The organism is Streptomyces sp. NPDC056231 (assembly GCF_048270745.1).
Taxonomy (GTDB): Bacteria; Actinomycetota; Actinomycetes; order Streptomycetales; family Streptomycetaceae; genus Streptomyces.
On the sequence record NZ_JBLVKW010000056.1, the window covers coordinates 1 to 54,754 of the forward strand.

Genomic DNA, 54,754 nt, shown 5'->3' on the forward strand with positions numbered 1-54,754 from the left:
CGCACATCTGCCGCGTTGTCGTCAATCACCATGGCTCCGCCATGCCTCAATCCTCCGCCTTGCAGCTGCACGCACCCAGCCCCGCTCCTTCTCCCGCCTCCCATTTGCCGGTCGGTCTTAGCCGTGTGAGGTCTCGGCCACGTCGACCGCTTCGAAGCCTTCGCGACGCATCCGCTCAACACCCCAGGCGCCGAGCGGCCCGAGCGCCTGATTGAGCGTGCGCCCATGCTCAGTCAGGGAGTACTCCACCCGCGGCGGCACCTCGGCATAGACCTCTCGGTGCACGAGACCGTCCGCCTCCATCTCACGCAGGTGTTGCGTCAGCATCTTCTCGCTCACTCCCGGCAGACCGCGACGGAGCTCAGCGAAGCGGCGTACGCGATGGGCGTCGAGCTCCCAGAGGATCAGTCCCTTCCACTTGCCGCTCACCACGTCGAGCGCAGCATCGATGCCGCAGATGTAAGGCCCGCATCTCGGCGCCTTGGCCATCACCGATCCCCCTTACGAAAAGGTAAGTACCGCAGAAAATAGTAGGTACTTCCGAGAGTGGTGACACTCTCCGAACATGGAGGGGTGAACGAACTACAGAACCGCACCACCAGGCAGGACAGCGCTGTCACCGTGATCGGGCTTGGCCCGATGGGCCAGGCGATGACCCGCACCCTCCTCAATGCCGGCCACCCGGTCACCGTCTGGAACCGCACCGCCAGTCGGGCTGACGGCGTCGTCGCCGACGGAGCAACGCTCGCGGCGACACCCAGCGAAGCGGTCGAAGCGAGTGACCTCGTGATCCTCAGCCTCACCGACTACCGGGCGATGTACGACATCCTCGACAGCGCAACCGCATCGCTCGCCGGCCGGACGCTGGTCAACCTGAGCTCCGACACTCCCGACCGCTCACGCGAGGCAGCAGCCTGGGCCGCGGGCCACGACGCCACCTTCCTCACCGGAGGTGTCATGGTCCCCGCGCCGATGGTCGGCACGGAGGCAGCCCATGTCTACTACAGCGGCCGCGACCAAGTGACGGAGAGCCACCTGGCGGCGTTGACACTGCTGGGAACACCAAAGCATCTGGGCGAGGACCCGGGCCTCGCCCAGATGATGTATCAAGCCCAACTCGCGGTGTTCCTCACCACCTTGTCCGGGCTGGTGCACGCCACCGCGATGCTGGGTACCGCAGGAATGAAGGCCAAGGAAGCGCTGCCGGAGTTGCTCTCCTCCGCCGACTCGATCGGCGACATCCTGAGGGCTGTCGAAGAGAACCCCGGCACCGCGCTCGATGCTGGAGAACATCCCGGCGACCTCAGCACGGTCACCATGATGGGCGCGACGTCCGACCACATCGTCGAGACCAGCACGTCACTCGGCCTCGACCTCGCGCTCCCCCTGGCCGTGCAGGCCCACTACCGGCGTGCGATCGAGAAAGGACACGGCAACGACAACTGGACCCGCATCATCGACAGCATCCGAGGACCGCGCTGACCACATGCGGAACCGATGAACACACGCCCAACCGCGACTCCTCCCAGGCGTCGTTCTGCACGGGACCCCGTGGGTGCCCGTCTGAATGGGCGGATTGTCCGCTGCCGCGACCGAGTGGCGCGCCTTGCTATATAGTCCGCGCCTCGTTACCGCACGTCAGGCGGGGGCCGGAGGAGGGGCACGGAGATGAAGAGGCGAGTCGGGCTAGTCGGGGTGGTTGCGCCCCTTTGTTGTGCGGCCGTCGGCTGCTCCACCGTGGGCGGGGAGGATGTGCAGCCGGCCGCGGCGAAGTCGGCAGCGGCATCCGCATCCCCGGCTGCATCGGAGAAGGCGCCCGCCCCGCCCGAGACCCCCGGCGACTTTCTCGGCCTCGCCGAGAAGGCCATGGCGGCGCAGCACGGATGGACCTTCGCCGTGCGCGGGAAGGAAGGGCTCACCCTGCAAGGGCAGCAGCCCAGCAATGCGTCCTACACGGCCACGGTGCGGCGCACCGGTGATCCCGAGGCGCTCCAGTCGCACGGGGTCATCACCAGCAGCAAAGGGCAGCGCAAGCCCGAAGAGGTCTTCGTCGTCGGCGGTACGGGGTACGTGAAGGAGGGCGACGCGGGCGCCTGGAAGCACGGGGCCCTCACTGATCCGGTGATCGCGAACAAGGTCGAGGATCCCGTCGCCGCCGTCCAGACGTTCCGGACCTATCTGAAACAGGGGGGCGTCACCCTCACCAAGGCGGACAGCCACGGCAAGGTGCGGCTCCAGGTGCGGGTGGCCTCGCCGCGCAAGGTGCCAGAGGTGCAGGACCGTGCCTATGTGAAGTCCGCCGTACGGGAGGTGGAGCCCGTCCTCGCCCAGCTCCGAGGGGCCGGCGTGGCGGTGGACAAGTCTCAGATCACCCTGTCCCGGCTGACCGAGACGCTGACGCTGGATGCCAGGACGGGGAAGGTGGAAGCCCACGCATTGCGGTTCGCCTTCCTGATTCCGAACGGTGGGCAGAACATCACGTACACCCAGGACGTGAGCGAGGAGAACCGTGGAGTGTTCGGCGGCAGCATCGCCCTTCCCCCGGGCGTGAGTTGACGGGTCGGGTCGGCCGCGTACGGGCCGCCGGATTCCGGGGCGGGGGCAGCGCGAACAGCGGACTGCCCCCGCGGCCGAATACCAGCCGCCACAGGTCGGCCGGCGTAGTCATCTGCAGGTTGAGGCAACGACCGTGTCGGCCGGCCGCGTCGATCAACAGGCCTCCACGACTTCCGACTGTGGCTCGCAGCACTAGGAGAGTTGCGGCATCACATCGGACGCGATCAATGCCAAGTGGTCCAGGTCGTCAAGGTCCAGCATCTGCAGGTACATCCGCTGCGAGCCGACGGCCCGGAACGCCGAGATGCGCTCGACGACTTCCGCAGGTGACCCGGCAAGACCGTTGGCCTTCAGCTCGTCGACGTCGCGGCCGATGGCTTCCGCCCGGCGTTTCACCTCCGCGTCGGTCTTGCCGACACAGGCGACGAGGGCGTTGGAGTAGACGAGGTCGTCCGCCCTGCGCCCGCGGTCTTCAGCCGCCGCACGCACGCGCGCGAACTGCCGCTCCGTGTCGGCAAGGGACGCAAACGGAATGTTGAACTCGTCGGCGTACTGAGCGGCAAGAGCGGGTGTCCTCCTGGCTCCGTGACCGCCGATCAGGACCGGCACCCTGGCCTGTACCGGCTTGGGCAGCGCGGGGGAGTCCGAAAGCTGGTAGTACGTCCCGTCGTAATTGAATCGCTCGCCGACGGGGGTGTTCCACAGTCCGGTGACGACCGCGAGCTGTTCCTCCAGGCGTCCGAACTTCTCCTTGGGGAACGGGATGCCGTAGGCCGCATGCTCTTCCGCGTACCAGCCGGAGCCGAGACCCAGTTCCACCCGTCCGCCGGACATCTGGTCGACCTGCGCGACCTGGATCGCGAGGACACCGGGGAGACGGAAGGTTCCGGCGGTCATGAGGGTCCCGAGGCGGATCCTCGTCGTCTCGCGCGCGAGACCGGCAAGCGTGATCCAGGCGTCAGTAGGTCCTGGGAGGCCGTCCACGGCTCCCATGTGCAGATAGTGATCCGAGCGGAAGAAGGCTCCGTAGTTGAGTTCCTCGGCCGCTTTGGCGACGCGGAGCAGCGTCTCGTAGGTCGCCCCTTGCTGCGGTTCTGTGAAGACACGAAGATCCATGCGTCCATCATGCCCGTGGTGTACTCACGGACTCGCCTCCGACCGCTGTCGCACTGGATCGCGGCGTGCGGAGGGCCCGGTGCTCAGGCCGTTTCTCCGCGATCGCCTCGCTGCCTGGAGGAGACCGCTACCGTGGGTCATACACACGCCTGCGCTCCTCGTCACCGACATGCAGAACGCTCCGGTGGCGATCGTGTCCAGCTGTCGTGGGAACCGGTCCTCCTGCGGTCCCCGGCCGACGAGGACCGTGTCGCCGCGACCCACGCACACACCTGCGCAGGCGGTCGATCCAGAGGGAAGTGAGCAGCCGTGCAACCCGCCCGCCCGCTGGCCGCCGCGCTCGCCGAAGGAATCGTCCTCCTCGACGGTGGTCTCTCCAATCAACTGGAGGCGCAGGGCTACGACCTGTCCGACGAACTGTGGTCGGCCCGGTTGCTGGTCGACGAGCCACGGCAGATCGAGGCCGCGCACCGGGCGTATGTGCGGGCGGGTGCCCAGGTGCTCATCACCTCCGGCTACCAGGCGACGTACGAGGGGTTCGCGCGGCGGGGGATCGGCCGGGCCCGGGCGACTGAGCTCTTCGCCCGCAGCGTGGAGCTGGCCCGGCGGGCCGGTGCGGCGGCGGACCGGGAGGTCTGGGTCGCCGGCTCCGTCGGCCCGTACGGGGCGATGCTCGCGGACGGCAGCGAGTACCGCGGGCGGTACGGGCTCTCGGTCCGGGAGCTGGAGCGCTTCCACCGGCCCCGGATCGAGGCGCTGGCCGCCGCCGGCCCGGATGTGCTGGCACTGGAGACGGTGCCGGACACCGATGAGGCCGAGGCGCTGCTGCGGGTGGTCGACGACTACGGGCTGCCGGTCTGGCTCTCGTACAGCGTGGCGGGGGACCGGACCCGGGCGGGGCAGCCGCTGGAGACGGCGTTCGGGATCGCCGCCGGGCACGACCGGGTGGTGGCCGTGGGGGTGAACTGCTGCGATCCGGCGGACGCGGACCGGGCGGTGGTGACGGCGGCCGAGGTGACCGGGAAACCGGCCGTCGTCTACCCGAACAGCGGGGAGCGGTGGGACGCCGAGGGCCGGGGGTGGACCGGTGGTGCCACGTTCGACCCCCGCCGGGTGCGGGGCTGGCAGGAGGCCGGTGCCCGGCTGGTCGGCGGCTGCTGCCGGGTCGGTCCCGGACCGATCGCGGAACTGGCCGGGCTGATTGCGTCGGGACGGGCGGCGCGGGGGCCGGGGAGCGGTTCGGCGCGTGGCACGGACCGTGGGACGGGAGGGGCGACAGAACCGTAGACACGACGAAAATGCCTGGTGGGGGGCGAGTGATCCAGACCATACTCGGACGTGTGTTCCTGACCATCAGTACGACCGGCACCCCTGAGCGCCCCGCGACCGACCTCGGCTTCCTGCTGCACAAGCATCCCGAGAAGGCGCAGGCGTTCTCCACCTCCCACGGCACTGCGCATGTCTTCTACCCCGAGTCATCCGCCGAGCGCTGCACGGCCGCCCTGCTGCTTCAGGTGGATCCCGTGGCGCTGGTGCGCCGGGGCAAGGGCAAGGGCCGCGGCGGCGCACCCGACGCGGCGCTCGCGCAGTACGTCAACGACCGGCCGTACGCGGCGTCCTCGCTGCTCTCCGTCGCGATGAGCACCGTCTTCAAGTCTGCCCTGAAAGGCGTGTGCCGGGCCCTGCCCGAGCGCGCGGCGGCGCCTCTGCCGCTCAGGATCGAGGTGCCCGCGCTCCCGGCGCGCGGCGGCGCGGAGCTCGTGACGAAGCTCTTCGGTCCGCTCGGCTGGACGAGCGTGGACGCGGTGGCCGTACCGCTGGACGAGCAGTTCCCGGAGTGGGGCGACTCGCGGTACGTACGACTGGTGCTGGAGGGCGAGTTGCGGCTCGCGGACGCGCTGCGGCAGCTGTACGTCCTGCTGCCGGTGCTCGACGACGCCAAGCACTACTGGGTCGCGCCCGACGAGGTGGACAAGCTGCTGCGGGCCGGTGACGGCTGGCTGGCCGACCACCCGGAGCAGAAGCTGATCACCAGCCGCTATCTCTCCCGGCGCTGGGGGCTGACCCGGCAGGCGATGGAACGGCTCGAACTGGTACGGCTCGCCGAGCTGGACGACCTGGCGGTGGAGTCCGTCGACAACGCCGTGGACGAGACGACGGACACCGAGGAGAAGCCGGTGCCGCTCGCCGAGCAGCGGCGCGAAGCGATCGTGGAGGCGCTGCGGGCCGCCGGGGCGAGCCGGGTGCTGGACCTGGGCTGCGGACAGGGCCAGTTGGTGCAGGCACTGCTGAAGGACGTGCGCTTCACGGAGATCGTCGGCGTCGACGTCTCGATGCGCGCCCTGACCATCGCCTCGCGCCGGCTGAAGCTGGACCGGATGGGCGAGCGCCAGGCCGGCCGCGTCACGCTGCGGCAGGGCTCGCTCACGTACACCGACAAGCAGCTGGGCGGGTATGACGCGGCCGTGCTCAGCGAGGTCATCGAGCACCTCGACCTGCCGAGGCTGCCCGCGCTGGAGTACGCGGTGTTCGGCTCGGCCCGGCCGCAGACGGTGCTCGTGACGACGCCGAACGTGGAGTACAACGTCCGCTGGGAGAGCCTCCCCGCCGGACACGTGCGGCACGGCGACCACCGCTTCGAATGGACCAGGGCCGAGTTCCGCGGCTGGGCGCAGGAAGTGGCACAGCGGCACGGATACGGAGTCGGCTTCGTGCCGGTGGGACCCGACGACCCCGAGGTGGGGCCGCCCACACAGATGGCCGTGTTCACGAAGACCGCCGGGGACGACACGAAGAAGAAGGGGGCGAAGGCAGCATGACCGACAACGACACCGCAAAGAGCACCGACGTGCACCGCACGCTGCCGGTGACCGACCTCTCCCTCGTCGTGCTCATCGGAGCCAGCGGTTCCGGCAAATCCACGTTCGCGCGCAAGCACTTCAAGCCCACCGAGATCATCTCCTCGGACTTCTGCCGCGGCCTCGTCGCCGACGACGAGAACGACCAGAGCGTGAGCGGTGATGCCTTCGACGTCCTGCACTACATCGCGGGCAAGCGGCTCGCCGCCGGACGGCTGACCGTCGTCGACGCCACCAACGTCCAGGCCGAGAGCCGAAGGCAGCTGGTGCAGCTGGCCCGGACCCACGACGTGCTGCCCATCGCGATCGTCCTCGACCTGCCCGAAGAGGTCTGCCAGGCGCGCAACGCCACCCGGCCCGACCGCGCCGACATGCCCCGTCATGTCGTCCAGCGCCACCGCCGCGAGCTGCGCCGTTCGCTGCGCGGCCTGGAGCGCGAGGGGTTCCGCAAGGTGCACATCCTGCGCACCGAGGAGGAGGTCGACCACGCCGACGTGGTGCTGGAGCGCCGCTACAACGACCTGCGTCACCTCACCGGGCCGTTCGACATCATCGGTGACATCCACGGCTGCAGCTCGGAGCTGGAGACCCTGCTCGGCAAGCTCGGTTATGCCGACGGCGCACACCCGGAAGGGCGCACGGCGGTCTTCGTCGGCGACCTCGTGGACCGCGGCCCCGACAGTCCCGGCGTGCTGCGCCGCGTCATGTCCATGGTCGCGGCGGGGAACGCCCTGTGCGTGCCGGGGAATCACGAGAACAAGCTCGGCCGCTACCTCAAGGGCCGCCAGGTCCAGCACACCCATGGGCTCGCCGAGACCATCGAGCAGCTGGACCGTGAGGACGCCAGGGACCCGGCCTTCCGCGAGCAGGTAAGGGAGTTCATCGACGGGCTCGTCAGCCACTACGTGCTGGACGACGGGAAGCTGGTCGTCTGCCACGCCGGGCTGCCCGAGAAGTACCACGGGCGCACGTCCGGACGGGTCCGCTCGCACGCGCTGTACGGGGACACCACCGGCGAGACCGATGAGTTCGGCCTGCCGGTGCGCTACCCGTGGGCGGAGGAGTACCGCGGCCGTGCCGCCGTGGTCTACGGCCACACCCCGGTGCCCAACTCCTCCTGGGTCAACAACACCCTCTGCCTGGACACGGGTGCGGTCTTCGGCGGGAAGATGACCGCGCTGCGCTGGCCGGAGCGCGAGCTCGTCGACGTACCGGCCGAGAAGGTCTGGTACGAGCCCGCGAAACCGCTCGTCACCGAGGCTCCCGGGGGCCGCGAGGGGCGCCCGCTCGACCTGGCCGATGTGCAGGGCCGACGGATCGTGGAGACCCGGCACATGGGCCGCATCTCGGTGCGCGAGGAGAACGCCGCGGCTGCGCTCGAAGTGATGAGCAGGTTCGCCGTCGACCCGCGGCTGCTCGGCTATCTCCCGCCGACGATGGCGCCCACCGCGACCTCCCACGAGGAGGGCTTCCTGGAGCACCCCGCCGAGGCCTTCGCGCAGTACCGGGCCGACGGGGTCGCCCAGGTCGTGTGCGAGGAGAAGCACATGGGCTCGCGGGCGGTGGCCCTGGTCTGCCGTGACGCGGACGCGGCCCGCGAGCGGTTCGGGGTCGAGGGCCCGACCGGGGCGCTGCACACCCGCACCGGCCGGCCGTTCCTCGACGACACCGCCCTGACCGAGGTGATCCTCGGCAGGCTGCGCACGGCCGTCGCCGCCGCCGGACTCTGGGAGGAGTGGGACACCGACTGGGTGCTGCTCGACGCCGAGCTGATGCCCTGGTCCCTCAAGGCGGGCGGGCTGCTGCGCTCGCAGTACGCGGCGGTCGGCGCCGCGTCCGGTGCCGTACTCCCCGTGGTCGACGCGGCACTCGCGGCGGCGGCGGCCCGCGGGGTGGACGTCGCCGACCTGGCCGCCCGTCAGCAGGACCGGACGGCCGACGCCGCGGCGTTCACCGAGGCCTACCGGCGCTACTGCTGGCCCACCGAGGGCCTGGACGGAGTGCGGATCGCCCCGTTTCAGATCCTCGCCGTTCAGGGGCGCTCGCTGGCCTCCGTACCGCATGACGAGCAGCTGGCCTGGGTGGACCGGCTGGTGGAGCACGACCCCACCGGCCTGCTCCAGGTCACCCGTCGGCTCGTCGTGGACACCGGCGACGAGGCGTCGGTCCGTGCCGGTACCGACTGGTGGCTGGAGATGACCGGCCGCGGTGGCGAAGGCATGGTCGTCAAACCCCTTGCCGCGCTCGTGCGGGACGAGAAGGGCAGGCTGGTCCAGCCGGGCATCAAGGTGCGCGGCCGGGAGTACCTCCGGATCATCTACGGCCCCGAGTACACGCGTCCGGAAAATCTGGAGCGGCTGCGCTCCCGGTTCCTGGGCCACAAGCGGTCGCTGGCGCTCCGTGAATACGCGCTCGGTCTCGAGGCCCTGGACCGGCTGGCCGAGGGCGAGCCGCTGTGGCGGGTCCACGAGGCGGTGTTCGCGGTGCTCGCGCTGGAGTCGGAGCCCGTCGACCCGAGGCTCTGACCGCAGCCGGAACACGCCGGGGTGCGATGCCGGATCCGGCATCGCATTCGGTGGCGAACTCGGTGGCGATTCGCCGGGTGAACGGCGCTCCGCGCGGTGAGGATGGAGACATGGGATTCCATGTCGACTCCGAGGCCGGGCGGCTGCGCCGCGTCATCCTGCACCGCCCGGATCTGGAACTGAAGCGGCTCACCCCCAGCAACAAGGACGCGCTCCTCTTCGACGACGTGCTGTGGGTGCGCCGCGCCCGACAGGAGCACGACGGCTTCGCGGACGTCCTGCGCGACCGCGGGGTGGAGGTGCACCTCTTCGGTGATCTGCTGCGTGAGTCCCTGGACATCCCTGTGGCCAAGCGGCTCGTCCTCGACCGGGTCTTCGACGAGAAGGAGTACGGCCCGCTCGCCACCGAACACCTGCGGGCCGCCTTCGAGGAGCTGCCCACCGCCGAGCTGGCCGAGGCGCTGGTCGGCGGGATGACGAAGCGGGAGTTCCTTGAGCGGCACAGCGAGCCGACATCGGTCCGCTTCCACGTCATGGACCTGGACGACTTCCTGCTCGGTCCGCTGCCCAACCACCTCTTCACCCGGGACACCTCCGCGTGGATATACGACGGGGTTTCCATCAACGCGATGCGCTGGCCGGCCCGGCAGCGCGAGACCGTCCACTTCGAGGCGATCTACCGCCATCACCCCCTCTTCACCGGCTCCGAGGCGGGAGCCTTCCACCACTGGTCGGAGGGGCAGGACGACTATCCGTCCACCATCGAGGGCGGCGACGTCCTGGTCATCGGGCAGGGCGCCGTCCTCATCGGGATGAGCGAGCGCACCACCCCGCAGGCGGTGGAGATGCTGGCCCGCGGACTGTTCGACGCCGGTTCCGCCCGGACGATCGTGGCGCTCGACATGCCCAAGAGACGGGCGTTCATGCACCTCGACACGGTGATGACGATGATCGACGGCGATACATTCACCCAGTACGCGGGGCTGGGCATGCTCCGCTCGTACACCATCGAGCCCGGCAGCGGACCGCGGGAGCTCAAGGTCACCGACCATCCGCCCGAGCACATGCACCGGGCCATGGCGGCGGCGCTGGGCCTGGACTCGATCCGGGTCCTCACGGCCACCCAGGACGTGCACGCGGCCGAGCGCGAGCAGTGGGACGACGGCTGCAATGTGCTGGCCGTCGAGCCGGGCGTCGTGGTCGCGTACGAGCGCAACGCCACCACCAACACCTATCTGCGCAAGCAAGGCATCGAGGTGATAGAGATCCGCGGCAGCGAACTCGGCCGGGGCAGGGGCGGTCCCCGCTGCATGAGCTGTCCGGTGGTCCGCGATGCGGTCTAGGGGGTGTCCGGCGGATCAGGGTCGGACAGGTCACGGCGTCTGGTGCGGTGCATCGCAAGTCGCCGGAGCGTCCTGATAGCGGAGCTATCCGGGCGTTTCGGCAACGCCGCGAGGTGCCGTGCCGGGCGTCGCGACCCCGGCCATGATCCGCCGGACACCCCCTAGCGGGTGATTCGAAAGCAGCGTCGTCCGGCCGCCCGGCAGACGGGACATTCGAAACATGCCCTGGTGCCGTGACCGAACGGGGGAACACGGGACCGCGTGGGAGTACGGAGGCGCCTGTATATCAATGCGTTCTCTCGTATAGACTTCCAGGGAACTGTACGCGCGACCCTCGCCCGACCCAGGAGCAGCCACCATGGCCATAGACCTCGCAGGCCGCCACTTCCTCAAGGAGCTGGACTTCACGGCCGAGGAGTTCCGCGGCCTGATCGACCTGGCCGCCGAGCTCAAGGCGGCCAAGAAGGCGGGTGCGGAGGTGCAGCATCTGCGTGGCAAGAACATCGCGCTGATCTTCGAGAAGACCTCGACCCGCACGCGCTGCGCCTTCGAGGTCGCCGCCGCCGACCAGGGTGCCTCGACCACGTACCTCGACCCCTCGGGCTCGCAGATGGGCCACAAGGAGTCGGTGAAGGACACCGCCCGCGTGCTCGGCCGGATGTTCGACGGCATCGAGTACCGCGGTGACAGTCAGGTGGCGGTCGAGGAGCTCGCGGCGTACGGCGGGGTCCCCGTCTTCAACGGACTCACCGACGACTGGCACCCGACCCAGATGCTCGCCGATGTCCTCACGATGACCGAGCACAGCGACAAGCCGCTGGAGCAGATCGTCTTCGCCTACCTCGGCGACGCGCGCTTCAACATGGGCAACTCGTACCTGGTCACCGGTGCGCTGCTGGGCATGGACGTCCGGATCGTCGCCCCGAAGTCCTACTGGCCGGCCGAGGAGGTCGTCGCGCAGGCCCGCAAGCTCGCCGAGGCCAGCGGTGCGACGGTCACCCTCACCGAGGACGTTGCCGAGGGTGTCCGGGGCGCCGACTTCGTCGCCACCGACGTGTGGGTTTCCATGGGCGAGCCCAAGGAGGTGTGGGCCGAGCGCATCACGGCGCTCGCGCCGTACGCCGTCACCATGGACGTCCTGAACGCCACCGGGAACGCCGACGTGAAGTTCCTGCACTGCCTCCCGGCCTACCACGACCTCGGCACCAAGGTCGCCCGCGAGATCCATGCCGCCCACGGGCTGACCGAGCTGGAAGTCACCGACGAGGTCTTCGAGTCCGCGCACTCGATCGTCTTCGACGAGGCCGAGAACCGGATGCACACGATCAAGGCCGTCCTGGTGGCGACGCTGGCCGCCGCCTGACGGGTCGCCGGCCAGGTTCTGCATGAAAATGCGCCCGATTGGGTGAACATGCGGACAATTGGTTACAGTGGTTCTACTTGGTGGGGTTCGAGCTCGCGGGCTCGGACCCCATTGTCGTATCTGACGCGTCCCTCCCCCCACGGAGCCGGCCGGAGCCACACCAGCTCCGCGTGCACGCCCCCCACATGCTCCACCAGAGAAGAGATCATCCCCGTGAGTCCGCTCCGCCCGCAGAGCCTGTCGCCCCGGCCGGGACTGCGCATCAAGAGCCCCACCCAGCTGGTCGCCGAATCCGGCGCCGACCTGGAGGGGCACGGCCTCAAGCGCACCATGGGGCTGTTCCAGCTCGTGTGCTTCGGCATCGGCGCCATCGTGGGAACAGGCATCTTCGTCGGCCTCTCCGACAGTGTTGCCGAGGCCGGTCCCGCCGTCGTCGTTTCCTTCGTCCTCGCCGCGATCACCTGCATCTTCACCGCGTTCTCCTTCGCGGAGCTGGGCGGCGCGATCCCGGTCTCCGGCAGCTCCTACTCCTTCGCCTACGCCACCCTCGGCGAACGCGTCGCGTTCCTCGTCGGCTGGTGCCTGCTGCTGGAGTACGGCGTCTCGGTCTCCGCGGTCGCGGTCGGATGGAGCCAGTACGTCAACGAGCTGCTGAACAGCCTGGTCGGGTGGCACCTGCCCGCCGCCCTGTCCGCGGGGCCCGGCGACGGCGGCGTGATCAACCTCCCCGCCGTCGTGGTGATCATGATGGCCGCCACCCTGCTGGTGCGCGGCGTCCGGGAGAGCGCGGGCGCCACGGCCGCGATGGTCGTCCTCAAGATCGGCATCCTGATCGCCTTCTGCGCCATCGCATTCACCGCGTTCGAGGCAGGCCACCTCTCGCCGTTCGCCAACCATGGTGTGGCCGGCATCACCTCCGGCGCCTCGCTGGCGTTCTTCTCGTACATCGGCTTCGACGCCATCACCACCGCCGGGGAAGAGGTCAAGAACCCCCGCCGGAACATCCCGATCGCGATCATGATCTGCATCGGCGTCGCCACCCTGCTCTACTGCACGGTTGCTCTGACCGCCATCGGGGCACTCGGCGCGGACGCCGTCTCCAACAAGCCGGCCGCGCTCTCTGTGATCGTCGACCAGGTCACCGACTCGACCGTCGGCGGCGGCATCGTCGCCTTCGGTGCGGTCGTCGCCATCGCGTCCGTCGTGCTCGCGGTGATGTACGGGCAGACCCGCATCCTGATGTCGATGTCCCGCGACGGCCTGGTCCCGCGGGTCTTCGAACGCGTCTCGCCGCGGACCGCGACGCCCGTCGCCAACACCTGGATCGTCGCCGTCGTCTTTGCCGTTCCGGCGGCCTTCGCATCCCTCAACGCGGTGGTGAACCTGACCACCATCGGCACGCTCGCCATCATGGTGGCGGTCAATATCGCGGTGATCGCGCTGCGCCGCAGCCATCCCGGGCTGAAGCGTTCCTTCCGGGTGCCGCTCTATCCGGCCAGCCCGATCCTGGGCGTCGGCTTCTGTCTCTATCTGATGTACGGGACGGGCTGGGCGACCTGGGTGCAGTTCGCGGTCTTCCTGCTGGTCGGCGCGGCGGTGTACGCCTGCTACGGGCGACGCCGGTCGCGGCTGGCCGGTGTGGAGCGGGCCTGAGAGCGCCCGCCCCACGGGCGGACGACGCTGCTTTCGAAAGCAGCCCTCAGTGCTGGGGCTGGTGCGAGGGCAGGGTGAACCAGACCGCCTTGCCGTGCTCCGTCGTGCGATGGCCGCAGGCCGAACTGAGGGTGCGGATCAGCAGCAGGCCCCGGCCGTGCTCCTGCCAGGGGTCCGGTTCGCTGCCCGGACCGGGCCGGGAGAGATCGCCCGGTGGAGCCGGGTCGCGGTCGTGGACCTCCACCTGCCAGCCGGTCTCCAGGATCTCCACCACCAGCTCGAGCGGATCGTCGCCGGCGGTGTGTTCCACGGCGTTGGCGACCAGTTCGGCGGTGAGGAGCTCCGCGATGTCGAGGGAGTCGGTCGAGGGGCCGATGTCCGTCAGTGCCGTACGGATCAGGGCGCGGGCGATCGGCACTGCCGCCGTCGAGTGCGGCAGTGGGATACGCCAGGAGGCGGGGATCGGTCCATCGGGGGGCACAGCGGGTTTCCGTTCCGGAGGGCACGACTTTCTGGAGCTCAAGACTTCTCGGTTTCAACCATACGAAGTGCAACGACGTAGACAAGGGGCGAGCGACCGGTACGAATGGGACTTTCGCCACGTTGTCCTCACCGCCGCCTTATTGCGTACTCGTGACGGGAGTCACGGATGGGTGATAAATTCGAGAGCAGGTAGCAGCCCGACGGCTGAAGGGGACCACCCTCCATGAGCCCGTTTCCCAGCTCCGCGCCGCGCACGGAGCGCTGGCGTCATCTGCGGCTGACGACGGACGACGGCGTCGCGACCGTCACCCTGGCCCGCCCCGAGAAACTCAATGCGCTCACCTTCGGCGCCTATGCCGATCTGCGCGATCTCCTTGCCGAGCTGTCCCGCGAACGCTCCGTGCGCGCCCTGGTGCTGGCCGGCGAGGGGCGGGGCTTCTGCTCCGGCGGCGACGTCGACGAGATCATCGGCGCCACCCTGGCGATGGACACCGCGCAGCTGCTCGACTTCAACCGCATGACCGGACAGGTCGTACGGGCGCTGCGCGAGTGCCCCTTCCCCGTCATCGCGGCCGTCCACGGGGTCGCCGCGGGCGCCGGCGCCGTTCTCGCGCTGGCCGCCGACTTCCGCGTCGCAGACCCGTCCGCCCGGTTCGCCTTTCTCTTCACCCGGGTCGGACTCTCCGGCGGGGACATGGGAGCGGCGTATCTGCTGCCGCGCGTCGTCGGTCTCGGCCATGCCACCCGGCTGCTGATGCTCGGCGAGCAGGTCCGTGCCCCCGAGGCGGAACGGATCGGGCTGATCAGCGAGTTGACCGAGGAGGGGCAGGCCGACGCGCGCGCCGCGGCGCTCGCACAGCGCCTCGCCGAAGGGCCCGCCCTCGCCCTCGCCCAGACCAAGGCGCTGCTCACCGCCGAACTCGACATGCCGCTCGCCGCCGCCGTCGAGATGGACGCCGCCACCCAGGCGCTGCTGATGCACGGCGACGACTACGCCGAGTTCCACGCCGCGTTCACGGAGAAGCGGCCGCCGAAATGGCAAGGCAGGTAACGCGATGCGGTGCGACACGAGGCGGATCGCGGTCATCGGCGGCGGCCCCGGCGGACTCTACGCCGCGGCGCTCCTCAAGCGCCTGGACCCGGAGCGCTCCATCACGGTCTGGGAGCGCAACGCCCCGGACGACACGTTCGGTTTCGGTGTCGTCCTCTCCGACGAGACGCTCGGCGGCATCGAGCACGCCGACCCCGTGGTGTACCGGGCGCTCCAGGCCGAGTTCGTGCGGTGGGACGACATCGACATCGTCCACCGCGGCCGGACCCAGACATCCGGCGGCCACGGCTTCGCGGCGCTGGGCCGCCGCCGGCTGCTGGAGATCCTGCACGAGCGCTGCCGGTCGCTGGGGGTACGGCTCCGCTTCCGCGAAGAGGCCCCGCCCGCCGCCGAACTCGCCGCGACGCACGATCTGGTGATCGCCGCCGACGGGGTGCACAGCGCCACCCGAGAGGCGTACGCCGACACCTTCCGGCCCACCCTCACCACCCACCGCAACCGCTACATCTGGCTCGCCGCCGAGTTCGCCCTCGACGCCTTCCGCTTCGAGATCGCCGAGACCGAACACGGCGTGATGCAGCTGCATGCCTACCCGTTCTCGGCCGGTGCCTCCACCGTCATCGTCGAGATGCGCGAGGAGGTCTGGCGCGCGGCCGGGTTCGACATCATGGACGCCGCAGCCTCGACGGAACGCTGCGCCAAGATCTTCGCCGACGTCCTCGGCGGCCGCCCGCTGCGTTCCAACAACTCCTCCTGGCTCACCTTCCGTACCGTCGTCAACGCCCGCTGGTCGCACGCCAACACGGTCCTCATCGGCGACGCCGCGCACACCGCTCACTTCTCCATCGGCTCCGGCACGAAACTCGCCGTCGAGGACGCCCTCGCGCTCGCCGCCTGCATCGAGGAACAGCCCGACCTGCCCGCCGCCCTCTCCGCATACGAGACCGAGCGCCGCCCCGTCGTCGAATCGACCCAGCGCGCCGCCGCGGCCAGCCTGCGCTGGTTCGAGGAGCTCGGTACGTACGTCGACCAGGCGCCCCGGCAGTTCGCGTTCAACCTCCTCACCCGCAGCCGCCGCGTCACCCACGACAACCTGCGGCTGCGCGACGCCGGCTTCACCGAGGCCGTCGAGGAGGAGTTCGGCTGCGCCCAGGGCACTCCGCCGATGTTCACCCCGCTGCGGCTGCGCGGTCTGGAACTCCGCAACCGCGTCGTCGTCTCGCCGATGGACATGTACTCGGCTGTCGACGGCGTCCCCGGCGACTTCCACCTCGTCCACCTGGGCGCCCGCGCCCTCGGCGGCGCCGGGCTCGTCATGACCGAGATGGTGTGCGTCAGCGCCGAGGGCCGCATCACCCCCGGCTGCGCCGGCCTCTACACCCCCGCACAGGCGGCCGCCTGGACCCGGATCACCGACTTCGTCCACACCTCGGCGCCCGGTACGGCGATCGGCATCCAGCTCGGCCACTCCGGCCGCAAGGGCTCCACCAAACTGATGTGGGACGGCATCGACCAGCCGCTCGACGCGGGCAACTGGCCCCTGTCCGCCGCCTCCCCGATCCCGTACGCGGAAGGAGTCAACCAGGTCCCGCACGCCCTGGACCGGGCCGGACTCGAGGTCATCCGCGCCCAGTTCGCCGCGGCCGCCCGGCACGCCGTCACCTGCGACTTCGACCTGCTCGAACTCCACTGCGCGCACGGCTACCTGCTCTCCGGCTTCCTCTCGCCGCTCACCAACCGACGCACCGACACCTACGGCGGACCGCTGTCGAACCGACTGCGCTTCCCCCTCGAAGTCTTCGACGCGGTCCGCGCCGAGTGGCCCGACGACCGGCCCATGACCGTCCGGATCTCCGCCACCGACTGGGCCGACGGCGGCACGACGGCCGAGGACGCCGTCGAGATCGCCCGCGCGTTCGTCGCGCACGGCGTCGACGCCATCGACGTCTCCACCGGCCAGGTCGTCCCCGACGAACGCCCCGAGTACGGCCGCTCGTACCAGACCCCGTATGCCGACCGGATCCGCAACACCCTGGTCGTGCCGGTCATCGCGGTCGGCGCGATCTCCTCCTGGGACGACGTCAACTCCCTGCTGCTGGCGGGCCGCGCCGACCTCTGCGCCCTGGCCCGCCCGCACCTCTACGACCCGCACTGGACCCTGCACGCGGCGGCGGACCAGGGCTATGCGGGACCGGGCGCACCCTGGCCGCTCCCGTACCGCGCGGGCAGCCGCACGCCCCCGACCGGCCGCACGGACGCACCGAAGCCGCGACTCACTCTGGGGTGAGCGTCAGACACTCGTGGCACCGGCACGGATCCGGATGCGGGGAGCCGCGCGGGAAGCGCACCACATTCGCGGCGATCAACCAGAGCGGCTCCCGGACCTCACCGGGCTCGGTCATCTCTCCTCCACGCCGTTGCCCTGTGCACTGATCAGCAGCCGGTCCGAGACGGGCCGGAAGCCGATCCGCTGATACACGCCGTTGCTGGTCGGATTGGCGAGGTCCGTGAACAGCAGGATCTCGTCCGCGCCCGCCTCCCGTGCCGCCCGGCCGGCGTCCGCCGTCACCGCTGCCGCATAGCCGTGACCCCGGTACTCCGGAGGTGTGTACACGGTCGTGACCCGTACCGTGCCCGCGACCCGGGGGGAGACGCCCGCCATCGAGACCGGGACGTCACCGGCCTCCCAGAGTGTCAGCCCGCCGGACGCCGTCCGCTCGTCCACCAGCCGCTCGGCGTGGGTGCCGGGCTCGCCGACTTCTTCGGCGAAGGCGAGATGCCAGGCCAGGAGCAGTTCGCGGTCGGCGGTCGTGGCGGTCCTCGGGGCGCCCTCGGGGGCGGGGGACGGGGGGATCAACTCGCCGAGCCGGTAGAGCCGTTGTTCCTGCTCGACGCGGTGGCCGGGCCAGCCGGCGGCCAGCGCCTCGGCGGTGGGGCGGTCCGCGTTGACGCTGGTCAGGGGGAGTGCCGCGGTCAGTGGGGCAAGGGCCTCGGGGGCGACCGTGCCCAGCAGTGGGGGGTAGGGCGGAGTCTGCACCAGGGTTCCCGCGACCTCGCCGTCCGGCCCGCGCCACCAGCCCAGCAACGGAGCGGCGTCGCCGTACGCGTGCGGGCCGCTGCGCCGCAGCGTGGCGGTGACGGTCAGTACCAGGGTGTTCTCGGCAGGGCGGGCCGCCAGCGAGGCGCCTGCCACGTCCAGGAATGCTTCGACATCATCGGTGAAGGTCCAGGTCATGGTTCATCGTGCAGGGCGCGGGGCATCGGGAGCACCTGGATTTCGGCGCCCGCGGCCGGTCATGACCGTACGAACTGTGCTCCCGGGTCCCGCAGTCGGGCGTGCAGGAGCCCGAACACCTCCGCCGACCGGCCTCCCGGCCACTCCTTCGGCAACAGCTCCTCCGGCAGGCCCGGATCGGCGTACGGCAGCTGCCGCCATGAGTCCAGGGCCGCCAGATAGTCCCGGTAGGCGGTCTCGGGATCGGGGGCGCCGGTGCGTGACTCCCAGGCCCGTAGCACCGGTTCGTGCTGCTCCAGGAAGTCCACGTGGAGCCGGGCGATCGCGTCGAGGTCCCACCAGCGCGCCACGGACTCCCGCGTCGCGGCGAAGCCGAGGTGTTCCCCGCGGAACAGGTCTACATACGGGGCCAGTTCCAGCCGCTCGAGCGTGTGCCGGGTCTCGTCGTACAGCGCGGCGGGCGCGATCCACACCCCGGGCGCCGCCGTGCCGAAGCCGAGCCGGGCCAGCCGCGAGCGCAGCAGGTGCCGCTTGTGCCGTTCCGCTTCCGGTACGGAGAAGACGGCGAGCACCCAGCCGTCCTGGAGCGGCGGCGACGGGTGCGCATAGATCCGCCGGTCGCCGTCGTCCAGCAGTTGGCGGGCGTCGGGCGACAGCGCGTACCCGGCCGCGCCGCTCACCGTACGCGCGGGGACGAGCAGCCCGCGTCGCTTCAGCCGGGAGACGGAGGAGCGTACGGACGGGGCGTCGACACCGAGGACGGACAGCAGGCGGATCAGTTCGGCCACCGGCAGCGGTGCATTGCCGGGGGCCCGACCGTACGCGCCGTAGAGGGTGACGATCAGGGATCTGGGGGTGTGCTGGTCGGCCACGTGATCACTCTAGGTCCCGTGCGCCGGTCCGGTCTCCGTCGCTCCGCAGCCGGAACCGCTGCAGCTTGCCGGTGGCGGTCCGGGGAAGCGCCGGCACGAATTCGATGACACGCGGGCATTTGTGGGGGGCGAGCTCGTTCTTCATGTGCGTGCGCAACTCGTCGGCCGACGCTCCGCCGCCCTCGCGCAGCACCACGTACGCCACCACGATCTGCCCGCGCAGCTCGTCCGGATGCCCGACCACCGCTACCTCGGCGACCTCGGGATGGCGCAGCAGGGCGTCCTCGACCTCGGGACCCGCGATGTTGTACCCGGAGGAGATGATCATGTCGTCGGCGCGTGCGACGTAGTGGAAGTAGCCGTCGCTGTCACGTGTGTACGTGTCGCCGGTGAGGTTCCAGCCGTGCTGTACGTACTCCGACTGGCGGATGTCGGCGAGATAGCGGCAGCCGACCGGGCCGCGGACGGCGAGCAGTCCCGGCTCCCCGTCGGGCACCGCGCGGCCGTCCCGGTCCTGCACACGCGCCTCCCAGCCGGGCACGGGAACCCCGGTGGTGCCGGGACGGATCACGTCGTCGGCGGCGGAGATGAAGATGTGCAGCAGTTCGGTGGCGCCTATGCCGTTGATGATGCGCAGGCCGGTCCGCTCGTACCAGGACTGCCAGGTCGCCAGGGGCAGGTTCTCGCCCGCCGAGACGCAGCGCCGCAGCGCGGCGAGATCGTGTTTGTCGAGGTGGTCGAGCATCACGCGGTAGGCGGTCGGTGCGGTGAACAGGACCGAGACGCGGTGGGAGGCCAGCGCGGGCAGCAGCTGCCGCGGACCGGCCTGTTCCAGCAGCAGGGCCGACCCTCCGGCCCGCAGCGGGAAGACCACCAGACCGCCGAGCCCGAAGGTGAAGCCGAGCGGCGGACTGCCGGCGAACACGTCGTCGGGACGGGGCTGCAGGACGTGACGGGAGAAGGTGTCGGCTATGGCGAGCACATCGCGGTGGAAGTGCATGCAGCCCTTGGGCCGTCCGGTGGTGCCCGAGGTGAACGCGATCAGCGCGACATCGTCCGCGGCCGTGTCCACGGCCCGATAGGGCCCCGGCCGCCCCTCGGCCAGGTGCAGCAGATCGTCGGGTCCGTCACCTCCGTACACCGTGATCCGCAGCCCCGGTACCCCCGCCTTCACCAGGTCGTCGACCGACCGGACGTCGCACAGCGCATGACCGACCTGGGCCATCGAACAGATGGTGGCGAGCTCCTGGGCCCGCTGCTGGGCCAGTACGGTCACCGCGATCGCGCCCGCCTTCAGCACGGCCAGCCAGCAGGCGGCGAGGTGGGGCGTGGTGGGGCCGCGGAGCAGAACCCGGTTGCCGGGGACGATCCCCAGGTCGGAGGTCAGGACATGGGCGATCCGGTCGACCCGGTCCTGGAGATTCCCGTAGCTCCAGATCTCGCCCTGGGGCGTATGGAAGGCGGGGCGGTCGGGACCGAGGCGGGCGACCGTGCCGTCGAGGAGCTCGGCGGCGCAGTTCAGCCGGTCCGGATAGTTCAGCTCGGGAAGGCCGAAGACCAGTTCCGGCCACTGGTCCGTGGGTGGCAGATGCTCCCGGGCAAAGGTGTCGAGGTGCGCTGAGGTCTTCGGGTCCATAGCGGATCGCCCCCTTGTCGCCCATGGAGCGTAGCGTTTGAATGACGGTAGTCAACAGTTCGCGATAGGGGACAGGAGAGGCGCCGGTATGACGGCATTCTCACTCGATCCGGCACAGACCGCCTGGTGCGAAGAGCTGCGCGCCCTGGCCGAACAGGAGCTGCGCCCCCTCGCCGAGAAGGGCGAACCGGGGCACGTCAACCGCCCGCTGATCGCCGCCCTCGGCGAACTCGGCCTGCTCGGCCGCATTTTTTCCTCCGGCGCCCTCGACCTCTGCCTGCTGCGGGAGTCCCTCGCCCGCGGCTGCACGGAGGCCGAGACCGCGCTGGCCCTCCAGGGACTCGGCACATACCCGTTGGTCCAGGCGGGTACCCCGGCCCACCGGGCGCGTTGGCTTCCCGAGGTGCAGGCCGGCCGTGCCGTCGCCGCCTTCGCACTGAGCGAGCCCGGCGCCGGCTCCGACGCCGCGGCGCTTGCCCTGGCGGCCGAGCACGCCCCGGACGGCTGGCGGCTGACCGGTGAGAAGTGCTGGATCTCCAACGCCCCCGAGGCGGACTTCTACACCGTCTTCGCCCGTACGACACCAGGCGCCGGAGCCCGCGGCGTCACCGCGTTCCTGGTCCCCGCCGACCGTCCGGGACTGACCGGCACCGCCCTCGACATGCTCTCCCCGCACCCGATCGGCGCCCTCGCCTTCGACGGGGTCCCGGTCACGCCCGACGATGTGCTCGGCGAACCGGACCGCGGCTTCGGGGTCGCCATGAACACCCTCAATCTGTTCCGTCCCAGCGTCGGCGCGTTCGCCGTCGGAATGGCCCGTGCTGCCCTCGACGCGACCCTCGACCACACCGCGCAACGCACCGCGTTCGGTGGCCCGCTGAAGGAACTGCAGGCCGTCTCCCACCAGGTCGCCGAGATGGCCACCCGTACGGAGGCCGCGCGGCTTCTCGTGTACGCGGCCGCCGCGGCGTACGACGCGGGGGAGCCCGGCGTGCCGGGCCGGGCGGCGATGGCGAAGCTGTACGCCACCGAGGCGGCGCAGTACGTCGTCGACGCAGCCGTCCAGCTGCACGGCGCCCGCGCGCTGCGCCGGGGGCATCTGCTCGAACATCTCTACCGGGAGGTGCGTGCCCCGCGGATCTACGAGGGCGCCAGCGAGGTCCAGCGCACGATCATCGCCAAGGAGCTGTACGCGACGGCGACGCAGAGAGCGACAGGGACCGCGCATCGGACGCCGGCCTCGCATCGGACGCCGACCGTGAATCAGGAGCCGCCCGTATGAGCCCGATCCACCGGATCAACCCCGCCGAACTGTCCCCGCCCACGGGCTTCTCGCACGCCGTCACGGCGACCGGCAGCCGCCTGGTCCTCCTGGCCGGGCAGACCGCCCTCGACCGGGACGGCAAGGTCGTCGGCGCCACGCTGCCCGAGCAGTTCGCGACGGCCCTGAGCAATCTGCTCACCGCGCTGCGTGCGGCCGGGGGCTCCCCGGCCGACCTGGCGCGGGTGACCGTCTACGCCACGGATGTCGCCGACTACCGCGCACACGCCCCCGAACTCGGGCGGATCTGGCAACGGCTGGCCGGCCGCGACTACCCGGCGATGGCGGTCATCGGGACGGCCAGGCTCTGGGACGAACAGGCGCTCGTCGAGCTCGACGGCATCGCCGTACTGCCGTGAATAACCTCGCACGGACGCGGCCCGCGCCGGGACCGTGCGCCCCGCACGCCCGGGATCCGGCCGTCAGTAGGGGGAGCGTCGCACCGAGCTGCGGCCGGCGGCGGACAGCAGGGTACCGATCACGACTCCGATGGCGAGGCAGATGGCCGCCGCGCCGATCCTGGCGTCGACCGGGACCGATGTGGTGAAGGGCAGCAGCACCATGACGGCAGTGGCGAGGGCGACGATGCAGACGAAGAACGGGCCCGGCTGCCGCGTCGTGAGGATCAGCAGATGCACCAACGCTGTGGCCGCCAGCGCTGCCAGCCCGGCCCCGGTGGCCAGCAGTCCCGTCGAGGCGTCGCCCAGCGCTCCGGCGCTCTCCGGCGCGAAGAGAGGCACGTCCAGGACCCCACGGAAGAGGAGTACCCCGGCGACAGCGGTGAGCGCGGCGACGACGGCGGTCAGGGCGCCGCCCGCCCACAGCCGCGCCGCGTCGACACGGAGCCGGGGCGGTTTCGGGCGGAGGTATCCGGGCCGCTGGTGCGGCTGCCCGTAGCTGTCCTGCGAGTCCCATGTGTCCACGTTCGGTCTTCTCCCCTCGGTACCCGGACCCCGATCGTGGAACGGGTGACCGGAACCGGCGAACGCACGCGGTCCGAGCGGGTGACGCACCTGAGGGCCCCGCTGGCGGCCACGGGGCGCGGACCGGTCGACAGGGGTGTAAGCAGAAGACATGCACGTCCGGCACAGCGGCCACCGCCGCACCCCGTCCTGGCGGCTGAGCCAGGTGCTGCTCGTTGTGCCGTTCGTCCTCATCGCGACCGTCGCGCTGATCGACATCAGCACGCCGGAGTCCATCCACCTCGGCCCGTTCCTGGTCGCCGCGCCCGCGCTCACCGCCTCCTTCGCCGGCCCCGGCCCCACGGCCGCCGTCGGAGCGCTGGCCATCGCGGCCCAGGTCGTCATCGGCGCCCTGCAGGGCGGCGTCGGGACACCGAACCACGAGGCCCAGATCGCCGCCGTCGCGGTGATCTCCGCGTTCCTGGTGGTGTTCCGCTACGCCCTCGACCGGCACGAGCGGCAACTGGAGCGGGTGCGCTCGGTGGCGGTGATGGCGCAACAGGTCCTGTTGCACCCACTGCCGCACCAGATCGGCCCCTTGAGTATCGCGTCCGTGTACATCGCGGCCGAGGAGGAAGCCCAGATCGGCGGTGACCTGTACGCCGCGGTGCCCACCCCGGGCGGGACCCGCCTCGTGGTCGGCGACGTCCGCGGCAGCGGCCTGCCCGCCGTCGACGACGCCGCGGTGGTGGTGGGGGCGTTCCGTGGGGCGGCGTACGAAAACCTCACGCTGACCGGCGCCGTGGCACACATCGCCAACGCCTCGTACTGGAACATGGCCCAGCTCGCCGAGACGGATCCGGAGTACGACGAATCGTTCGTGACCGCGCTGGTCCTGGACGTCTGCGAGGAGGACCACAGCATCCGTCTGGTGAACTGCGGACATCCCCCTCCGCTGCTGCTGAGCAGGGACGGTCGTGTCGAGGAACTGGAGGTCAGGGAACCCGCGCTCCCGCTGGGGTTCGGCATGGTGTCGGAGAACCAGTACGAGGTCGAGACCTTCGGTTTCCACCCCGGCGATCTGCTGCTCCTCTACACCGACGGAGTCATCGAGGCACGCGACCGCAGAGGCACCTTCTACCCGCTCGCCGACCGGCTCGCCGCCTGGAACGGCACCGGCCCCGACGCCCTTGTCGAGCATCTCCACACCGACCTGCTGCGGCACGCCGGCGGGCACCTGGGCGACGACGCCGTCATGATCGCGATCACGAAGGCGTCCGGCGCGGTCAGGGGAGCCGCAGCGAGTAGGTGATCCGCTCCAGGTGGTAGTAGTCGGCAACGCATGTGGCCGGCCAGACCTTCCGCCCGTGCTGACGGAACGGTTCCACCATGCCGCCGACCGACAACGGCATGTACGGGAGAACCCGGTCGCCGTCCGCCGCACGCGCGCGCATCCACCGGTCCTGGCGGTCCCACTTCACCGCCCGTACGCGCATGTCATGTTCGAGCCGGCCCAGCGGGACGGCGAGCGCGAGGCACACGACGGCGCACACCCCCGCACCGGCCGCCTGCACCGCACCGGTGCGGTGCAGGCGCAGACCCAGGGCGAGTCCCACCAGCGCGCCGGCCCCGACGAGCACCGCAACGTACAGCAGGAGGTAGTCGTTCCAGATCCGTGAGGAGGTCATCACGCTCTCGCCGAAGGCGGGATACGCGACGACCGTGCAGAGATATCCGGAGACCAGGAACGCGAGGGCACCGGCGCAGGACAGCAGCGGCCAGCGCTCCGGCAGGACCACGCGCCGCCCACCGGGCCCCCTGATGAGCAGCCCCAGCAGGATCCCCGCCGCGACCGCCCCCAGATGGGCCCACGTCGTGAGGAGCGTTCCCAGGATGTGACCGAAGCCTCGCAGGGACCCGAGGAGCGAGTCGGGAGCAAGGAAGGACACCCCGTCCGTGTCGAACCGCTTCCGCCGTATTCTCGCGCCCGGCGACGTGTAGAGCACGAGCGTCCCGGTCACGGTCCCCGCCATGCCCGCCAGGCACCAGCCCCGCACATAGGCACGGCGCTGCCCGACGAGGAGCAGCAGAACAGCCGACAGGACAACGAGCACGACGACGGACGCCTCCTCCGAAAGCGTCCCCAGACAGAGACCCGCCACGAGAACGGTGACCAGCGCGCAGCGCCTGCCCCCGCGCGACCGGGCCCGGAGCAGCGGAACGGCCGCGGCACAGGCAAGCACCGGCGCCATGGTGTGCGAGACGGACGACGCGGGCCAGTAGAACGTCTTGTACGTGTTGGGCGTTGCGAACAGAAAGACGGCCGTCACCATCGACGCCACGAGCAAGGGGACTCCCCGTGGCGCCGTCAGACTGCCCCGGCGCAGCGCCGATACGGTCACCGCCCACACGATCCCCAGCGTGACCACACAGCTGACCAGGCCGAACCACTGGTGCCCCGCGACGCCGAACCTCCCGTACGCCCAGACCAGAACGGCGTTCGCGATCCGCCCGTTGTCCTTGAGATAGAACTTCCCGACCATCCCGGGGAGCCCCTCGTCCCGCACGACGGGCAGAAAGCACCACTCGTCCGCACCGGGCCGGACCCACCGTCCGTACCACGCCGCCGCCCCGAGAAGACCGAGTGGCAGGAGACAGAGCGCAGTCGGCCAGAGCGTCCTCCACGCCGGTGAGCGACGGGCGTTCGCCGCCTGGCCGGGCACCGTCCGTTCCCGTTCGCGCGGCTGCTCCGAAAGGCCTGTCCGTGAGGCACCGGGGGCCGCCTCCCGTGCCGGGCCGGGGGCCGTCATCGTGCTTCTCGAACCGTGGTCATCGCCGCTATCTGATACAGGGAGGCGGGCAGCCCGGTCTGCGCACACGCAGGGGCGACCGCAGCTTCATCCGAATGGCGGACGCCGAGTTCTGCTGCGGCGCGCACGGGGTGAACCAGGCGGCGCGCTCGGACCTGGAGTCCGCGGGGTCAGCGGGCGGGGCGGTCGGTGATCCAGCGGGCGGCGAGCAGGCCGGAGGCCGCGGTGAGGACGGCGGCGGCGATGACAGTGGCGTTGAGGCCGAGGGCGTCGGCGAGGACACCGGCGACGAGGGCGCCTGCGGCGTAGCCGATGTCGCGCCAGAAGCGGTAGGTGCCGAGCGCGTTGGCCCGCCAGGTGGGGTGCGCGTGGTCGGAGACGGAGGCGATGAGGGCCGGGTAGACCATGGCGGTGCCCAGGCCGAGCGCGACGGCGGAGAGGATTCCGGCGAGCAGGGGCCGGTCGAGCAGGGCCAGCGCGAGGACGAATCCGGCGGCCTGGACGAACATGCCGGTGACGATCAGGGGTTTGCGGCCGATGCGGTCGGCGAGGTGGCCGGTGGGGATCTGGCCGATGCCCCACAGCAGCGGGTAGAGGCCCTTGACCAGGCCGACAGCGGCAAGTCCCAGACCGTGGTCGGTGAACAGCAGAGGGAAGACGCCCCAGGTGAGGCCGTCGTTGAGGTTGTTGACGAGTCCGGCCTGGCTGGCGCCGCGCAAGGAGCGGTTGCTCCAGGAGGTACGGGCGAAGGTCTTTGCCAGCCCGGTGGACTGCTCTGCGCCGGCCGGTCGGGGATGCCGGGCGAGTTCGAGGGCCACGTGGGCCGCGGTGTCCCGGACGGACAGGGACAGAGCGATTCCTGCGGCAACGAAGACGATGCCGATCAGTTCGGGTGCAGGGCGCAGGCCGTATGTGGTGGCCAGGTAACCGGTCAGCAGGGCGGAGGCGCCGACGGCGACGTATCCGGCGGCCTCGTTCAGGCCGGTGGCGAGACCGCGGCGGGCAGGGCCGACGAGGTCGATCTTCATGTTCACGGTCATCGACCAGGTCAGGCCCTGGTTCATGCCGAGCAGGACGTTCGCGGCGACGATCCAGCCCCAGGACGGCGCCCATGCGAGGACGAACGGGACGGGTATCCCGATGATCCAGCCCGCCATGAGGAGTTGCTTGCGGCGGAAGCGGGCGGTCAGCTCGCCGGCGGCCAGGTTGGTCAGCGCCTTGGTGACGCCGAAGGCGATGATGAAGGAGAAGACGGCCAGATCGCTGGTCAGCCCGAAGACGTCCGTGCCGATGAGGGGAACGGTAGTGCGTTCCAGGCCGACCAGGGCGCCGACGCAGACGTTGACGATGACGAGCAGGGTGAACTGCGCCCAGTTCTCACGCAGTCCCAGGCGCACTGCGGTGTCGGCGGGTGTGACCGCAGGGGGGCTGGTGCTCACCGGCTGCTGCCTTCCGCGCCGTGAGCGAGCTGTGCGCCGTGGGCGGTTGTCTGTCCGTTTTCCATGATCACCCTCAGTCGATCCACATACCCCCGTGGGTATGAAAACAGTCAAGGGAGCCCGTCGTTCCCGGCTCCTCCTTGAGTGCAGAATACCCCCCTGGGTATGTCGTCCCGACGTGGTCCGCTCTGTGGCATCCGGCTCCGGCGGTCGGCCGACCACCTCGGTCGCGAACCGCCGCACTCCTGGATTTTATACCCCCAGGGGTATTTGACATCTGTGGCAGGGCGTGCCTACTGTCGTCATCAGGAAATACCTAGGGGGGTATATGGAAGCGAGGGATCGCGGTGCGCGAAGTGGATCTGGATGTGTTCGCGGCGGCGTGGGCCGAGGGGGCGCTCGTCCTGGACGTGCGGGAGCCGGAGGAGTACCGGGCCGGCATGTGCCCGGAGCGCGACTCGCCCCGCTGTCCATCCTCGCCACCGCGGTGGGCGAGGTGTCCAAGGACCGGCCGGTCTACGTGATCTGCGCCAGCGGCAACCGCAGCCAGTGGGGCGCCGAGCGCCTGGCTGCCGTCGGTGCGGATGCCGTCTCGGTCGCCGGTGGCACCAACGGCTGGGCCCGCACGGGCCGCCCGCTCGTCACCGGACCGGCACCCGGCGCCGCGTGAAGGAAGTGCCCGCCGTCCGGGCGGGCCTTTCGGCGGTTTTCTTTTGAGCGCATATACCCCTCGGGGTATGTGTTCATTCTCACGGAGGGTTCCTGTGTTCTTCACCCAGTACTACCTCGACTGCCTCTCCCAGGCGTCGTACATGATCGCGGACGAGACCAGCGGCCAGGCCGTGGTCGTCGACCCGCGCCGGGACATCTCGGAGTACATGGCCGATGCCGAGACCCGCGGCTTCACTGTCGTCGGCGTCATCAACACCCACTTCCACGCCGACTTCGTCGCAGGACACCTGGAGATGGCGGCCCGCACCGGCGCCTGGATCGGCTACGGCCATCGCGCCGAGACCGAGTACTCCATCCGCAAGTTCACCGAGGGCGAGCGCGTCAGCCTCGGCGACGTCACCCTTGAAATCATGGAGACCCCTGGGCACACCCCGGAGTCGATCAGCGTCCTGGTCTACGAGCACGCCACCGACACCGTCCCGTACGGGGTGCTGACCGGCGACGCGCTGTTCATCGGTGACGTGGGCCGGCCCGACCTGCTCGCCTCGGTGGGCGTGACCGCCGAGGAGCTCGGCGCGATGCTCCACGACAGCGTCCAGAACAAGCTGATGGGCCTGCCGGACGAGGTCCGGGTCTTTCCCGCCCATGGCGCGGGCTCCGCCTGCGGCAAGAATCTCTCCACCGAGAAGCAGTCCACCATCGGCGAGCAGCGTGCCACCAACTACGCCTGTGCGCCCATGAGTCGAGAGGACTTCGTGGCCCTCGTCACCGCGGGCCAGTCCGCGGCGCCGGGCTACTTCTCCTACGACGCCGAACTCAACCGCAAGGATCGGGAGCTGTACAACCCGGCCGCGGCGCCCCGGCCGCTGACCTTTGAGGAGTTCTCGGCGCTGCGCCGGGCCGGGGCCGTGGTGGTCGACGCCCGCGGCCCGCAGGAGTTCGGTGCCGGACATCTGCGCGGATCGGTCAATGTGCCGGCCGACGGCCGGTTCGCCGAGCAGGCCGGAACCGTGCTCTCCCCCGACGCGCAACTGCTGGTCATCGCGCCGGAGAACCGCGAGGAGGAGGTGGTCACCCGTCTCGCCCGGATCGGTTTCGACCGGGTGGCCGGCTATCTGCGCAATCCCGAGGACGCCCTCGCGGCCCTGGCGGACGAGGCCGGCCCCGCCAGCCGGCTGACCGCTGCCCAGCTCCGTACCGCTCTGGAGAGCGGAGAGCCCCCGCTCGTGGTCGACGTTCGCGCCTGCGGAGAACGCGCGGCGGGATTCATCGACGGCTCGCTGCACATCTCCCTCGGCGAGCTGCCCCGCCGCCTGGGGGAGATCCCGCGCGACCGTGCGCTGGTCCTGCACTGCGCGGGCGGTCACCGCTCCTCCATCGCCGCAAGCCTGCTGCGCCATCACGGCTTCACCGACGTCTCCGACATCCTCGGCGGCTACGCCGCCTGGGCGCTGCTGACCGAACCTGCCGACGCCTGACCCCAGTCGTCACGAAGACCACCGGCATGCCCGCGAGGGGCAGCCCATGCCCTGGCGGGCCGCCGGTGTCCACCCCTGTTCGACTGCATACCCCCTGGGTATGCGTCCGCTTACCCATGGAGCCCCCATGACCAGCAACGCCTCCCGCGCCGCCGCAATCGACTCCGCCGCCCTGCAGCGGCTGATCCGGGAAGGCCGCGGACCCCGCCTTCTGGATGTCCGTACTCCCGGCGAGTTCCGCAGCGTCCACATACCCGGTGCCTACAACGTGCCCATGGCCACCCTGCGCGAGCACCGCGCCGAACTCCGCACCCACCTCGACGAAGACGTCGTCCTCGTCTGCCGCTCCGGCACCCGCGCGGCACAGGCGGAAGCCGCCCTCGCCGAGGCCGGACTGCCGAACCTGCGTGTCCTGGACGGCGGCATGATCGCCTGGGAGACAGCGGGCGGCCCCGTCAACTATGGCTCCGACCGCTGGGACATGGAACGCCAGGTCCGGCTCGTCGCCGGATCCATCGTGCTGACCACCGGGCTCGCCGGCTTGCTGGTGCCCGGCATCCACCTGATCGGCACCGCCGTCGGCGCAGGCCTGACCTACGCGGCCCTCAGCAACAGCTGCGCCATGGGCATGCTGCTGGCCAAGCTGCCCTACAACCGCGGCCCGCGCACCGACATCCGCGCCGTCATCGCAGCCCTGCGGGACAAGCCGTGATCGTGGTCTGAAGTCGTTCGCCGGCCTGGCCGGTCACCTCTCGGGCCGGAACAAGGAGGAGCCCGGTGAAAGTAGAAGAAGAAGCCATGGGCGCGGTCCTGAACCGGCTGCGCCGGGCGCAGGGCCAGCTCGCCGGTGTCATCGCCATGATCGAGGCCGGGCGCGACTGCAAGGACGTCGTCACCCAGCTTGCCGCCGTCTCCCGGGCCCTGGACAGGGCCGGCTTCAAGATCGTGGCCAGCGGGATGCGTCAGTGCCTCGCCCGGAGCGAAGCCGACGCCCCGCCCATGACCGAAGCGGAACTCGAGAAGCTGTTCCTCGCGCTCGCCTGACCTCACCGGCGGCCGGGCCGACGCCCGGTCGCTCGGCTGGTGTGGGCCTCGGGGCCATGCAGCCACGCACCTGTGTCGCCACCCGCGCCAGGGGCCGATCGGCCCCGTCGAGAGGGGCCGGACAGCGCGGCAACGGGTTCCCGCAGGCCCTGCCCCGGGCAGCGATGACAGACGAGCGTTCCCACCCCGCGAATACACCGCCAGGACTCACTCCCGCACGCCACCACTCACTTCGGCTCAGCAAACCGACAGCAGCTCGCAACGCCGACACCTGGCATGTGCGGGACAGGCGGGAGACCACCGTCGACGAGGTGATGGCGGAGATCGCGAAGTACCGGGCCTTCATCACCACAGCGGGCGGGGGAGTGACCATCACAGGCGGCGAGCCGCTGCTCCAGCCCGGCTTCACCGGCGACGTGCTCCGCCGTTGCAAGGAGCTGGGTCTGCACACAACCCTGGACACCTCCGGCTTCCTGGGAGCCCGTGCCGACGACGGGCTGCTCGCCGACACCGACCTGGTGCTGCTCGACATCAAGTCCTTCGACATCGGCACCTACCGACGGCTGACCGGCGGCGCTCTCGCCCCCGCGCTCAGTTTCGCGACTCGCCTGGACCGGCGGGGCATCCCCGTGTACATCCGCTACGTCCTCGTTCCCGGCTGGACCGACGACCCGTCCGCCGTGGACGGCCTCGGCGCCTTCCTGGCCGGCCTGGGCAATGTCGACCGGGTGGACGTCCTGCCGTTCCACAAACTCGGCGCCCACAAATACGACGCCCTGGGCATCGGCTTCCCGCTCCGCGATACCCCCTGTTCCCGGTCCGGAGCTGACGGAACGGGTGCGCGAACAGTTCCGAGAGCACGGTCTTCGGGCCATGTGAGCCCGAACGATCGGGGCAGGCGTCAGCGTGTGCAGCTCACACGGCATGCAGCTGTCCACGGCTGCTCTGTGCAGCCGCTCGTGGACCGTGATCAGGCGTTCGCGGCGGTGAGTCGGATGCCGGTGATCAATTCCGGGCGGATACGGACCGCGTAGTCCATGGTCTGGTTCACCCAGGGGCTGAGCAGTGTGCGGTAGCGGGCCAGTTCACCCGGCTCTGTCACCTGGTGGGCGTAACCGGTGACCATCACGCTCCAACCGAGGTGCATGTCCGGGTCGATGGCGTCGGCCTCGTAGGCGACGACCACGCCCTGGCCGGCGGCCTGCCGCGCGCGCGAGGTCAGCGCCGCGCCCTCGTGAGTGCGGATGACGATGTCGCCGTTGTCCAGGACGTGGTTCACCGGGCGGATGGTCGGCAGCGCGTGACGAGTGAAAACGATCCTCCCGAAGGACACGCTGCCCAGCAGCCGCAAGGCTTCGTCACTGTTGAGCTCGACGCTCCGGCGCGGTCCGGCGGGAAGGGGCTGGGCGTGGTCGATGGTCATGGCAGGCTTCCGTAGTCCCTTCGAGTCGGGCCGTGGACGGCTGCCCGTTCGTGGCAACCGGGTGAAGAGGGCCCCACGGGCAGGCTCGATCAGGTCATTGGAACCGCACCGGAACTCCTCGTGCCAGGGCCGTTCGGCCCTCGTCCGCGTCCGGCCGGCCCTGCGGCGGTGCGGACCGGTGCCGCTCACGTCTTCACTCTCGCCCTGCCTTGCCCCCACTCCCAGGTGCCGATGGTCCCTTCCGGGGCTGACCGGTACCGCTTCGGACAGGCTGGGGGCGTTCGGACAAGCGGTTCATCGCGGCGTGACCTGCGCCGCTCGGGTGGCCGGGTCAGGATGATTCAGTGCGCGGCCGGCTGCGCAGGGCGGCAGTCGTCGATGTCGAACCGGAGCCTGCTGACCACACCGACGACGCCTTCCAGACGCCAGGTCGACCGAAGGGCCAGGGGGACGTCGCTACGGTGGTGGAGGCGTCCCTCCAGCGTGACCATGCCGTCCCGGACGGAAACGGCGACGGCGCCGGGTGGCAGGCGCAGCGCGCTGACCAGGACCTCCACCACCCGCTGACGGATCTCCTCGTCCGTACGCAAGAAGACCCGCAGCAGGTCGCCGCGGGTGGCGATACCGATGAGGCGGTCCTCCTCATCCACCACGGGCAGACGGTCGACCGTCTGACGCGCCATCAGCCGTGCGGCATCCGAAACACGTTGCTCCGGATGGATGGTGACCGCCGGGGTGGTCATCAGCTCTCCCGCGGTCGTGGCCACAGAGCCGTGCGCGAGATCGGCGCCGGAGACCACCCCGACCACCTTGTCATCGTGGTCGACGACCGGCAGTGCGCTGATACGGTGCCGGTCCAGCAACCGCACCACGTCATCCAACGGCGTCTGTCGGCTTGCGCAGACGACCTCGCTCGTCATGACTTCGCCGACGATGCGCGTATTCATGGCGCTTCCCTCCTTCACGGTGCGAGCGGGAGGCGGGCAGGCCCTGCTCTCCGCTGGGTGACAGTGCCGCTGCCTCGAGGCACCGGCCGGCCGCCTCGCCTCCCCTTCAGCCTCGCAGCCACCCTGCGCGCGGCGCAGGGCCCAGACGTACCTGGTGGAGGACCGACCCGCCTCGCACCGGAGGGCCGGGAGGCTCTAATCCCGCCCGCTGACGGCCTGGCCACCACGCCATGGTGGGGGAGTGGCCGCCCTGCGGGCCGCCGCCTTGCGGTGCAGGACCCGAGTCAGCTGGCTGCGGAGGCGGTCCTGCAGCCGGTCCGCCAGTTCATGTGCCGTCGCCTCCTGGGCGTGCACGACCACACGAGAGTCCCCCACGACGAGCTCGGCCCCGGCATACCAGGGCTGCTCGACGTGGTGCGCCGCTGCCTTCGCGATCCTCACCTCGCCGCTGACGTCCGGAACTCCGGGCCGGTTGAGGGCCGTGTCGACCTTGGTCCGGACGTACGCGAGTGCCTCTTTGTCCACATCGCCTTCCGATCGCACCTGTACTGCGACGGTGGAGGTGACGTGGGTGCCGGTGTTCTTCGCAGTCATCTGCTCTGCTCCTTCGATCGTTGGGCAGCGGCTTCAGACTTCTGCGCGGACCGGTGCGGGCCCAGGGCTGGTCAGACCCCATTAACGGGGCCATAGGACCTCTCCCTACAGGGCCGCCGGACTCGCCCATCGGCAGTGTGGGTCCGACCGGCTGCCGGGAACTGTCCGGGGCGTGGTCCTCGACGTGGACGTGTCCGGCCCGCAAGTTCGTCCCGGCACGGCACCACTGCTTCTGGCTGCGGGAGACCCTGTGGAAACAGGGCCGACCGGCCCTGGCCCTTCGGCCCGGATCCCGGAAAGATCCCGGTACGGAGACCGGTACGGTGCAAGTGGACATCGACGAGTGACGCGGAACCAAGGAGCAAATGATGGCGGACAGCAAGCAGCCCGGCGCCGACAGTCCGATCCGGGTCTTCCTGCTGGACGACCACGAGGTGGTACGACGTGGAGTGCGCGACCTGCTGAACGACGAGCCGGACATCGATGTGATCGGCGAGGCCGGCACCGTGGAGCAGGCCCTGGTGCGCGTCCCCGCACTGCGCCCGCAGGTGGCGGTCCTGGACGTCCGGCTGCCCGACGGTGACGGCGTGACCGTGTGCCGGGAGCTGCGCTCGCGCATGCCGGAGCTGGCCTGCCTGATGCTGACCTCCTTCGACGACGAGGAGGCGCTGCTGGACTCGATCATGGCGGGCGCATCCGGATACGTTCTGAAGCAGATCCAAGGATCAGACCTGGTGTCCGCAGTGCGCACCGTGGCCCGCGGCCAGTCCCTGCTGGATCCGAGCGCCACCACCAGGCTGATGGCCCGACTTCGGGACGGGCAGCAGCAGGAAGAAGTGCCGGACGCCCTGCCCGGTCTGACCGAGCGGGAGCGGGAGATCCTCGCCCTGATCGGTGAGGGCCTCACCAACCGTCAGATCGGCCAGCGGCTGTACCTCGCCGAGAAGACGGTGAAGAACCACATCTCCCGCCTGCTCGCCAAGCTCGGCGTGGAGCGCCGTATCCAGGCCGCGGTCATAGCCACCCAGGTCCAGGGCCGGCAGAGGCAGGAAGGGCGCTGAAGTCGCGGGGCCGGAAGTACCCGTCATCGCCGCTGCCCGCGCCGCCTGGCATGTCTTCCTACCCCGGCAGTGAGTCCGATCTCATACCGCATGAGTCGGCGCGTCACTGATCATCGAGGGATGCCTGCCGGGCAAGGAACTCCTCGAACGCCGCCTTCTGCTTCGGATCCATGAAGCCTTGGCGGACATTGCGGGCCTTCTCCTGGAGCCAGTACGCCTCGTCGGGGTTCAGGAGCTCGGCGACCACCACGCCTTTGCGAGCAACCGCCGTGCGCCCCCCTACGCGACGACGAAAAAGCGTGAACGCGCCGAATTCCGCTGGGTGGGCCAGTTCCAGCTCCTCCGCCACAGCCCGGTTCTCTTCCCCGGCGCCACTCGTCGGGTAGCCGGTGGGGGCCCAATGCTCCCAGAGCGCCAGCGTGGCCGCGGGCACCAGCACCGCGCGTTCCGCCTCTTCACGCCCCTCCCACATGAACGTGACAGTGATGGGCTCGCCAACCGCCTCGGCCAGCCCGAGCACCCTCTCCATCTCGTCGTTGACCGGGTAACCCACCACTACATCGATCTGAATGCCCATGGTGCCTGAGGCTACGGGCCGCTTCCGACCGGCGTCAGCCGGGCCGGGCCTCGAGCCACCGACGGTAGGCGGCAACCGCCGTCGGCAGCGTCGGGAAGATGAGATCCGTCCCGATCGAGCCCGCGAGACCGTACGCCTCCAGGTCGTGCAGCAGGTCCTGCTTGACCCGGGCGAGGGCGAACACGATGCCGCGGCCGCTCAGTTCGCGGCGCAGTTCGTCGACCGCGTCGAGGGCGGTGATGTCGACCTCCACGTTCGCCTCCGTGTTGAGGACGAACCAGCGGACGGGATCGGTCTGTTGGGCGACCGCGGCCAGCGCACGGCGCCGGAAGTCCTCCGCGTTGGCGAAGAACAGCGGCGAGTCGTAGCGGTAGACCAGCAGACCGGGGATCGTACGGGCCTGGGCGTAGTCGTCCACGTCGTGCATGCCCGCAACCCCGGGCACCAGCCCCTCCACCGCGTCGTGCGGGCGAGCCACCCGGGTCAGCAACTCGGCCACCGACAGGCCCACGGCCACGATCACGCCGTACAGGATGTCCAGGGCGAGCACCCCGGCCAGGCAGCCGAGCGCGAGCAGCAGTTCGCGGCGGCGGAAGGACGCCAGGCGGCGGAAGCCCGCGAGGTCGATCATCCGCACGGCGGCGTAGACGACGAGCGCGCCCAGCACGGCGGAGGGGGTGCGGGTCAGGAGCGGACTGAGGAAGAGCAGGACGGCCAGTACCGCCGCCCCGGCGACCAGGGAGTACGCCTGGCTGCGGGCGCCGGCCGAGGAGGCGAGGGCGGTCCGGCTGGCGCTGCTGCTCACCGGGAAGCCGTGCAGAGCAGCGGCACCCAGGTTGGCAGCTCCCAGGGCGAGGAACTCCTGGTTGGCGTCGAGCCCGGGCCCATCTTCCTCGCGGTTGGCGAACGCCCGTGCGGTGAGGATGAAGTCGGTGTACGCGACCAGGAGCACGCCGAGGGCGGGCAGCACCAGGTGCGGCAGCTCGCTCAGGTCGGGCAGGGCGAGGTCCGGGAGCCCCGAGGGGACCTTGCCGATCACCTTGATGCCGTACCGGTCGTCGAGGTCGAAGGCCACCACGGCCGCCGTGGCGAGGACCATGGTGAGCAGCGGACCGGGCAGCGCACGGACGTAACGGGCCACCAGGAAGAGGAAGGCGAGCGCGGCAGCCGAGAAGACGACGGTGTTCGGGTGCACCTCGTCCAGATGGCTCACGAACGACCACAGTTGGGGGAAGAACTCGGTGCCGGACGTCCTGACCCCGGTGAGTTTGGGCACCTGGTCCACCATCATGATCAGGGCCACGCCCGCGAGGTAGCCGATCAGGACGGGACGGGAGAGCAGGTCCGCGAGGAAGCCCAGCCGCACCGTCCGCGCCACGAGGCACAACAGCCCGACCGTGGCCGCGAGGCCGGCCGCCAGCGAGGCGTAGCGCCCGGAGTTCCCCGCGGCGAGCGGGCCGACCACGGCGGCCGTCATGATGGCGGTCGTCGACTCGGGACCGACCGACAGGAGGCGTGAGGAACCGAACAGCGCGTACAGCGCCAGGGCCGGCAGGATCGCCCATAACCCGGCGACCGGCGGCAGCCCGGCCACCCCCGCGTACGCCATGACCTGCGGCACGAGGTAGGCCGCCACGGTCGCTCCGGCCAGCAGGTCGCCCCTCAGCCACGCACGCCGATAGCCGAGAAGCGCGGCGAGGCCGGGCACCAGGCGGTGCCACCCGGGAATGTGCCCGTCCGGGCCATCGGTCATGAGCCGCCCTTCGCCTTCAGGATCCACCGGAGCGCCGTCATCCCTCCAGCTGGGGGCGCTCTCCACGAGATGCCCACAGGGTCCCACGCGTACCGTGCACAACGCGTGCGACCCAACAGGCCCCGTGGAAAGGGACCTTCAGTCCCATGGCCGCAGACCTTCGGCATCAGGCGGTGCGCGGCGCCCGCGACAAGAGTGAGGAGCGTCAGGACAACGACCAGACATCCCCGAAGGGATCACCGCCATGGCCGTGCACGAGCACCCTCACCGGAGTCCAGGATTCCACCTGTCCTTCCGCAGCAACCGCACCGGCTCCCCGATCGCCGTGTCGACACGCACCGACACCCACTCCGTGGGGGCCTACGCCTTGGCGTCCCTGCGTCTGCTCACCGGTTTCGTCTTCCTGTGGGCGTTCCTGGACAAGACTTTCGGCTTCGGCTACGCGACCGCGTCCGGCAAGGGCTGGATCGACGGCGGGTCGCCGACGAGGGGCTTCCTCGGTTCCGTTGCCGCCGGGCCGATGGAGTCGACGTTTCACTCGTGGGCCGGTGCCGCCTGGGCGGACTGGCTGTTCATGCTGGGCCTGCTCGGCATCGGCGTGGCCGTCACAGCCGGTGTGGCGCTGCGGCCGGCCGCGGTGGCGGGCACGGCGATGATGGCGTTGATGTGGATCGCCGAGTGGCCGCCGGCCACGCACCTGTCGGACGGGTCGCCGAGCATGTCGACGAACCCCTTCGCCGACTATCACGTCGTCTACGCGCTGGCGCTGATCGCCGTGGCGACCGCGGGCGCCGGTGCCACCTGGGGCCTGGGCCGGCTGTGGGCGCGGCTCCCGCTCGTCCGCGACCACACCTGGCTGCGCTGAAAACCCCACGGCGCGACAGCCCCTCGCCCCGGGACCCGTCGCGCGAGGGTCCATCGGTCCGGCTGAAGGACCAGTGGCCCCTGCCCCGAAAGACCCCCTGAACACGACGTTGGAATCGGGTCCCTTCGGGTCCCCGATTCAGGAGGTGGAGATCATGCCCCGCACCATCATCGTAGGTTTCGACGGCTCGCCCGAGAGCCGGGCTGCCACCGAATGGGCTGCCCGCGAGGCGAAGCTGCGCGGACTGCCGGTGAGGCTCGTCCAGGTCTGGGAACCGGTACCGGAGCCCATGGCCCAGGCCCCGCTGCTGGGCGCCGAGACCCACCAGCACTGGACCGAGAGGGTGCCGCGCGAGGCCGCCGAAGGGCTGCGGCTGCGCCACCCCGGCGTCGAGGTGGCCACCGAACACGTCACCGGACGGCCCGCCGAGGCCCTGGCCCGCGCGGCGCAGGACGCCGAACTGCTCGTCCTCGGCTCGCGCGGCCTGGGCGGGCTCGGCGGCTTCCTGGTCGGCTCGGTCGGCCTCGCGGTCGTGGCGTCCACCGAGCGGCCCGTCGTCCTGGTCCGCGCCGGAGAGCAGGCCACCGACGAGCACGAGATGGACGAGGCCGGCATGCCGTCCACCGCTGCCCCCTTCCGTCCCGTCGTCCTCGGACTGGACGTCAGCAGCCCCGACGAGACGCTGATCGGGTTCGCCTTCGACGCAGCCAGACGCCGGAACGTGCCGCTGCACGTCGTGCACGGCTGGAACCTGCCGCCCTACTACGCCTACGGCATGGCCCTGGAGGCCGCGTTCCAGCGGGAGCTGGCGGAGGTCGAATCCACCGTCCTGACCCAGGAACTGCGTCCCTGGCAGCAGAAGTTCCCCGAGGTCGAGGTCGTCGCGGAGTCCCGCTACGGCAGCCCGTCCAACCTCCTGATCGACGCCTCCCAGGAGGCCTCCCTGGTCGTCGTCGGCCGGCGCATGCGCCGCTCCTCCCTGGGCGCCCACATCGGCACCGTCACCCACGCCGTCCTGCACCACGCCACCGCCCCCGTCGCCGTCGTCGCACACGACTGACGCGCCATGGCCTGACGGCCACCGACGTCGAGGAGTCCATGGGTGCTCCCGGGTTCCTGGACGGCCCTCGGACCGCTGTCAGGGACGGTTCGTTCCGACCCCGACAGCGGGTCCGGGGCTCTGGGGCTGGTCCATGACGAAGCCCCCGCGCCGGCCCCGGCCGTCGCAGTCCGGCGACCGGAGCGGGTGAGTCACAGACGGTGCACGGTGTGCAGGGTCCTCGCGTAGGTTCCTGTACCGTCCAGGAGCGAATTGCCTCCCAGATCGGCCATGGTGGGCCCATTGCCGGTTTTGCGGCTCGACAGGAATCGACGCCCACCGCCGGCGTCCCGGCCGAGGTAGATGCCGACGTGGTCGACCGTCACTGTCGCTGCGTCGTCACCGGAGTCGGCATTGAACAGCACGAGGTCACCGGGCTGCAGCTGCACCGCGGACGGTGCAGTGGTGCCGTCGGTCCGGTCGACAAGAACACCAGGCGCGTAGTCGGCCATGTCCCGGGACTTGCGTGGGATCCGGGTCCTGGACGTGTCCTGGCCCGCGGCCATCGGTACACCGCAGTGGAAGCCGTAGACCATGCGTGTGTAGCCCGAGCAGTCAAGGTTCCCGACCTGCTTGCTGGAGGGGCCTGTGTACGTGCCGTCGGGGAAGGTCCAGCCCAGATTCATGTACTCGTGGAAGTCGGCGCCTTCGTACCGATATCCGTGCGGGTCCAGATAGCCGTATCCCGCCTCGCCAAGCACCTGCTTGCCCTGGGCGGGGCCCGCGCCGCCCGTCACCGTGGGCGCGCCCGCGAGGAACATCGCCGCATGCGCCAGCACGTCCGGAGCGGTGGAACCCGCCCATCCACGGATGGTCTGCTCCATTGCCGGGGTCCACGTGCCGTCGAAGGGCTGGGACAGTACACGCACCCAGTCCGTGTGCGTGACACTCACCGGCTCCTGCCAGGTCGCGGCGTCCACCTGGAACCTGCTGACGGTGAGCCGGACCGGCAGGCTGGTACAACCGGAGTTGGCCAGTGCACGCAGACCCACCCTGCCCGTGGTGAACGTGGAGTCAGTGACATCGACGGCCCACGGCGACGGCTCGTCGAGTGCAGAGCGCCACGCCTTGACCCGGATACGGGCACCCTCACGACGCACCCGGATCGTCCAGTCCGTTTCCGCCGGTACGCCGGTGGCGAGGGTGAGCGCCGCGGTCAGCTGGGTCACGGTGTCGGCGACCTCCTTCTCGACCCGTAGCTCAACGTTGCCGGAGGTGAGGAACGACAGTCGCGCCCGGTAGTTGTTGTGGGTGTCCTGGTATCCGAAGGACAGCGCGTACGAACAGGCCTGACCCGTGGGTACCTTGTCGAACCGGGCGACGGAGCGCACATCGACATGGTTCGCGCTCCGTGGGTCAGCAGCGCGACACGCCGACCGCCGGAGGTGACCTCGGTCCTGGCAGGGCTTCCCGCCAGCACGGTGGCGGTCAGTGGCTCACTGAGTGTCACCTGGGTGAAGTAGGAGGCGTCCAAAGGCGCCAGGGTGACCGAGGAACGAGCCGTGGTCAGATCCGCCGAGGCCGCCAGTGGTGCGACAGCGGGCGACGTCTCGGCGCCGTGGGATGTACCGGCGGCAAGACCGGTGAACGGGACGGACGCAGCAGACGCTGCGAACGCAGCAAGCAGGCTGCGTCGGGATGTGTGCGACATGCCCATCATGATCGCCCCCTCGCGGGTATCCCTGTCCATCGCCGACGCAGCGTCCTGGTCGGCGGCTTCACCGACAGGCTCCCCCTGAGCCGGCCGTGAAACCATCGTTTTTGGCCGAGGCCGGAACGCCGCGTACCTTCTGACCATGAACAGGCGACTGCAAAGGAACGTGGTGCTCGTTGCCGCCGGCGCGGTTGTTGCCGCGGCCCTGGCGAAAGAGCTGCGCAAACCGTCGGAGTCGCGGACCTGGACGGGGCGCATCGTTGGACTGCCCTACGACTTCCGGCGGCCCACACCGGAGAAGATCGTCCGCGAGTTCTGGGATCCGGACAGCGACGCCTTCTTCACACCGCATGCGTTCGGCGTCGGATATGGGGTGAACCTGGCCCGGGTGGCCCGGGAACTGCGTCGGTCTCCTTGACCGGGTTCCGGTGACGACGGGCGGGTGCCACGGTTGATGACGGACGTCGGCCCGCCACAGGATCCGATGAAGACCGGGGGACGGCCGCGCGTCCGGCTCGGTGTCGTGACGAAAGGCCCTCAGCTCTCTCAGCTTTGCGAGTGGTCCGGTTTCCGCGAACCGGTGTGTCGCGGTGAGCCCTCTGGTGGGCGTCAGCCGGGTGGGGGAGGGTGGAAGGCATGGCGGACCCGCCGGACCATCCGTTGTGGAAGAAGGGACTCCCCATGTCCGTCGACACGCAGCAGGCCCCCGCCCGGCTCTCCGACGAAGAGCTGAGGACGCTGGACGCCCACTGGCGCGCCGCGAACTATCTGGCCGTCGGCCAGATCTACCTCATGGCCAACCCCCTGCTGACCGAGCCACTGCGCCCCGAGCACGTCAAACCGCGGCTGCTGGGCCACTGGGGCACCTCTCCCGGGCTGAACCTGGTGCACACCCACCTCAACCGTGTCATCAAGGCCCGCGGCCTGAACGCCTTGTGCATCTGGGGGCCGGGCCACGGCGGGCCTGCCGTGGTCGCCAACTCCTGGCTGGAGGGCTCGTACTCCGAGACCTACCCGGACATCACGCGGGACGCGGCCGGCATGGGACGGCTGTTCAAGCAGTTCTCGTTCCCCGGCGGAGTGCCCAGCCACGTAGCGCCCGAGACCCCCGGATCCATCCACGAGGGCGGCGAACTGGGCTACTCCCTGTCGCACGCCTACGGCGCCGCCCTGGACAACCCCGACCTGCTGGTCGCCTGCGTCGTCGGCGACGGCGAGGCGGAGACCGGCCCGCTGGCCGCCTCGTGGCACTCCAACAAGTTCCTGGACCCGGTGCACGACGGCGCCGTCCTGCCGATTCTCCACCTCAACGGCTACAAGATCGCCAACCCGACGTTGCTCGCCCGGCTCCCCGAAACGGAACTCGACGCGCTCCTCAATGGGTATGGACACGACCCGATCCACGTCACCGGCGACGACCCTGCCGCCGTCCACCGCTCCATGGCCGGCGCCATGGACAGCGCGCTGCACCGCATCGCCGCAATCCAGCGCGCCGCCCGCGAGGACGGCGCCACCGAGCGCCCCCGCTGGCCCGTGATCGTGCTGCGCACCCCGAAAGGCTGGACCGGGCCGGCCGAGGTCGACGGCCTGCCGGTCGAAGGCACCTGGCGCGCCCACCAGGTCCCGCTGGCTGCCGTCCGCGACAACCCCGACCACCTGCGGCAGCTGGAGGCATGGCTGCGCTCCTACCGCCCGGAGGAACTGTTCGACGAACACGGCCGCCCCCGTCCCCGGGTGCTGGCCTGCATTCCCGAAGGCGACCGCCGGCTCGGCGCCACCCCGCACGCCAACGGCGGACTGCTGCTGCGCGAACTCCCCCTGCCGCCGCTCGAGACGTACGCCGTCGAAGTCGACAAGCCCGGAGCGACCCTCCACGAACCCACCCGCGTCCTGGGCGACCTGCTCGAACACGTCATGCGGTCCACCGCCGACCGGCGCGACTTCCGTCTGGTCGGCCCCGATGAGACCGCCTCCAACCGCCTCCAGGCCGTCTACGCGGCCAGCGGCAAGGCGTGGCAGGCCGAGACCCTGCCCGTGGATGAATTCCTGGACCGGCACGGCCGGGTGATGGAGATCCTTTCCGAACACACCTGCCAGGGCTGGCTGGAAGGCTACCTGCTGACCGGCCGGCACGGGCTGTTCTCCTGCTACGAGGCGTTCGTGCACATCGTCGACTCGATGGTCAACCAGCACATCAAATGGCTGCGCGTCACCCGACGGCTGCCCTGGCGGGCCCCCGTCGCCTCCCTCAACTACCTGCTCACCTCGCACGTGTGGCGGCAGGACCACAACGGCTTCTCCCACCAGGACCCCGGTTTCGTCGACCACGTCCTCAACAAGAGCCCCGAGGTGGTACGGGTCTACCTGCCGCCGGACGCCAACACCCTGCTGTCCGTCGCGGACCACGCGCTGCGCAGCCGCGACTACGTGAACGTGATCGTCGCCGGAAAGCAACCCTGCTTCGACTGGCTGTCGATGGACCAGGCCAAGGTCCACTGCGCGCGCGGCGCCGGCATCTGGGACTGGGCCGGCACCGAGGACGGCACCCGTGAACCGGACGTGGTCCTCGCCTGCGCGGGCGACGTCCCGACCCAGGAGGTGCTGGCCGCCGCCCAGCTGCTGCGCCGGCACCTGCCAGAGGTGGCGGTGCGCGTGGTGAACGTCGTCGACATCGCCCGCCTGCTGCCGAGTGAGGAACACCCGCACGGGATGGGTGACTTCGAGTACGAAGGCCTGTTCACCGCCGACAAGCCGGTGATTTTCGCCTACCACGGCTACCCGTGGCTGATCCACCGGCTCGCCTACCGGCGCACCGGGCACCGGAACCTGCACGTGCGCGGCTACAAGGAGATCGGCACCACGACCACCCCGTTCGACATGGTGGTGCGCAACGACCTGGACCGCTACCGGCTGGTCATGGACGTCATCGACCGCGTCCCGGGGCTCGCCGTTCGCGCCGCCGTCGTGCGCCAGCGGATGGAGGACGCCCGGCTGCGCCACCACGACTGGATCCGGGAGCACGGCACCGACCTGCCCGAGGTCGCCGACTGGACCTGGGACGGCTGACCGGACTGGTCTGACGATGGTGTGGCCGTGTGCCGGGAACTGCGCTCGCGGATGCCGGAGCTGCCCTGCTCGAGCCACGGACGCCGCGGGGCCTCAACGACCCTCTGCGAATCCCGTATCACGCGCGCCGGCGGCCTTGGCGCGCGTCGAACTCGGCCCAGGCACGGTCCCACTGCACCCCGCGGCGCCTGTCCAGTCGTAGCCGGGCGGCCCACCAGACGCCCACCACCAGCGCGCCCGTGCCCGCTGCCGAGGCCGCACCGAGGGTGGCTCCTTCTGTTCCGGCCTGGTTGGGGGTGGCCGGCGCGGGCTGGATACGGCCGACGTCGTCGAGCCACACCGTGGTGGGAGAGCCGGCCTTGCTGCCCGCTGCCACGAAGGCGGTGTCGGACCTGGGGGAGCCGCCGGGCGTTGTCCACCGTACGGTCGCTCGCACGCGGCTGTCGGTCGCCGCCAGGGAGAACCGTGACAGCGGCGGGGGAGCGTCCTCGACGAGGTGCGCGGTGACCCGATGCAGTCCTCGGGCCTGGTCGAGCGCTGAGCGCTCGGCGACACCAGCCGTCACGACGCTCACAGCCATGGTGCTGCCCGCGCCGCACGACCCGCGGCCTCTACTCGCGCATCGGGGGACTGTCGGCCCACAGAGAAGGGCTGATCGGCCGCCGCGCTGTTCCGCCCCGACTCCGCATGCTGATCAGCGACCGATCCGGAGGTATTCCGTGTACTACTGCAATCAGCCCCCGTGTGGTTGTCTCCGCCGTCCCCCGTCACGGGTGCTGTGCACGGTCCGGGCCGGTCACCGTTCGGCCGCCCACCTCGTCTGCCCTGACTCCAGGGCGGCCGGACACAGCCTCAAGGCGCCGGGAAGGGCTGCGCGATGAGCGCCGCCGCCCGTGCCATCCGCCACCAGCGGCACGACGTGGGGGAGCGGCCGTTCATCGTCATCTGGGAGTCCACCCGGGCCTGCCCGCTGGCCTGCCTGCACTGCCGAGCCGAGGCCGTGCCCGACCGCGACCCGCGGGAGCTGGACACCGCCGCCGCTCAGGACCTGCTGCGTCAGGTGGCCGCCTTCGGACAGCCTGCCCCGCTGTTCGTGATCACCGGCGGTGACCCGTTCCAGCGCCCCGACCTGACCGAGCTCATTGCCTACGGCAGGGAAGTCGGGGTCCGGGTCGCGATCTCCCCCTCTGGCACCCCGACGCTGACCGATGAGCGATTGCGCGCCGTGCACGCTGCGGGTGCGTCCGGGCTGTCGCTCAGCCTGGACGGCTCCACCGCCGAACTGCACGACACCTTTCGCGGGGTGCCCGGGGTGTTCCGCTGGACCCTGGACGCTCGGGACACTGCGCGTCGCCTCGGCATGAAGGTGCAGATCAACACGACGGTCGCCCGGCACAACCTGTACGACCTCCCCGACATCGTCCGCCTGGTCGCCGAGCACGGCGCGATGCTGTGGAGTGCCTTCTTCCTCGTGCCCACCGGCCGCGGCCGCACCCTCGGCGCACTGACCCCCGCCGAGGCCGAGGACGTCCTCAACTTCGTCTACGACGTGGGCCTGACCGTGCCCGCCAAGACCACCGAAGCCCACCACTTCCGCCGCGTCGCCCTGCAACGCCAGGTCCTCGCGAACAGCGGCGACGACCATGTGGCTGTGCTCGGACTCGGGCCGCTGTACCAGGAACTGCACAAGCGGGCCGTCGAGTTGGGCCTTGACGCCGGAGCGCGCCGGGTGCGGCGCCCGCCACTGGACGTCAACGCGGGCCGCGGCTTCGTCTTCGTCTCGCACACCGGCACCGTGCACCCCAGCGGCTTCCTGCCCCTGGGTGCCGGAAACGTACGCGAGATGCCGCTGACCGGTATCTACCGCGCCTCGGACCTGTTCACCGGGCTGCGAGATGCCGACCGGCTGGGCGGCCGGTGCGGGCGCTGCGAGTTCCGCCGGGTCTGCGGCGGCTCGCGGTCCCGTGCCTACGGCGTCACCGGCGACCCCTACGCCGAGGAGCCGTGGTGCGGCTACCAGCCCGGCTCCTTCCCGCACCAGCGGGAACTGGCCGCGCTGCTGTCCCGCGCCGGCAACGAGGAACCGCCTGTTCGCCCCTGTCAGACCGCCGCTTCCCCCGAGGCCGGCCACTACTCCTTCGTCGACCACGACATGCGTCACGCCGAAGCCGGGGCCATGGGAATGGTGGAGGTGAGCGGCTGATGGACACCGTCGACCTGTGGTCCCTGGTGCGGTTCGTGCACGTGGCCGGCGCCGCCCTGTGGGTCGGCGGCCAACTGGCCCTGTCCCTGGTGATCCTGCCGCTGGCCCGCCACCTGCTCGCACGTGAGGCAAAGGACCGCTTCACCGCTGCGGCGGGCCGCCGGTTCGGGATGTTGACCGGGGCGGTGTTCCTGCCCGCGCAGCTGGCCACCGGCTGGGCCCTGGCCTGGCACAAGGGTGTCACCTGGGCCTCGCTCGCCGAACCCGGCTACGGCCGTACCCTCGCGGCCAAACTCGCCCTGTTCGCGGTGGTGATGGCTGCCGCGGGCGGCCACGGCATCGCCCACGCCAAGGGCCGCGCCGAACTTGCCCGGATACTGGCGGTCGTCTCCCTCGTCGGCTCGCTCGGCGTCGTCCTGCTGGCCACCGCCCTGCCCGTCACCTGACCCGCGGCCACGACGAAAGAAAGATGGAGGCATCATGCGTACCCGAACTCGGCTGGACGCGGCCATCGTGGAGTCGCTCCTGGCGGCTGCCGTGGCAGCCCCGTCGATCCACAACACACAGCCCTGGCGCTTCCGCCTGGACCCCGACAGCCAGGTACTGGAGGTCCATTCGGCCCCGGAGCGAACACTGCCGCTGACCGACCCGATGCACCGCGCCCAGTATCTGTCCGTGGGCGCCGCGGTCTTCAACCTCCGCCTCGCCGCCGTGCACCAGGGCCGGCGGCCGGAGGTGAGACTGCTGCCGGATCCACGCGAACCAGGGCTGCTGGCCACCGTACGACTGACCGGTTCACTCGACGCGGACGACCAGTCGTCGGACTCTGGCCTCTATGAGGCCATCGCGCGGCGGCACACCAGCCGGATGCCGTTCACCGGCCGACCGGTGCCCGAGCCGATCGTGGCGGAGATGGCGTCGGCCGCGCACGCTGCCGGCGCACGCCTGCACGTGCCGGGCATCACCGGAACACGGCGGCTGCTGCGCCTGACCGCCGCAGCCGAGGCACGCAACCACGCCCACCTGGATCGCACCGCCGAAACCCGCACCTGGATCACCGCCCCGGGAGCAGACACCCCCTACGGCATCCCGGTCACAGCCCTCGGCCCGCCCGACGCGGCCGCGCGGATGCCGATGCGGGACTTCACCTGCGCGCTGCCCGCCCTCCGCCGGCCCGCCCTGTGGTTCGAGCGCCACGTCCAGGTTGCCCTGCTGTCAACGTCCCACGACCGGCGGGAGGACTGGCTGCGGGCGGGTCAGGCCCTGCAGTACGTCCTGCTCACGGCGACCGCCCACGGGCTGCGCACGTCACTCCTGCACCAGGCCATGGAATGGCCCGACCTGCGGGCGGCGACCGGCCTCCCGGGACACAAGCGGTGTCATCCGCACATGCTGATCAGGTTCGGCTACGGACCGGACGGCGGCCGCACCCCGCGAACGCCCGGGCACTTCCCTGTTCGTCCCGCAGCATCACCCGCCACGGATACCGAAACGAGCTGACGTGGTGTCTTCCGGTGCCGTCTCGGACCGACCGGCACCTGGGGGGTGCGTCCCCAGCCCCGCGACACCGCCTCCCATGTGCCGGTCGGTCCGAGGAAAGCGGCGGACAGGCCGCACCCGTCCGCCGCGAAGACGACCTGTCGGCGAGTTCCGCGTCCGGCTGTGCCTCACTGCGTGCTGAGGGCTCCCCTGAGCTCGCGTCCGGTGACCAGCTCGGATTCGATCCGTACGAACACCTTGTCCCGTAGGGGCATCCAGGAGGTGGGGCCGGTCTGCGACAGCCGCTCGTGCTCGGCGGGATCGGTCACCACGGTGGCCCGTCCGGTGACGACCACACTCCAGCCGGACCGGGTCGCCGCGTCGAAATCGTCCGCCTCGAAGGCGACTACGACGCCGTTGATGGCGTGTACGAGGTCGGAGGCCGGCGATGTGCACAGCAGGACGGAGGCGCCCGTGTCCAGGGAGAAGTTGATGGGGAGGACTGCGGGCAGCGCCTGTCGGGTGTAGACCACGCGGCCGACCGGCACCTTGGTCAGGAGGCGCAGGCACTCCTGCCGGTCGAGGGCGCGAAAGACGTCGTTCGGGGACATCAGGTCATCGTCCCGGTGGGTACCGGGAAGAGGGTAGGGCCGGTCGGCCCTTTATTTTTGCGTCCCGGCAGGAGCGGGTTGCTGCCGCGCGGTCGCAGGAGTCGCGCGGGGCGGTCCGGGGCACGGTTCCCAGGATGTGCGGGCGGCCGGATCCGACCTTGAGGACCCTTCGCCTGGCCGTAGGGACGCATGGCCCATGTCGTTCGGGCGCCCGGATCTCGACAGTGGCTGTGCGGCGTCCGATCTGTGGGGCAGGGAACTGTGGTTCCCATTCGCCCCCGCGCCGCCGACCTGACGTGAGAGGGAAGTGACGGACGTCATGGTCCAGCCGACGACGGAAAGCGAGAGGCCGGTCCCGGGCGCGCCGGTGCCCGGCCGGGCATGGCTGATGCTGGCCCTGGCCACCATCGGCTTTGCCGTCAACTTCTGGGCGTGGGCGCTGCTGAGCCCGCTCGGCCCGCGCTTCAAGGACAGCCTGGAGCTGTCGTCGTTTCAGCAGTCGTTGCTGGTGGCGGTGCCGGTGGTGGTCGGCTCTTTGGGCCGTATCCCGGTGGGCGCGCTGACCGACCGGTTCGGCGGGCGGGTGATGTTCCCGGTCGTGTCGGCGGTCACCATCGTTCCGGTCCTCTACCTCGGTGTGGCCGGACACTCCTCGCTGACCGCGCTGCTGGTCGGCGGGTTCTTCCTCGGTATAGGCGGCACCGCCTTCGCCGTCGGGGTGCCCTTCGTGAACGCCTGGTTCCCGCCGCAGCGGCGGGGTCTGGCCATCGGCGTGTTCGGCGCCGGCATGGGCGGCACCGCGATCAGCGCCCTGACCACTGTGAAGCTGGTCGACGCGCACAGCATGGCGACCCCGTTCCTGATCACCGCGGCGGTGCTCACCGTGTACGCCGTGGTCGCGGCGCTCCTGTTGCGCGACGCGCCCGGACGCACGGTGCCGACCGAGCCGCTGGCCCGCCGTCTGGCTGCCACCGCCCGGCTGGGCATCACCTGGCAGGCATCCGCGCTGTACGCGGTGGCCTTCGGCGGCTACATCGCCTTCTCTGTCTACCTGCCCACCTACCTCAAGACCGGCTACGGGCTGCCCCAGGCCGACGCCGCGAACCGCATGGCCGGGTTCGTCCTGCTGGCGGTGGCGATGCGCTCGATCGGTGGCTGGCTGTCGGACCGGCTGGGCCCTGTGCGGGTGTTGGCCGCGTCGCCGGCCGTGGTGGCCGCCGGGGCTGTGGTGCAGTCGTTCACCCCGTCGCTGGCCCCGGTGGGCACCATCGCGTTCCTTGCCATGGCCGGCGCGCTCGGCGCGGGCAGCGGGGCGACCTTCGCCCTGGTGGCCCTGCGGACCCCGGCGAACAAGGTCGGCTCGGTCACCGGCGTGGTCGGCGCCGCGGGCGGCCTGGGCGGTTTCGTGCCACCGCTGGTGATGGGCTCGCTGTACGGGGAGTACGGGAGCTATGCGGCCGGCCTCGCCCTGCTTGCGATCGTGGCCGCCGCGGCGCTGGGCTACACCCTCAGCGGTGTCCGCTCCGCCGTCCAGCCCCGCGACGCCGCCTCCCATGGGCCGGCCGGTCTGAATCGAGCGCGCCGACCGGCCTCCTGAGGACAGCGACAGTTCTCACGCCGGGTCGACCTGACAGGCCCTGTCCTCAGGGAAGTTCGGCCCTATTGGAGACCACGGCGCCACCGGCACGCTCGATGTGCCGGCCGGATCCGCATGGCGGACCCCGGCTGTGACGGTGAGCGCCGTCACCCTGCATACCCGCATTGCAAAGGAGAGCCATGCTTTCGCCCGAGTCGGCCGCCGTCATTCGCGCCACCCTTCCCGCCGTCGGAGGGGCGCTGGACGAGATCACGGCGCGTTTCTACAGCAGCATGTTCGCCGAGCAGCCCGAGCTGCTGGACGGGCTGTTCAACCGCGGCAACCAGGCCAGCGGCGAGCAGCGTCGCGCCCTGGCAGGGTCCATCGCGTCGTTCGCCCAGGCGCTACTGGCCGACCCCGACACCCGCCCGGACGCGCTGCTTGCGCGGATCGCCCACAAGCATGCGGCGCTCGGCGTCACCGAGGACCAGTACACGATCGTCCACAGGTACCTCTTCCGTGCCATCGGCGACGTGCTCGGCGAAGCCGTCACTCCGGAGGTGGCGGCCGCATGGGACGAGGTGTACTGGCTGATGGCCGGCGCCCTCATAGCCCAGGAGGCTCGCCTCTACCAGGAAGCGGAGGTCGACCCGCGCAAGCCGTGGCGGCAATGGACCGTCGTGGAGCGGCGTGAGGAGACCCCGGACGTGGCATCGTTCCTGCTGCGCCCGGCCGACGGCGGCCCCGTGCCCCCGGCCCGCGCCGGCCAGTACGTCAGCGTCAAGGTCCTCATGCCCGACGGCATCCACCAGACCCGCCAGTACAGCCTGTCCAACGCCCCTGGCGACGGGCTGCGGCGCATCACCGTCAAGCGGGTGGTGAGCGTTGCCGAGGCTCCCGAGGGTGAGGTGTCCAACCAACTGCACCGCACCGTAAGGGCCGGCGATGAGCTCACCCTGTCGGCTCCGTTCGGTGATGTGGTCCTCGACGACGCCGACAGCTCGCTGGTACTGGTGTCCGCCGGCATCGGCTGCACCCCCATGGTGGCCATGCTCGAACACCTCGCTGCCACCGGCTCGACCCGCCCGGTCCATTTCCTGCACGCCGAACGGACCCCGGCCGACCACGTCCTGCGTGCCGACACCCGCCGCCTTGTGGAGCAACTGCCCGATGCGCGGGCAGAGTTCTGGTACGAACAGGACGCAACGGAGGAACCCGGTTCTCGTAAGGGCCTGATGGACCTCGAAGGCCTGGACCTGCCCGCTGACGCTGACGTGTACCTGTGCGGCTCACTCCCCTTCATGCGCGCCGTCCGTACCCAACTCCTCCAGGCCGGTACCTCCGCGCGCCGGATCCGCTACGAGGTCTTCGGCCCTGACCTGTGGCTGGCCCACGCCGAGGGCTGAATCGTCCGGCAACCGGCCGCTTCACCTCTCCTGGTGGATCCCTGATCGCTCCGGCGGCGGGCATCACCGCCGCCACCCGCTTGCCCACCGGCCAGGGCGTGTTTCGAAAGTCCCCCCGGCCCGCCCTACGGGCGGACGACGCTCTTTCGGAACACGCCCTGCCAGTGCACCTCGAAGCGCCGGCAGTTGGCCATCACAAGCTCCGGACCGTGCTGTCCCACCCGGCCGGGATCCGCCGCACGGACCATGGGCATCCTCGGTTCGGTGCCCCACGGAAAAGTCACACAGCCGACGGGACGACCCACTCGACAACGGTGCCACTCGGTTGGTTCGAGGACAGGCCGAATGTGCCGCCCATCTCCTCCGCGCGCCTGCGGAGGTTGGCCAGACCGCTGCGGCGGGTGACCACCGGGTCGATCCCGCGGCCGTTGTCGGCCACGCGCAGCTGCAGGGCGGCATCGGTGACCTCGACGCTGACGTCGACGGTGGTGGCGTGCGCGTGCCGGGCGGCGTTGGACAGGGTTTCGCCGAGCACGGCCAGCAACTGCTCGGTCTGTTCGGCGGACACGGCCGTGTCCAGCAACCCGGTCATGCGCAGCGCCGGGGCAAAGCCGAGCGATTCGGTGGCCCGTTCGGTGGCCGCCACCAGTTGGGCGCGCAGCCCGCTGCCGCGCCGGGTCCGATCGTGCTCGCGCAGGCCGTAAATGGTGGATCGGATGATCTTGATGGTGTCGTCCAGGTCGTTCACAACCCGCTGGATCCGCTCGCCGACCTGCGGCCGGTCGGCCACCCGGCCCAGCGTGGACTGCAGCGACAGCGCGCCGGCGAACAACCGCTGGATGACCAGGTCATGCAGGTCCCGAGCAATCCTGTCGCGGTCATTGAGCACGAGCATGCGCTCCGTGTCCCGCCGGTGCTCAGCGACGTCCAAGGCCAGCGCGGCCTGGTTGCCGAAACCGGTGACCATGTCGACCACGGCGTCGGTGAAGAAAGAGCTGCCCGGTACGTTGGCCACCTGCAGCACCCCGCGGACGTGCTCCCGGGTGCCGAGCGGTACGAAGAACGCCGGCCCCAGCTTCACCACCGAGGCGCTGCCACCCTCGGCACGCGGGTCGGCACTCACGGCATCACTGGTGATCGTCTCCCCGGACGTGAAGACCTTCGCGGCCAGCGCCGCGGCGGGCAGCACCAGCCCGCGTACCTCCTCGGCCGACGTTCCCGAGGCGGCCTCGATGACCAACTCGCCGCGGTCCCCGACCGGCACCCCCAAGGTGACCAGGTCCGCACCGGCCATCTCCCGCACGGTGGCCGTGACGGACTCCAGCACCGCGGCGGGCTCCGTACCGGACAGCAGGCTACGGGTGAGCTCGTTGCTGGCCGCAAGCCACCGCTGCCGGCGGTGTGCGTCCTCATACAGCCTGGCGTTGTCGATCGCCACACCGGCCGCCGCGGCCAGGGTCCGCAGCACCGCCTCGTCATCGGCGTCGAACTCCGCGCCGCCCTGCTTGTTGGTCAGGTACAGGTTGCCGAACACCTGCCCGCGGACCCGGATAGGAGCGCCCAGGAAACCGGTCATCGGCGGGTGCCCGGACGGGAAGCCCACGGACGCGGGATGCTCGGCCAGGTTCGCCAGGCGCAGCGGCTCCGGGTGACGTATGAGCAGCCCGAGGATCCCCGCGCCGCGCGGGTAGTGTCCGATCCGGGCGACGGTCTCCTCGTCGATGCCGACCGTGAGGAACTGCTTGATCGTGCCTTCCTCGCCCAGCACGCCGAGTGCCCCGTACTGGGCGTCGACCAGCGAGACCGCCGACTCCACGATCCGGCGCAGCACCACTTCCAGGTCCAGGTCGGAGCCGACCGCCAATACGGCGTCCAGCAGGGTGTGCACCCGGTCCCGGGCCCCCCGCACCTGTGCTACCTGCTGCTGCAGGTCCTCCAGCAGTGCATCCAGCCGCAGCTGAGGAGACATCCCGGATGTCTCCACCTCACGCGAATCCTGCGCGCGCTCGTCCACCACAGCTCCCTTACCGTCTCGCCCGCCCACCCCACAGGATGCCCGACGGGCCGAGCCTGTTCTACGGCACCCTGGAGGGCAGCGAGGGCAGTGCTCAGGAAGGGCGGGCAGATGGGGATTGTCCCATGGCCGGGCCCGGTGGCCCGGCCGAGACGTGGATCAGAGCTGTCGTTCAGGGCGCCTGAGCGGGCGTCGTACAGGGGAGAGCCGGGTGACATCCAGGCACCCCGGACATCGCACGCCGGGCGTCCGGCCGTGCTGTCGGAGGCGGCTTGTATCCTGCACGCATTCGACGATCGGACGATCACGGATACGCGCATGCGGGCACGGGGCGGGCGTCCAGGGGCGGGAGCGCGGGGATTTCGATGAGTGGCGCACATCCGATACAAAGCCATGGACCGGGCCTCTCGGTCGGCGCGCGCATCATCGCGGGGGCCGTCCTCGCCGCGATCGGGGTCGTCGGCGCCTGGCTCCAGCACGACGCTCCCGGCCGGAGTGCGGAGCCGCGTACGGAGTTCACCGCGGACAACCCGCCCGCCGGTCTGCCCACCGCGCTCACCACCGGCCAGCACCTCCACTGGTCCAGCTGCACCTCGCCGCCCACCGCGCGCACGGGCTACGACTGCGCCACCATGAAGGCCCCCCTCGACTACCGGAAACCGGACGGCAGGACGATCGACGTCTCCTTGATCCGCCGCAAGGCCACCGGCCCGAACGCCCGGCGCATCGGCTCGCTCGTCCTCAACTTCGGCGGCCCCGGCGTGTCCGGCGTGAGCGGACTGCCCGAACTCCTCAACCAGTACGAGCCGCTCCTCGACCGCTACGACCTGGTCTCCTTCGACCCGCGCGGCGTCGGCGCGACCATCCCCGTGCGATGCGGGAAGACCGCGGAAGACACCGGCTACGACGGGGCCGACGCCTGCGCCGAGCACTCCGGGGCGCTCCTCCCGTACATCGGCACCTCGCACACCGCGCGCGACCTCGACCTGATGCGCTACCTCCTCGGCGACGAGCGGCTGCACTACTTCGGCGTCTCGTACGGAACGGCGCTCGGCGCGGTCTACGCCCACCTGTACCCGTCGCACGTCGGACGGCTGGTCCTCGAAGCGTCTGTCGATCCGACCGAGGACCTCGACGAGAAGCAGGTGTCGCAGGTCAAGGCGGTCCAGGCGGCGTTCGACCGGTTCGCCGCGCATTGCGCGGCCCGTATCCGCCACTGCCCGACCGGCGACGGGCCCGAGGAGGCCGCGCGGCGCATGGCGCGCCTGGCCGACCGCCTGAAGAAGAAGCCCGCCCCGGCCGGCGCCGGAAGGAACCTCGACGCCGACGACTTCGCGTACGCCGTCAGCGACCATCTCGACCTCGGCACGGACGGCTGGGCGCCGCTCGCCAAGGCCCTCACCGCGCTGATCGACCACAACGACGGCCGTCCGCTGAGCAAGGGCGCGGACGACATCGGCTCCGCCGACCGCGCTGCGACCCCGCGCGACAACAGCCGCGCCGCCCAGACCGCGATCACCTGCGCGGACTCCAGCCTGCGCCCCGGCTTCGAACGCCTCGACCGGGACGAGGCCCGCATCAAAGCCGCCTCACCCATCTTCGGCGCGGCCTGGTCCACCGGCGTCTACCTCTGCTACGACTGGCCGTTCGACGGCGAGCGCGCCACGCTCCAGGTGAACGCCGACGGCGCTGCCCCCGTCCTAGTGGTCGGCGGCACCGGCGACCCGACCACTCCCTACCCCGGCGCCCGCCACATGGCCCGCGCCCTGGGCGACGGCGTCGGCGTCCTCCTGACGGCCGAGGAGGAGGGCCACGGCACATATCCGCAGAACCGCTGCGTCACGGAGACGGTCGACCACTACCTCCGCACGGGCCGCACCCCGGCCCGGGGGACGGTGTGCCGGGGCAGCATGTCCTGAGGCTCGTACGGATCCGCCGGGCGGCTCGGCAACAGCGCGGGCGTTAGCAACGACCCCTAGAAGATTCATGAAGATCTTGGGGTTCTGGCCCCGCCGCGTGAGCGGCGGGGCCAGACTCGTTTTCGTGGTGATGGGGGAATGGGTCGGGGA

The 54,754-nt window shown here is 70.6% G+C and carries 46 protein-coding genes and 1 pseudogene; 29 read left to right on the forward strand and 18 right to left on the reverse strand.

The annotated features are described in order from the left end of the window. Positions 1–117: 117 nt before the first annotated feature. Positions 118–489, reverse strand: coding sequence for a winged helix-turn-helix transcriptional regulator (locus ACNPQM_RS31255; RefSeq protein WP_418086599.1), 372 nt, complete (start codon positions 487–489; stop codon positions 118–120). An 84-nt stretch (positions 490–573) separates the two neighbouring features. Between ACNPQM_RS31255 and ACNPQM_RS31260 the strand changes: the two genes are divergently transcribed. Together ACNPQM_RS31260 and ACNPQM_RS31265 are read left to right on the forward strand one after the other, a co-directional pair. Then, a complete protein-coding gene (locus ACNPQM_RS31260; RefSeq protein ID WP_418086600.1) occupies positions 574–1,482 on the forward strand; it encodes an NAD(P)-dependent oxidoreductase in 909 nt (302 codons plus the stop codon). Between the two features lie 255 nt (positions 1,483–1,737). After that, positions 1,738–2,556 carry a hypothetical protein gene (locus ACNPQM_RS31265; RefSeq protein WP_358856300.1) on the forward strand — a complete coding sequence of 273 codons (819 nt, stop codon included), beginning with the start codon at positions 1,738–1,740 and terminating at the stop codon, positions 2,554–2,556. A 192-nt stretch (positions 2,557–2,748) separates the two neighbouring features. Here ACNPQM_RS31265 and ACNPQM_RS31270 read toward each other — a convergent pair whose 3' ends face one another. Beyond that, entirely contained in the window at positions 2,749–3,672 is a 924-nt protein-coding gene (locus ACNPQM_RS31270; RefSeq protein ID WP_418086601.1) for an LLM class F420-dependent oxidoreductase, read from the reverse strand. Between the two features lie 309 nt (positions 3,673–3,981). Between ACNPQM_RS31270 and mmuM the strand changes: the two genes are divergently transcribed. The 6 genes from mmuM to ACNPQM_RS31300 all read left to right on the forward strand — a co-directional run bounded on the left by mmuM (position 3,982) and on the right by ACNPQM_RS31300 (position 13,414). Then, on the forward strand, positions 3,982–4,959 hold the full coding sequence (mmuM, locus tag ACNPQM_RS31275; protein ID WP_418086602.1) for a homocysteine S-methyltransferase: 978 nt from the start codon (positions 3,982–3,984) through the stop codon (positions 4,957–4,959). A 53-nt stretch (positions 4,960–5,012) separates the two neighbouring features. Next, positions 5,013–6,491, forward strand: coding sequence for a 3' terminal RNA ribose 2'-O-methyltransferase Hen1 (locus ACNPQM_RS31280; RefSeq protein WP_358856303.1), 1,479 nt, complete (start codon positions 5,013–5,015; stop codon positions 6,489–6,491). Continuing rightward, entirely contained in the window at positions 6,488–9,055 is a 2,568-nt protein-coding gene (locus tag ACNPQM_RS31285) for a polynucleotide kinase-phosphatase (protein ID WP_418086603.1), read from the forward strand. Before ACNPQM_RS31280 ends, ACNPQM_RS31285 begins: the two co-directional genes overlap by 4 nt. A gap of 110 nt (positions 9,056–9,165) precedes the next feature. Beyond that, positions 9,166–10,398 carry an arginine deiminase gene (locus ACNPQM_RS31290; RefSeq protein WP_358856305.1) on the forward strand — a complete coding sequence of 411 codons (1,233 nt, stop codon included), beginning with the start codon at positions 9,166–9,168 and terminating at the stop codon, positions 10,396–10,398. Positions 10,399–10,756: 358 nt separating this feature from the next. Next, positions 10,757–11,761 (forward strand): ornithine carbamoyltransferase, encoded by a 1,005-nt coding sequence (gene argF, locus ACNPQM_RS31295; protein WP_418086604.1) that lies wholly within the window; start codon positions 10,757–10,759, stop codon positions 11,759–11,761. Between the two features lie 213 nt (positions 11,762–11,974). Further along, complete coding sequence (locus ACNPQM_RS31300; protein WP_418086605.1) at positions 11,975–13,414, forward strand: amino acid permease; 1,440 nt, start codon at positions 11,975–11,977, stop codon at positions 13,412–13,414. 46 nt (positions 13,415–13,460) lie between these two features. Here the strand turns inward: ACNPQM_RS31300 and ACNPQM_RS31305 are convergent, their stop codons facing one another. Further along, complete coding sequence (locus ACNPQM_RS31305; RefSeq protein WP_358856308.1) at positions 13,461–13,895, reverse strand: ATP-binding protein; 435 nt, start codon at positions 13,893–13,895, stop codon at positions 13,461–13,463. Positions 13,896–14,120: 225 nt separating this feature from the next. Between ACNPQM_RS31305 and ACNPQM_RS31310 the strand changes: the two genes are divergently transcribed. Together ACNPQM_RS31310 and ACNPQM_RS31315 are read left to right on the forward strand one after the other, a co-directional pair. Next, positions 14,121–14,948: an enoyl-CoA hydratase family protein gene (locus ACNPQM_RS31310; protein WP_358856309.1), complete on the forward strand. Its 828-nt coding sequence runs from the start codon at positions 14,121–14,123 to the stop codon at positions 14,946–14,948. Between the two features lie 4 nt (positions 14,949–14,952). Beyond that, on the forward strand, positions 14,953–17,235 hold the full coding sequence (locus ACNPQM_RS31315; protein ID WP_418086606.1) for a bifunctional salicylyl-CoA 5-hydroxylase/oxidoreductase: 2,283 nt from the start codon (positions 14,953–14,955) through the stop codon (positions 17,233–17,235). Positions 17,236–17,346: 111 nt separating this feature from the next. Here the strand turns inward: ACNPQM_RS31315 and ACNPQM_RS31320 are convergent, their stop codons facing one another. The 3 genes from ACNPQM_RS31320 to ACNPQM_RS31330 are packed head-to-tail and all read right to left on the reverse strand — an operon-like array spanning position 17,347 to position 20,691. Continuing rightward, positions 17,347–18,183, reverse strand: coding sequence for a GNAT family N-acetyltransferase (locus tag ACNPQM_RS31320; RefSeq protein WP_418086607.1), 837 nt, complete (start codon positions 18,181–18,183; stop codon positions 17,347–17,349). A 59-nt stretch (positions 18,184–18,242) separates the two neighbouring features. Continuing rightward, positions 18,243–19,055, reverse strand: a complete 813-nt coding sequence (locus tag ACNPQM_RS31325) for a PaaX family transcriptional regulator C-terminal domain-containing protein (protein WP_418086608.1) — start codon at positions 19,053–19,055, stop codon at positions 18,243–18,245. Between the two features lie 4 nt (positions 19,056–19,059). Continuing rightward, a complete protein-coding gene (locus ACNPQM_RS31330; RefSeq protein ID WP_418086609.1) occupies positions 19,060–20,691 on the reverse strand; it encodes an AMP-binding protein in 1,632 nt (543 codons plus the stop codon). Between the two features lie 88 nt (positions 20,692–20,779). Here ACNPQM_RS31330 and ACNPQM_RS31335 point away from each other — a divergent pair, with 88 nt between their 5' ends. After that, positions 20,780–21,973: an acyl-CoA dehydrogenase family protein gene (locus tag ACNPQM_RS31335; protein WP_358856314.1), complete on the forward strand. Its 1,194-nt coding sequence runs from the start codon at positions 20,780–20,782 to the stop codon at positions 21,971–21,973. Continuing rightward, entirely contained in the window at positions 21,970–22,371 is a 402-nt protein-coding gene (locus ACNPQM_RS31340; protein WP_358856315.1) for a RidA family protein, read from the forward strand. Before ACNPQM_RS31335 ends, ACNPQM_RS31340 begins: the two co-directional genes overlap by 4 nt. A 63-nt stretch (positions 22,372–22,434) precedes the next feature. On the opposite strand, the gene ACNPQM_RS31345 is transcribed toward ACNPQM_RS31340, so the two are convergent. After that, positions 22,435–22,935: a DUF6069 family protein gene (locus ACNPQM_RS31345; protein WP_358856316.1), complete on the reverse strand. Its 501-nt coding sequence runs from the start codon at positions 22,933–22,935 to the stop codon at positions 22,435–22,437. 151 nt (positions 22,936–23,086) lie between these two features. On the opposite strand from ACNPQM_RS31345, the gene ACNPQM_RS31350 reads away from it, so the two are divergent. Continuing rightward, positions 23,087–24,226, forward strand: a complete 1,140-nt coding sequence (locus tag ACNPQM_RS31350) for a PP2C family protein-serine/threonine phosphatase (RefSeq protein WP_418086610.1) — start codon at positions 23,087–23,089, stop codon at positions 24,224–24,226. On the opposite strand, the gene ACNPQM_RS31355 is transcribed toward ACNPQM_RS31350, so the two are convergent. Together ACNPQM_RS31355 and ACNPQM_RS31360 are read right to left on the reverse strand one after the other, a co-directional pair. Then, complete coding sequence (locus ACNPQM_RS31355; protein ID WP_418086611.1) at positions 24,201–25,637, reverse strand: DUF6056 family protein; 1,437 nt, start codon at positions 25,635–25,637, stop codon at positions 24,201–24,203. The two genes, ACNPQM_RS31350 and ACNPQM_RS31355, sit on opposite strands and share 26 nt — an antisense overlap. Positions 25,638–25,894: 257 nt before the next feature. Beyond that, positions 25,895–27,163, reverse strand: a complete 1,269-nt coding sequence (locus ACNPQM_RS31360) for an MFS transporter (protein ID WP_418086612.1) — start codon at positions 27,161–27,163, stop codon at positions 25,895–25,897. Positions 27,164–27,605: 442 nt separating this feature from the next. Between ACNPQM_RS31360 and ACNPQM_RS31365 the strand changes: the two genes are divergently transcribed. The 5 genes and pseudogenes from ACNPQM_RS31365 to ACNPQM_RS31385 form a co-directional block, all read left to right on the forward strand. Then, complete coding sequence (locus ACNPQM_RS31365; protein WP_418086613.1) at positions 27,606–27,833, forward strand: rhodanese-like domain-containing protein; 228 nt, start codon at positions 27,606–27,608, stop codon at positions 27,831–27,833. 94 nt (positions 27,834–27,927) lie between these two features. Further along, positions 27,928–29,313 carry a rhodanese-like domain-containing protein gene (locus ACNPQM_RS31370; RefSeq protein WP_418086614.1) on the forward strand — a complete coding sequence of 462 codons (1,386 nt, stop codon included), beginning with the start codon at positions 27,928–27,930 and terminating at the stop codon, positions 29,311–29,313. Positions 29,314–29,440: 127 nt separating this feature from the next. After that, a complete protein-coding gene (locus ACNPQM_RS31375; RefSeq protein WP_418086615.1) occupies positions 29,441–30,025 on the forward strand; it encodes a rhodanese-like domain-containing protein in 585 nt (194 codons plus the stop codon). 86 nt (positions 30,026–30,111) lie between these two features. Continuing rightward, positions 30,112–30,357, forward strand: coding sequence for a metal-sensitive transcriptional regulator (locus tag ACNPQM_RS31380; RefSeq protein ID WP_418086631.1), 246 nt, complete (start codon positions 30,112–30,114; stop codon positions 30,355–30,357). Positions 30,358–30,617: 260 nt separating this feature from the next. Then, positions 30,618–31,236: pseudogene (locus ACNPQM_RS31385) on the forward strand (radical SAM protein); the annotation flags it as partial. A gap of 91 nt (positions 31,237–31,327) precedes the next feature. Here the strand turns inward: ACNPQM_RS31385 and ACNPQM_RS31390 are convergent. From ACNPQM_RS31390 to ACNPQM_RS31400, 3 genes are all read right to left on the reverse strand, one after another. Then, positions 31,328–31,780: a pyridoxamine 5'-phosphate oxidase family protein gene (locus ACNPQM_RS31390; RefSeq protein ID WP_418086616.1), complete on the reverse strand. Its 453-nt coding sequence runs from the start codon at positions 31,778–31,780 to the stop codon at positions 31,328–31,330. Between the two features lie 341 nt (positions 31,781–32,121). Continuing rightward, on the reverse strand, positions 32,122–32,727 hold the full coding sequence (locus tag ACNPQM_RS31395; RefSeq protein ID WP_418086617.1) for a CBS domain-containing protein: 606 nt from the start codon (positions 32,725–32,727) through the stop codon (positions 32,122–32,124). A 195-nt stretch (positions 32,728–32,922) separates the two neighbouring features. Further along, entirely contained in the window at positions 32,923–33,321 is a 399-nt protein-coding gene (locus ACNPQM_RS31400; protein ID WP_418086618.1) for a hypothetical protein, read from the reverse strand. Positions 33,322–33,689: 368 nt separating this feature from the next. Here ACNPQM_RS31400 and ACNPQM_RS31405 point away from each other — a divergent pair, with 368 nt between their 5' ends. Next, positions 33,690–34,382, forward strand: coding sequence for a response regulator transcription factor (locus ACNPQM_RS31405; RefSeq protein WP_358856329.1), 693 nt, complete (start codon positions 33,690–33,692; stop codon positions 34,380–34,382). Positions 34,383–34,485: 103 nt separating this feature from the next. Here the strand turns inward: ACNPQM_RS31405 and ACNPQM_RS31410 are convergent, their stop codons facing one another. Further along, a complete protein-coding gene (locus tag ACNPQM_RS31410; RefSeq protein ID WP_418086619.1) occupies positions 34,486–34,959 on the reverse strand; it encodes a hypothetical protein in 474 nt (157 codons plus the stop codon). 34 nt (positions 34,960–34,993) lie between these two features. Then, on the reverse strand, positions 34,994–36,712 hold the full coding sequence (locus tag ACNPQM_RS31415; RefSeq protein ID WP_418086620.1) for a SulP family inorganic anion transporter: 1,719 nt from the start codon (positions 36,710–36,712) through the stop codon (positions 34,994–34,996). 244 nt (positions 36,713–36,956) lie between these two features. Here ACNPQM_RS31415 and ACNPQM_RS31420 point away from each other — a divergent pair, with 244 nt between their 5' ends. Further along, a complete protein-coding gene (locus tag ACNPQM_RS31420) occupies positions 36,957–37,577 on the forward strand; it encodes a hypothetical protein (protein WP_418086621.1) in 621 nt (206 codons plus the stop codon). Positions 37,578–37,731: 154 nt separating this feature from the next. Further along, positions 37,732–38,637 (forward strand): universal stress protein, encoded by a 906-nt coding sequence (locus ACNPQM_RS31425; protein ID WP_418086622.1) that lies wholly within the window; start codon positions 37,732–37,734, stop codon positions 38,635–38,637. Positions 38,638–38,828: 191 nt separating this feature from the next. Here the strand turns inward: ACNPQM_RS31425 and ACNPQM_RS31430 are convergent, their stop codons facing one another. Beyond that, positions 38,829–40,007: an NlpC/P60 family protein gene (locus ACNPQM_RS31430; protein ID WP_418086623.1), complete on the reverse strand. Its 1,179-nt coding sequence runs from the start codon at positions 40,005–40,007 to the stop codon at positions 38,829–38,831. A 465-nt stretch (positions 40,008–40,472) separates the two neighbouring features. Here ACNPQM_RS31430 and ACNPQM_RS31435 point away from each other — a divergent pair, with 465 nt between their 5' ends. Next, positions 40,473–40,748 (forward strand): DUF5808 domain-containing protein, encoded by a 276-nt coding sequence (locus ACNPQM_RS31435; protein ID WP_358856335.1) that lies wholly within the window; start codon positions 40,473–40,475, stop codon positions 40,746–40,748. A 263-nt stretch (positions 40,749–41,011) separates the two neighbouring features. Then, the gene (locus tag ACNPQM_RS31440; RefSeq protein ID WP_418086632.1) at positions 41,012–43,396 is read left to right on the forward strand and encodes a phosphoketolase; all 2,385 of its coding nucleotides are present in this window, start codon (positions 41,012–41,014) and stop codon (positions 43,394–43,396) included. A 118-nt stretch (positions 43,397–43,514) separates the two neighbouring features. On the opposite strand, the gene ACNPQM_RS31445 is transcribed toward ACNPQM_RS31440, so the two are convergent. Further along, on the reverse strand, positions 43,515–43,976 hold the full coding sequence (locus tag ACNPQM_RS31445; RefSeq protein WP_418086624.1) for a hypothetical protein: 462 nt from the start codon (positions 43,974–43,976) through the stop codon (positions 43,515–43,517). 297 nt (positions 43,977–44,273) lie between these two features. Here ACNPQM_RS31445 and ACNPQM_RS31450 point away from each other — a divergent pair, with 297 nt between their 5' ends. Genes ACNPQM_RS31450 through ACNPQM_RS31460 form a run of 3 tightly spaced genes read left to right on the forward strand, consistent with a single transcriptional unit; the run spans position 44,274 to position 47,099 of the window. Continuing rightward, positions 44,274–45,599: a TIGR04053 family radical SAM/SPASM domain-containing protein gene (locus ACNPQM_RS31450; protein ID WP_418086625.1), complete on the forward strand. Its 1,326-nt coding sequence runs from the start codon at positions 44,274–44,276 to the stop codon at positions 45,597–45,599. Further along, positions 45,599–46,045 carry a hypothetical protein gene (locus tag ACNPQM_RS31455; protein ID WP_418086626.1) on the forward strand — a complete coding sequence of 149 codons (447 nt, stop codon included), beginning with the start codon at positions 45,599–45,601 and terminating at the stop codon, positions 46,043–46,045. The genes ACNPQM_RS31450 and ACNPQM_RS31455 overlap by 1 nt, the downstream gene beginning before the upstream one ends. Before the next feature lie 34 nt (positions 46,046–46,079). Continuing rightward, positions 46,080–47,099, forward strand: a complete 1,020-nt coding sequence (locus tag ACNPQM_RS31460; protein ID WP_418086627.1) for an Acg family FMN-binding oxidoreductase — start codon at positions 46,080–46,082, stop codon at positions 47,097–47,099. A gap of 167 nt (positions 47,100–47,266) precedes the next feature. Here ACNPQM_RS31460 and ACNPQM_RS31465 read toward each other — a convergent pair whose 3' ends face one another. Beyond that, positions 47,267–47,689 (reverse strand): pyridoxamine 5'-phosphate oxidase family protein, encoded by a 423-nt coding sequence (locus ACNPQM_RS31465; protein ID WP_418086628.1) that lies wholly within the window; start codon positions 47,687–47,689, stop codon positions 47,267–47,269. A 319-nt stretch (positions 47,690–48,008) separates the two neighbouring features. On the opposite strand from ACNPQM_RS31465, the gene ACNPQM_RS31470 reads away from it, so the two are divergent. Then, positions 48,009–49,286, forward strand: a complete 1,278-nt coding sequence (locus ACNPQM_RS31470) for a nitrate/nitrite transporter (RefSeq protein WP_418086633.1) — start codon at positions 48,009–48,011, stop codon at positions 49,284–49,286. A gap of 179 nt (positions 49,287–49,465) precedes the next feature. Further along, positions 49,466–50,671: a globin domain-containing protein gene (locus ACNPQM_RS31475; protein ID WP_418086629.1), complete on the forward strand. Its 1,206-nt coding sequence runs from the start codon at positions 49,466–49,468 to the stop codon at positions 50,669–50,671. 280 nt (positions 50,672–50,951) lie between these two features. Here the strand turns inward: ACNPQM_RS31475 and ACNPQM_RS31480 are convergent, their stop codons facing one another. Further along, positions 50,952–52,640, reverse strand: a complete 1,689-nt coding sequence (locus ACNPQM_RS31480) for a GAF domain-containing protein (protein WP_418086634.1) — start codon at positions 52,638–52,640, stop codon at positions 50,952–50,954. Between the two features lie 410 nt (positions 52,641–53,050). Here ACNPQM_RS31480 and ACNPQM_RS31485 point away from each other — a divergent pair, with 410 nt between their 5' ends. Beyond that, positions 53,051–54,604 carry an alpha/beta hydrolase gene (locus ACNPQM_RS31485; RefSeq protein ID WP_418086630.1) on the forward strand — a complete coding sequence of 518 codons (1,554 nt, stop codon included), beginning with the start codon at positions 53,051–53,053 and terminating at the stop codon, positions 54,602–54,604. Positions 54,605–54,754 lie beyond the last annotated feature (150 nt).

Excerpts from the sequence above, each read along its gene's own strand:
- ACNPQM_RS31465 (WP_418086628.1), bottom strand. The coding sequence starts at position 47,689 with ATGTCCCCGAACGACGTCTTTCGCGCCCTCGACCGGCAGGAGTGCCTG.
- ACNPQM_RS31435 (WP_358856335.1), top strand. The coding sequence starts at position 40,473 with ATGAACAGGCGACTGCAAAGGAACGTGGTGCTCGTTGCCGCCGGCGCG.
- ACNPQM_RS31400 (WP_418086618.1), bottom strand. The coding sequence starts at position 33,321 with ATGACTGCGAAGAACACCGGCACCCACGTCACCTCCACCGTCGCAGTA.
- ACNPQM_RS31380 (WP_418086631.1), top strand. The coding sequence starts at position 30,112 with ATGGGCGCGGTCCTGAACCGGCTGCGCCGGGCGCAGGGCCAGCTCGCC.
- ACNPQM_RS31485 (WP_418086630.1), top strand. The coding sequence starts at position 53,051 with ATGAGTGGCGCACATCCGATACAAAGCCATGGACCGGGCCTCTCGGTC.
- ACNPQM_RS31255 (WP_418086599.1), bottom strand. The coding sequence starts at position 489 with ATGGCCAAGGCGCCGAGATGCGGGCCTTACATCTGCGGCATCGATGCT.
- ACNPQM_RS31440 (WP_418086632.1), top strand. The coding sequence starts at position 41,012 with ATGTCCGTCGACACGCAGCAGGCCCCCGCCCGGCTCTCCGACGAAGAG.
- ACNPQM_RS31445 (WP_418086624.1), bottom strand. The coding sequence starts at position 43,976 with ATGGCTGTGAGCGTCGTGACGGCTGGTGTCGCCGAGCGCTCAGCGCTC.
- ACNPQM_RS31310 (WP_358856309.1), top strand. The coding sequence starts at position 14,121 with ATGAGCCCGTTTCCCAGCTCCGCGCCGCGCACGGAGCGCTGGCGTCAT.
- ACNPQM_RS31320 (WP_418086607.1), bottom strand. The coding sequence starts at position 18,183 with ATGACCTGGACCTTCACCGATGATGTCGAAGCATTCCTGGACGTGGCA.
- ACNPQM_RS31480 (WP_418086634.1), bottom strand. The coding sequence starts at position 52,640 with ATGTCTCCTCAGCTGCGGCTGGATGCACTGCTGGAGGACCTGCAGCAG.
- ACNPQM_RS31405 (WP_358856329.1), top strand. The coding sequence starts at position 33,690 with ATGGCGGACAGCAAGCAGCCCGGCGCCGACAGTCCGATCCGGGTCTTC.
- ACNPQM_RS31420 (WP_418086621.1), top strand. The coding sequence starts at position 36,957 with ATGGCCGTGCACGAGCACCCTCACCGGAGTCCAGGATTCCACCTGTCC.
- ACNPQM_RS31340 (WP_358856315.1), top strand. The coding sequence starts at position 21,970 with ATGAGCCCGATCCACCGGATCAACCCCGCCGAACTGTCCCCGCCCACG.
- ACNPQM_RS31450 (WP_418086625.1), top strand. The coding sequence starts at position 44,274 with ATGAGCGCCGCCGCCCGTGCCATCCGCCACCAGCGGCACGACGTGGGG.
- ACNPQM_RS31375 (WP_418086615.1), top strand. The coding sequence starts at position 29,441 with ATGACCAGCAACGCCTCCCGCGCCGCCGCAATCGACTCCGCCGCCCTG.
- ACNPQM_RS31410 (WP_418086619.1), bottom strand. The coding sequence starts at position 34,959 with ATGGGCATTCAGATCGATGTAGTGGTGGGTTACCCGGTCAACGACGAG.
- ACNPQM_RS31270 (WP_418086601.1), bottom strand. The coding sequence starts at position 3,672 with ATGGATCTTCGTGTCTTCACAGAACCGCAGCAAGGGGCGACCTACGAG.
- ACNPQM_RS31350 (WP_418086610.1), top strand. The coding sequence starts at position 23,087 with ATGCACGTCCGGCACAGCGGCCACCGCCGCACCCCGTCCTGGCGGCTG.
- ACNPQM_RS31335 (WP_358856314.1), top strand. The coding sequence starts at position 20,780 with ATGACGGCATTCTCACTCGATCCGGCACAGACCGCCTGGTGCGAAGAG.
- ACNPQM_RS31315 (WP_418086606.1), top strand. The coding sequence starts at position 14,953 with ATGCGGTGCGACACGAGGCGGATCGCGGTCATCGGCGGCGGCCCCGGC.
- ACNPQM_RS31415 (WP_418086620.1), bottom strand. The coding sequence starts at position 36,712 with ATGACCGATGGCCCGGACGGGCACATTCCCGGGTGGCACCGCCTGGTG.
- ACNPQM_RS31285 (WP_418086603.1), top strand. The coding sequence starts at position 6,488 with ATGACCGACAACGACACCGCAAAGAGCACCGACGTGCACCGCACGCTG.
- argF (WP_418086604.1), top strand. The coding sequence starts at position 10,757 with ATGGCCATAGACCTCGCAGGCCGCCACTTCCTCAAGGAGCTGGACTTC.
- ACNPQM_RS31290 (WP_358856305.1), top strand. The coding sequence starts at position 9,166 with ATGGGATTCCATGTCGACTCCGAGGCCGGGCGGCTGCGCCGCGTCATC.
- ACNPQM_RS31455 (WP_418086626.1), top strand. The coding sequence starts at position 45,599 with ATGGACACCGTCGACCTGTGGTCCCTGGTGCGGTTCGTGCACGTGGCC.
- ACNPQM_RS31395 (WP_418086617.1), bottom strand. The coding sequence starts at position 32,727 with ATGAATACGCGCATCGTCGGCGAAGTCATGACGAGCGAGGTCGTCTGC.
- ACNPQM_RS31475 (WP_418086629.1), top strand. The coding sequence starts at position 49,466 with ATGCTTTCGCCCGAGTCGGCCGCCGTCATTCGCGCCACCCTTCCCGCC.
- ACNPQM_RS31390 (WP_418086616.1), bottom strand. The coding sequence starts at position 31,780 with ATGACCATCGACCACGCCCAGCCCCTTCCCGCCGGACCGCGCCGGAGC.
- ACNPQM_RS31460 (WP_418086627.1), top strand. The coding sequence starts at position 46,080 with ATGCGTACCCGAACTCGGCTGGACGCGGCCATCGTGGAGTCGCTCCTG.
- ACNPQM_RS31425 (WP_418086622.1), top strand. The coding sequence starts at position 37,732 with ATGCCCCGCACCATCATCGTAGGTTTCGACGGCTCGCCCGAGAGCCGG.
- ACNPQM_RS31470 (WP_418086633.1), top strand. The coding sequence starts at position 48,009 with ATGGTCCAGCCGACGACGGAAAGCGAGAGGCCGGTCCCGGGCGCGCCG.
- ACNPQM_RS31330 (WP_418086609.1), bottom strand. The coding sequence starts at position 20,691 with ATGGACCCGAAGACCTCAGCGCACCTCGACACCTTTGCCCGGGAGCAT.